54 protein-coding genes and 1 tRNA gene (2 of these 55 only partly in view) are annotated in these 56642 nt (G+C 62.7%); 37 read left to right on the top strand and 18 right to left on the bottom strand.

From position 1 onward, the window contains the following. The 4 genes from NTU39_RS23280 to NTU39_RS27000 form a co-directional block, all read left to right on the top strand. A protein-coding gene (locus tag NTU39_RS23280; RefSeq protein ID WP_150666655.1) for an osmoprotectant ABC transporter ATP-binding protein OsmV crosses the window boundary here: on the top strand, positions 1 to 570 show its 3' end. The gene continues 630 nt to the left of window position 1, outside the view; the window shows 570 of its 1200 coding nt (coding positions 631-1200); the start codon falls outside the window, past its left edge; its stop codon occupies positions 568 to 570. Positions 571 to 803: 233 nt separating this feature from the next. Then, a complete protein-coding gene (locus tag NTU39_RS23275) occupies positions 804 to 2039 on the top strand; it encodes a mechanosensitive ion channel family protein (RefSeq protein WP_150666654.1) in 1236 nt (411 codons plus the stop codon). Positions 2040 to 2171: 132 nt separating this feature from the next. Next, entirely contained in the window at positions 2172 to 2312 is a 141-nt protein-coding gene (locus NTU39_RS23270) for a hypothetical protein (RefSeq protein ID WP_174985165.1), read from the top strand. A 59-nt stretch (positions 2313 to 2371) separates the two neighbouring features. Beyond that, positions 2372 to 2653: a type II toxin-antitoxin system PemK/MazF family toxin gene (locus tag NTU39_RS27000; RefSeq protein ID WP_373275421.1), complete on the top strand. Its 282-nt coding sequence runs from the start codon at positions 2372 to 2374 to the stop codon at positions 2651 to 2653. A 134-nt stretch (positions 2654 to 2787) separates the two neighbouring features. On the opposite strand, the gene NTU39_RS23265 is transcribed toward NTU39_RS27000, so the two are convergent. Both NTU39_RS23265 and NTU39_RS23260 read right to left on the bottom strand, forming a co-directional pair. Then, a complete protein-coding gene (locus NTU39_RS23265; RefSeq protein ID WP_150666652.1) occupies positions 2788 to 3912 on the bottom strand; it encodes an alkene reductase in 1125 nt (374 codons plus the stop codon). Positions 3913 to 4167: 255 nt separating this feature from the next. Beyond that, complete coding sequence (locus NTU39_RS23260; protein WP_150575976.1) at positions 4168 to 5454, bottom strand: MFS transporter; 1287 nt, start codon at positions 5452 to 5454, stop codon at positions 4168 to 4170. 245 nt (positions 5455 to 5699) lie between these two features. Here NTU39_RS23260 and NTU39_RS23255 point away from each other — a divergent pair, with 245 nt between their 5' ends. Then, the gene (locus NTU39_RS23255; RefSeq protein WP_246184769.1) at positions 5700 to 6482 is read left to right on the top strand and encodes a TetR/AcrR family transcriptional regulator; all 783 of its coding nucleotides are present in this window, start codon (positions 5700 to 5702) and stop codon (positions 6480 to 6482) included. A gap of 87 nt (positions 6483 to 6569) precedes the next feature. Here the strand turns inward: NTU39_RS23255 and NTU39_RS26940 are convergent, their stop codons facing one another. Beyond that, entirely contained in the window at positions 6570 to 8204 is a 1635-nt protein-coding gene (locus NTU39_RS26940; RefSeq protein ID WP_150666651.1) for a methyl-accepting chemotaxis protein, read from the bottom strand. 247 nt (positions 8205 to 8451) lie between these two features. Further along, on the bottom strand, positions 8452 to 9042 hold the full coding sequence (locus tag NTU39_RS23240; protein WP_150666650.1) for a helix-turn-helix domain-containing protein: 591 nt from the start codon (positions 9040 to 9042) through the stop codon (positions 8452 to 8454). A gap of 154 nt (positions 9043 to 9196) precedes the next feature. Here NTU39_RS23240 and kbl point away from each other — a divergent pair, with 154 nt between their 5' ends. Then, a complete protein-coding gene (kbl, locus tag NTU39_RS23235) occupies positions 9197 to 10414 on the top strand; it encodes a glycine C-acetyltransferase (RefSeq protein WP_150666649.1) in 1218 nt (405 codons plus the stop codon). Positions 10415 to 10416: 2 nt separating this feature from the next. Further along, positions 10417 to 11394 carry an NAD-dependent epimerase/dehydratase family protein gene (locus NTU39_RS23230; protein WP_257958677.1) on the top strand — a complete coding sequence of 326 codons (978 nt, stop codon included), beginning with the start codon at positions 10417 to 10419 and terminating at the stop codon, positions 11392 to 11394. 75 nt (positions 11395 to 11469) lie between these two features. On the opposite strand, the gene NTU39_RS23225 is transcribed toward NTU39_RS23230, so the two are convergent. Beyond that, entirely contained in the window at positions 11470 to 11613 is a 144-nt protein-coding gene (locus tag NTU39_RS23225; RefSeq protein ID WP_157127442.1) for a hypothetical protein, read from the bottom strand. 403 nt (positions 11614 to 12016) lie between these two features. On the opposite strand from NTU39_RS23225, the gene NTU39_RS23220 reads away from it, so the two are divergent. Beyond that, positions 12017 to 12994 (top strand): hypothetical protein, encoded by a 978-nt coding sequence (locus tag NTU39_RS23220; protein ID WP_257958676.1) that lies wholly within the window; start codon positions 12017 to 12019, stop codon positions 12992 to 12994. Positions 12995 to 13097: 103 nt separating this feature from the next. Here the strand turns inward: NTU39_RS23220 and NTU39_RS23215 are convergent, their stop codons facing one another. Continuing rightward, positions 13098 to 14414, bottom strand: coding sequence for an ABC transporter ATP-binding protein (locus tag NTU39_RS23215; protein WP_039393092.1), 1317 nt, complete (start codon positions 14412 to 14414; stop codon positions 13098 to 13100). Between the two features lie 10 nt (positions 14415 to 14424). Next, entirely contained in the window at positions 14425 to 16164 is a 1740-nt protein-coding gene (locus NTU39_RS23210; RefSeq protein WP_150662131.1) for an ABC transporter permease, read from the bottom strand. Between the two features lie 535 nt (positions 16165 to 16699). Between NTU39_RS23210 and NTU39_RS23205 the strand changes: the two genes are divergently transcribed. Next, positions 16700 to 18262, top strand: coding sequence for a tetratricopeptide repeat protein (locus NTU39_RS23205; protein ID WP_174985158.1), 1563 nt, complete (start codon positions 16700 to 16702; stop codon positions 18260 to 18262). 17 nt (positions 18263 to 18279) lie between these two features. On the opposite strand, the gene NTU39_RS23200 is transcribed toward NTU39_RS23205, so the two are convergent. Together NTU39_RS23200 and NTU39_RS23195 are read right to left on the bottom strand one after the other, a co-directional pair. Then, entirely contained in the window at positions 18280 to 19350 is a 1071-nt protein-coding gene (locus tag NTU39_RS23200; RefSeq protein WP_150666645.1) for an AI-2E family transporter, read from the bottom strand. Further along, a complete protein-coding gene (locus NTU39_RS23195; protein ID WP_150666644.1) occupies positions 19337 to 20311 on the bottom strand; it encodes a LysR family transcriptional regulator in 975 nt (324 codons plus the stop codon). The genes NTU39_RS23200 and NTU39_RS23195 overlap by 14 nt, the downstream gene beginning before the upstream one ends. Positions 20312 to 20495: 184 nt before the next feature. Here NTU39_RS23195 and NTU39_RS23190 point away from each other — a divergent pair, with 184 nt between their 5' ends. The 12 genes from NTU39_RS23190 (at position 20496) to NTU39_RS23135 (ending at position 31892) form a co-directional block, all read left to right on the top strand. Further along, on the top strand, positions 20496 to 21266 hold the full coding sequence (locus NTU39_RS23190) for a TerC family protein (protein WP_039393084.1): 771 nt from the start codon (positions 20496 to 20498) through the stop codon (positions 21264 to 21266). A gap of 182 nt (positions 21267 to 21448) precedes the next feature. Further along, positions 21449 to 21841 (top strand): TFIIB-type zinc ribbon-containing protein, encoded by a 393-nt coding sequence (locus tag NTU39_RS23185; RefSeq protein ID WP_257958673.1) that lies wholly within the window; start codon positions 21449 to 21451, stop codon positions 21839 to 21841. A 127-nt stretch (positions 21842 to 21968) separates the two neighbouring features. Further along, the gene (locus NTU39_RS23180) at positions 21969 to 23849 is read left to right on the top strand and encodes a hypothetical protein (RefSeq protein WP_257958672.1); all 1881 of its coding nucleotides are present in this window, start codon (positions 21969 to 21971) and stop codon (positions 23847 to 23849) included. Beyond that, positions 23846 to 24625 (top strand): glucose-1-phosphate cytidylyltransferase, encoded by a 780-nt coding sequence (rfbF, locus tag NTU39_RS23175; protein ID WP_150666641.1) that lies wholly within the window; start codon positions 23846 to 23848, stop codon positions 24623 to 24625. The genes NTU39_RS23180 and rfbF overlap by 4 nt, the downstream gene beginning before the upstream one ends. Continuing rightward, a complete protein-coding gene (rfbG, locus tag NTU39_RS23170) occupies positions 24622 to 25707 on the top strand; it encodes a CDP-glucose 4,6-dehydratase (RefSeq protein WP_257958671.1) in 1086 nt (361 codons plus the stop codon). Before rfbF ends, rfbG begins: the two co-directional genes overlap by 4 nt. 119 nt (positions 25708 to 25826) lie before the next feature. Further along, entirely contained in the window at positions 25827 to 26780 is a 954-nt protein-coding gene (locus NTU39_RS23165) for a sulfotransferase family protein (protein ID WP_150666639.1), read from the top strand. Further along, positions 26770 to 27648: a phosphotransferase gene (locus NTU39_RS23160; protein ID WP_174985155.1), complete on the top strand. Its 879-nt coding sequence runs from the start codon at positions 26770 to 26772 to the stop codon at positions 27646 to 27648. Before NTU39_RS23165 ends, NTU39_RS23160 begins: the two co-directional genes overlap by 11 nt. A gap of 79 nt (positions 27649 to 27727) precedes the next feature. Next, entirely contained in the window at positions 27728 to 28774 is a 1047-nt protein-coding gene (locus NTU39_RS23155; RefSeq protein ID WP_174985152.1) for an NAD-dependent epimerase/dehydratase family protein, read from the top strand. Further along, positions 28771 to 29583 (top strand): transketolase, encoded by an 813-nt coding sequence (locus tag NTU39_RS23150; RefSeq protein ID WP_150666636.1) that lies wholly within the window; start codon positions 28771 to 28773, stop codon positions 29581 to 29583. Before NTU39_RS23155 ends, NTU39_RS23150 begins: the two co-directional genes overlap by 4 nt. Then, positions 29583 to 30503: a transketolase family protein gene (locus NTU39_RS23145; RefSeq protein ID WP_257958670.1), complete on the top strand. Its 921-nt coding sequence runs from the start codon at positions 29583 to 29585 to the stop codon at positions 30501 to 30503. Before NTU39_RS23150 ends, NTU39_RS23145 begins: the two co-directional genes overlap by 1 nt. A 17-nt stretch (positions 30504 to 30520) precedes the next feature. Further along, complete coding sequence (locus tag NTU39_RS23140) at positions 30521 to 30922, top strand: GtrA family protein (RefSeq protein WP_246184768.1); 402 nt, start codon at positions 30521 to 30523, stop codon at positions 30920 to 30922. Next, positions 30915 to 31892, top strand: coding sequence for a glycosyltransferase (locus tag NTU39_RS23135; RefSeq protein WP_150666633.1), 978 nt, complete (start codon positions 30915 to 30917; stop codon positions 31890 to 31892). Before NTU39_RS23140 ends, NTU39_RS23135 begins: the two co-directional genes overlap by 8 nt. Here the strand turns inward: NTU39_RS23135 and NTU39_RS23130 are convergent. Beyond that, entirely contained in the window at positions 31878 to 32258 is a 381-nt protein-coding gene (locus tag NTU39_RS23130; RefSeq protein ID WP_150666632.1) for a tautomerase family protein, read from the bottom strand. The two genes, NTU39_RS23135 and NTU39_RS23130, sit on opposite strands and share 15 nt — an antisense overlap. Positions 32259 to 32342: 84 nt before the next feature. On the opposite strand from NTU39_RS23130, the gene NTU39_RS23125 reads away from it, so the two are divergent. Then, positions 32343 to 33200, top strand: coding sequence for a LysR family transcriptional regulator (locus tag NTU39_RS23125; RefSeq protein WP_150666631.1), 858 nt, complete (start codon positions 32343 to 32345; stop codon positions 33198 to 33200). Positions 33201 to 33267: 67 nt separating this feature from the next. Here NTU39_RS23125 and NTU39_RS23120 read toward each other — a convergent pair. The 4 genes from NTU39_RS23120 to NTU39_RS23105 all read right to left on the bottom strand — a co-directional run bounded on the left by NTU39_RS23120 (position 33268) and on the right by NTU39_RS23105 (position 37690). Next, positions 33268 to 33344, bottom strand: a tRNA-Met gene (locus tag NTU39_RS23120). 199 nt (positions 33345 to 33543) lie between these two features. Then, positions 33544 to 35202 carry an MFS transporter gene (locus tag NTU39_RS23115; protein ID WP_150666630.1) on the bottom strand — a complete coding sequence of 553 codons (1659 nt, stop codon included), beginning with the start codon at positions 35200 to 35202 and terminating at the stop codon, positions 33544 to 33546. A gap of 171 nt (positions 35203 to 35373) precedes the next feature. Continuing rightward, positions 35374 to 36987, bottom strand: coding sequence for a sensor histidine kinase (locus NTU39_RS23110; protein ID WP_150666629.1), 1614 nt, complete (start codon positions 36985 to 36987; stop codon positions 35374 to 35376). A 13-nt stretch (positions 36988 to 37000) separates the two neighbouring features. Continuing rightward, on the bottom strand, positions 37001 to 37690 hold the full coding sequence (locus NTU39_RS23105; protein ID WP_039393077.1) for a response regulator transcription factor: 690 nt from the start codon (positions 37688 to 37690) through the stop codon (positions 37001 to 37003). 202 nt (positions 37691 to 37892) lie between these two features. On the opposite strand from NTU39_RS23105, the gene recA reads away from it, so the two are divergent. The 8 genes from recA (at position 37893) to NTU39_RS23065 (ending at position 46235) form a co-directional block, all read left to right on the top strand. Then, a complete protein-coding gene (recA, locus tag NTU39_RS23100) occupies positions 37893 to 38957 on the top strand; it encodes a recombinase RecA (RefSeq protein ID WP_039393076.1) in 1065 nt (354 codons plus the stop codon). A 104-nt stretch (positions 38958 to 39061) separates the two neighbouring features. After that, positions 39062 to 39607 (top strand): recombination regulator RecX, encoded by a 546-nt coding sequence (recX, locus tag NTU39_RS23095; RefSeq protein ID WP_150666628.1) that lies wholly within the window; start codon positions 39062 to 39064, stop codon positions 39605 to 39607. Between the two features lie 309 nt (positions 39608 to 39916). Continuing rightward, complete coding sequence (locus NTU39_RS23090; protein ID WP_150666627.1) at positions 39917 to 40597, top strand: DUF2889 domain-containing protein; 681 nt, start codon at positions 39917 to 39919, stop codon at positions 40595 to 40597. Continuing rightward, a complete protein-coding gene (gene sucC / locus NTU39_RS23085) occupies positions 40594 to 41760 on the top strand; it encodes an ADP-forming succinate--CoA ligase subunit beta (RefSeq protein ID WP_150666626.1) in 1167 nt (388 codons plus the stop codon). The genes NTU39_RS23090 and sucC overlap by 4 nt, the downstream gene beginning before the upstream one ends. Before the next feature lie 85 nt (positions 41761 to 41845). Next, positions 41846 to 42727, top strand: a complete 882-nt coding sequence (gene sucD, locus NTU39_RS23080; protein WP_039393073.1) for a succinate--CoA ligase subunit alpha — start codon at positions 41846 to 41848, stop codon at positions 42725 to 42727. Between the two features lie 162 nt (positions 42728 to 42889). After that, on the top strand, positions 42890 to 43618 hold the full coding sequence (locus tag NTU39_RS23075) for a TerC family protein (protein ID WP_150666625.1): 729 nt from the start codon (positions 42890 to 42892) through the stop codon (positions 43616 to 43618). Between the two features lie 193 nt (positions 43619 to 43811). Further along, complete coding sequence (locus NTU39_RS23070) at positions 43812 to 44333, top strand: pilin (RefSeq protein ID WP_174985174.1); 522 nt, start codon at positions 43812 to 43814, stop codon at positions 44331 to 44333. Positions 44334 to 44438: 105 nt separating this feature from the next. Beyond that, a complete protein-coding gene (locus tag NTU39_RS23065; RefSeq protein WP_257958666.1) occupies positions 44439 to 46235 on the top strand; it encodes an O-antigen ligase family protein in 1797 nt (598 codons plus the stop codon). Positions 46236 to 46397: 162 nt separating this feature from the next. Here the strand turns inward: NTU39_RS23065 and thiD are convergent, their stop codons facing one another. Beyond that, positions 46398 to 47234 carry a bifunctional hydroxymethylpyrimidine kinase/phosphomethylpyrimidine kinase gene (thiD, locus tag NTU39_RS23060; protein ID WP_257958665.1) on the bottom strand — a complete coding sequence of 279 codons (837 nt, stop codon included), beginning with the start codon at positions 47232 to 47234 and terminating at the stop codon, positions 46398 to 46400. 213 nt (positions 47235 to 47447) lie between these two features. On the opposite strand from thiD, the gene NTU39_RS23055 reads away from it, so the two are divergent. The 7 genes from NTU39_RS23055 to NTU39_RS23025 all read left to right on the top strand — a co-directional run bounded on the left by NTU39_RS23055 (position 47448) and on the right by NTU39_RS23025 (position 53442). Continuing rightward, the gene (locus NTU39_RS23055; protein ID WP_006400971.1) at positions 47448 to 47618 is read left to right on the top strand and encodes a rubredoxin; all 171 of its coding nucleotides are present in this window, start codon (positions 47448 to 47450) and stop codon (positions 47616 to 47618) included. 24 nt (positions 47619 to 47642) lie between these two features. Then, a complete protein-coding gene (locus NTU39_RS23050) occupies positions 47643 to 49085 on the top strand; it encodes a hypothetical protein (protein ID WP_150666621.1) in 1443 nt (480 codons plus the stop codon). Positions 49086 to 49264: 179 nt separating this feature from the next. Further along, positions 49265 to 49834, top strand: coding sequence for a YqgE/AlgH family protein (locus NTU39_RS23045; RefSeq protein ID WP_150666620.1), 570 nt, complete (start codon positions 49265 to 49267; stop codon positions 49832 to 49834). Continuing rightward, on the top strand, positions 49831 to 50271 hold the full coding sequence (ruvX, locus tag NTU39_RS23040) for a Holliday junction resolvase RuvX (RefSeq protein ID WP_150576002.1): 441 nt from the start codon (positions 49831 to 49833) through the stop codon (positions 50269 to 50271). Before NTU39_RS23045 ends, ruvX begins: the two co-directional genes overlap by 4 nt. A gap of 74 nt (positions 50272 to 50345) precedes the next feature. Further along, positions 50346 to 51323, top strand: a complete 978-nt coding sequence (locus tag NTU39_RS23035; RefSeq protein ID WP_150666618.1) for an aspartate carbamoyltransferase catalytic subunit — start codon at positions 50346 to 50348, stop codon at positions 51321 to 51323. A gap of 7 nt (positions 51324 to 51330) precedes the next feature. Then, complete coding sequence (locus NTU39_RS23030) at positions 51331 to 52599, top strand: dihydroorotase (RefSeq protein WP_257958656.1); 1269 nt, start codon at positions 51331 to 51333, stop codon at positions 52597 to 52599. A 12-nt stretch (positions 52600 to 52611) separates the two neighbouring features. After that, entirely contained in the window at positions 52612 to 53442 is an 831-nt protein-coding gene (locus NTU39_RS23025; protein WP_150666616.1) for a lysophospholipid acyltransferase family protein, read from the top strand. 88 nt (positions 53443 to 53530) lie between these two features. Here NTU39_RS23025 and NTU39_RS23020 read toward each other — a convergent pair whose 3' ends face one another. The 3 genes from NTU39_RS23020 to NTU39_RS23010 all read right to left on the bottom strand — a co-directional run. After that, positions 53531 to 54550, bottom strand: a complete 1020-nt coding sequence (locus NTU39_RS23020; RefSeq protein WP_150666867.1) for a symmetrical bis(5'-nucleosyl)-tetraphosphatase — start codon at positions 54548 to 54550, stop codon at positions 53531 to 53533. A 97-nt stretch (positions 54551 to 54647) separates the two neighbouring features. Further along, positions 54648 to 55739: an MraY family glycosyltransferase gene (locus tag NTU39_RS23015; RefSeq protein ID WP_150666866.1), complete on the bottom strand. Its 1092-nt coding sequence runs from the start codon at positions 55737 to 55739 to the stop codon at positions 54648 to 54650. Further along, positions 55733 to 56642, bottom strand: partial view of a glycosyltransferase family 4 protein gene (locus NTU39_RS23010; RefSeq protein WP_174985227.1) — the 3' portion only. The gene runs 245 nt beyond the window's last position; 910 of the gene's 1155 nt are visible here — the last part of the coding sequence; its start codon lies beyond the right edge, outside the window; it ends in the stop codon at positions 55733 to 55735. The genes NTU39_RS23015 and NTU39_RS23010 overlap by 7 nt, the downstream gene beginning before the upstream one ends.

Here is a 56642-nt window from a genome sequence, read left to right as displayed (position 1 = left end):
ATCGCGATCTTCCGTCAGGGGAGTCTCGTGCAGTACGCGCAACCGGATGCGCTGCTGGCGCGACCGGTCGACGAATTCGTCGCAAGCTTCGTGGGACATGACCGAATTCTCAAGCGCCTGCTGCTTGTGCGCGCCGAAGACGCCGCCACGCCGCAACCGACTGTCAAGCCGCAGACGACGCTGGCCGAGGCCTACGGCATGATGGACGAACTCGATACGCGTTCGCTCGTAGTCGTCGACGAGAGCGCGCGTGCATTGGGTTACATTGCACGTCGGGATACGCGGCACGCACAGGGCACGTGTGGCGAGCGCGTGCGGGACTTCAAGGCGTCGGCAGTGGCGGGCGACAACCTGCGGGTGCTGCTCTCGCGCATGTACGAACACAATTTGGCATCACTGCCGGTGCTGGGCGACGACAATCAGTACCTCGGCGAGGTGACGCAAGACTCCATCGCCGACTATCTGAGTTCGGGCAAGTCGCGCGGCAACGGTGGCGGTTCGATCATTACGCCGTCGCTGCCGGGCGCGCCCAATGTGGTGGCAAGCGTGCCATTCGGCGCTTCGATGTAAGCGCAGCCCACGGTGCGATGTCGCTGAATGTCCCTGAATATGGGGACGGTGCATGAGTTTCGGGGGCGGACGGGAGCGACCGCCTCTTGACGTATTCAAGGATGACGGCCCAGGTGGCCGTCATTTTTGCGTTTGACGGTCGCGCGTTTCGCTCAAGGCGAGGGCGATGCCGACAAATCGACAAACGGCACCATTGGACTGGCAAAGAAAACAGCAAGACAAGGAGTAGCAGGATGACGTGGGAAGCAGTGATGGCGTGGTTCGAAAATGCGCCGTGGGCGCGCATGGCCGGATCGTTGGCGATGCTGATTGCAGCGGCCGCGCTGGTGCAGGCGGTGGCGCAGTTCGTGATCGTGCGGATCGTACGCATCGTGGTGCAGAGAACGGCGAATCGTTGGGACGATGCGTTGCTCGCGCATCGCGTCTTCCACCGGGCGGCGCGCATTCTGCCGTACCTCGTCATTCAGTTCGGCATCGAGTGGGTGCCGGATCTACCGGCGAAGGCGGTGATCGTCATCAGCAATGTGGCCCTCGCCACGACGCTGCTCTACGCAACGCTCGCTATCGTGGGCATTCTCGACGCCGCACAGACCGTCTACGCGATGTCGGAACACGCACGCACGCGCTCGATCAAGGGGTACGTCCAGCTCGGCAAGATCGCGCTTTACGTGGTGGCGTCGATTGGTATCGTCGCAACGATCGTCGACCGTTCGCCGTGGCTACTGCTTTCCGGCCTGGGCGCGATGTCGGCAGTGCTGTTGCTGGTATTCAAGGACACGATCATGTCGTTCGTCGCCAGCGTGCAACTCACGTCGAACGACATGCTGCGCGTGGGCGACTGGATCGAGATGCCGCAGGTCGGGGCCGATGGCGACGTGGTGGATATCGCGTTGCATACGGTGAAGGTGCAGAACTGGGACAAGACGATCACGACGATTCCGACGTGGCGTCTGATTTCGGAGAGCTTCCGTAACTGGCGCGGCATGCAGCAGTCGGGCGGGCGCCGTATCAAGCGCACGCTGTGTATCGACGCTGGCAGCGTCGGATTCCTGAACGCCGACGAGATCGCGCATTTATCCCAGGTGCATCTGCTGGGCGGCTATCTGTCGGAAAAACAGCGTTCGATAGCGGATGCCAATGCGGCGCTCGGTGTCGCGGCGGGCGTGCTGGCGAACACACGGCGTCTGACGAACATCGGCACGTTTCGCGCGTATGCGCTGGCGTATTTGAAGGCGCATCCGAACATCCACCAGGGCATGACATGCATGGTGCGCTCGCTCCAGCCGTCGGCAACGGGCATTCCGATCGAACTGTACTGCTTCACGAACACGATCGTGTGGGCGGAGTACGAGCGTGTGCAGGGCGACGTCTTCGACCATCTGCTGGCCATCCTCCCCGAGTTCGGCCTGCGCATGTACCAGAACCCCGCCGGTGCAGATCTGATGCGCTGGGGGCAGCGCGACGCCTAATCGCATTGCCGTGCGCAGGCTTCAGGAAAATTCCGGAAAGCTTTGGCATCTGTTTACTTCGATGTGTCGCGCTGCGACGATATCCACGAATCCACGCAAGAGGGATGACGGGGTAATGATTTGGAGTGAGAGATGAACGACGACTATACGATTGAAGTAGTGTGGTATCCCAATGCTGACGCACGGCCTGAGGACTTTTGTGTCGACGACACGGAGGATGAGCTGATTCAACTGCGGCGCTTCCCCAACGACGCGGATCCCGCAGAGGAGTAAATGTGCTGAAACGAGGTGAGATTTGGATCGCACGTTTCGATCCGGCAATCGGATGTGAAATGGGGAAGACGCGTCCGTGTGTCATTTTGTCGCCTTCGCCGATGAATAAGCACACGCAAACCGTGATCGTGGCACCGCTCACATCGTCGGACGCCTCTCGATTCAGTGTCTCCACGACATATGGCGGACGGCAGGGCGCGATGCAGTTAAGCCATCTTAGATCGATGGATAGGCAGCGATTAGTTCGACATTCGGGGGCACTGGATCGGCACGCGTTGAGACGTGCCATGGCACGCCTGCGGAGCGTTTTCTCTGAGGAGGTTGGCGAAGCTGGCGATTGATCCATCGCCGTGACGCAAGTTGCAACAAAAGAAAAGGGCTCCCGAAGGAGCCCTCATTCTTTAAGCGTTCGCGCAAGGATGTTACGGGTGCCATGAATGCTTCGTGTACCCTAAATCACACCCTAAATTGCGCCTTAAACCGCCGACTCGTCCAACGTCGGATAGTCGACGTAACCTCGTGCGTCGCCACCATAGAGCGTGTCGCGATTCAGGGCGTTGAACGGGCCGCCGCGCTTGAGGCGTTCGACCAGATCCGGGTTCGCGATGAACGGCTTGCCGAAGGCGATCAGATCCGCGAGGTTTTCTTTGCGGGCCTTGAGCGCCAGTGCGAGGTCATAGCCGTTGTTCGCCATGAACGTGCCCTTGAAGAGGCGGTGCAGCTTCTGAAGGTCGAAGCCGCCTTCCACTTCACGCGGACCACCCGTTGCGCCTTCGACGACGTGCAGATACACGAGGCCAAAACGGTTGAGTTGCTCGACGGCATACGTGAAGACCGGTTCCGGATTGCTGTCGCCGCAATCGTTCGCCGGGCTGATCGGCGAGAGGCGAATGCCCACGCGATCGGCGCCCCAGACGTCGACAACTGCTTGCGTGACTTCCAGCACGATGCGCACGCGGTTCTCGATGCTGCCGCCGTACTGGTCGGTGCGATGGTTCGTCTTGTCGCGCATGAACTGGTCGAGCAGATAACCGTTCGCCGCGTGAATTTCAACGCCATCGAAACCGGCGCGCTTCGCGCACTCAGCTGCATGACGATACTGTTCGATGATGCCCGGGATCTCGGACGTCTCCAGCGCGCGCGGCACCGGATGCGGCTCGAAGCCATGCTCAGTGAACGCCTGACCGGCCGGTTGAATCGCCGACGGTGCGACCGGCAGTGCGCCCTCAGGTTGCAGCGACGGGTGCGAGATGCGGCCTACGTGCCAGAGTTGGCAGAAGATCTTGCCGCCCTTGGCGTGCAGCGCGTCCGTGACCTGCTTCCAGCCAGCGACTTGTTCATCGGTGTAAATGCCCGGCGTAAAGGCGTAGCCCTTGCCTTGCTGCGAGATGTTGGTGGCTTCGCTGATGATGAGCCCGGCCGATGCGCGCTGCGCGTAGTACTCGGCGACCATCGGGCCCGGCACGTCGCCCTGGCTGGCGCGGCTGCGCGTGAGGGGGGCCATGACGATGCGGTTGCTCAGTTCGAGGGGGCCGAGCTTGTACGACGAAAACAGGTCGGTATCGAGCGCGGCGAGTGGGGTGTGTTGCGAGTCCGTCATTGCTGAAGGTCCTGTGAAAGTGGGGGTTGCTGTGCTGCACAAAACTCGCACAGGTTACGGCAATTTTCTTGGCCTTGCTGACGACGAAATCGTCGCAACGGCCAACGTGCCGCAAATAAGAAACTCGCCGGTCTTCCTGCACCAAAACAGGGAGACGCGGCGAGTTGTCGGGGTATTTCGATGCAGGCGAGTTTTCGACCGATTCGTCGTAAATTTCGCGACTAACGGGCCGAAAACACGCTGGAATCAGCCGATTCAGGCATTCGCGGCCACCGGACGCTTCGGCGCATGCGGGGCGATGCGCAACACCATGAACGCGCCGATGATGCACACGCCGCCCGACAGCATCGAGGCCATCGTGTAATTGCCGAGCGTTGCACGCAGCGAACCGGCGACCAGTGCTGCCGTTGCAGCGCCTAGCTGATGGCCCGCCACGATCCAGCCGAAAACGATCGGAGCCATCGTCTTGCCGAACACGTCGGTCGTCAGACGCACCGTCGGCGGCACCGTCGCGATCCAATCCAGACCGTAGAACAGCGCGAAGAGCGGAATGCCGAAGAAATCGAAGCCGAAAGCGTAAGGCAGATAGATCAGCGACAGACCGCGCAGTCCGTAGTACCAGAACAGCAGCACACGGCTGTTGTAGCGGTCAGAGAGCCAGCCCGACGCCGTGGTGCCGATAAGGTCGAGAATGCCCATCGCGGCCAGAATGCCCGCGCCCTTCACCTCGGAGATGCCATAGTCGCCACACATCGCGATGAAGTGTGTGCCGATGTAACCGTTCGTGCTCGCGCCACAGATGAAGAAGCTGAAGAACAGCAGCCAGAAATCACGCTTGCCAGCCGCCATACGCAGTGCCGAGAGCGCCGCCGTGAGCGGATTGCCTTGCGTAAGTTGCACGTCGGGGGCGTCTTCCGGTGCGCCGACCGGGCGCAGGCCGACCGATCCCGGACGCTCCGGCACAAGGATTGCGACAAGCGGCAGAACGATAGCCGCCACCGCTGCCACGATCAGGACCACCGGCCGCCAGCCGTAGTTTTCCGTGATCGCGGCCATGATCGGCAGAAACACCATCTGTCCGGTCGCCGAGCTGGCTGTAAGAATGCCCATCGCCAGACCGCGATGCGTGTGGAACCAGCGGTTCGAGACCGTGGCCGCGAGCGTCACGGCCGCGACGCCGGTGCCACCGCCCACCATCACGCCCCAAATCAGCACCATCTGCCAGGGTGCAGTCATTAGCGACGAGAGCGCCGTGCCCGATGCGAGCAGCAGCAGGGCAACCATGACCGTGGGACGAATGCCGAAGCGCTGCATGGCGGCCGCCGCGAACGGTCCGGTCAGGCCGTACAAGGCCAGATTGACGGAGATCGCCAGCGAAATCGTGGCGCGGCTCCAGCCGAAGTCGTGTTCGAGCGGCACCATCATGACGCTGGGCGTCGCGCGAATGCCCGCCGAAGCGAGCAGGACCAGGAAAATCACGCCGACGACGATCCACCCGTAGTGGAAGCGCCCGTCGATGCGCCTTGCAAGTGCAGCCTTCATGGCGGAGATCCTTGCTGCGGTTCGGTCTTTGCCGTTTTAAGGGGCTTAAGCGGTTTTAAAAGCCGAACCGGGAACGTTTGCGGGAACCGCACGGTCTACGTTCATCGATAGACTTGTGACTGAGCGGTAACATGAGGTTGCCATGTTATGAACCGATCGGTAACATGTCAAGTATTCCTTTTTGACGGCAGGGCTTTTGCAACGCCCGCGTCAATGGCAAACCACAGTTCAGGGAGCGCCGGATCATGGCCAAATCGTCAACATCTTCCGTGCCCGTCGAGGTTGTCTCGCCGACCGGTGGGGCAGACGCGATGAAAGCGGGCACCGATGTCGTCGCCGAAACCGCGGGCGAAAGCGTAAGCGCGACGTCCAATGCGGCCCCCGCGACGGCCCGCCGCCGCAGTGCTGCGTCTCGTGCGGCCAAGCCGGGGCGGCACGTCACGCCCGCGCCGATTGCGCAGCAGCACCTGCTCGACGCGGCCGTCGAGTTGTTCCATACAGAGGGGGTGCGCGCCGTGGGCGTGGACGCCGTCGTCAAGCGCGCGGGCGTCAACAAGATGAGCCTGTATCGCCAGTTCGCGTCGAAGGACGATCTGATTCTGGCGTATCTCGATCATATGCAGACGGCGAGTCTTGCGCGCATCGACGAGAGCATCGCGAAGCGCCCGGGCGAACCGCGTGCGCAGATGTTGCAGATTTTCGTGGATCTGGCCCAGCGGGCGAGCCGTCCCGGCTATCGCGGGTGCCCGTTCGTCAACGTGGCGGCGGAATTCCCCGATCCGGACCACGCGGCGCGTCATTCGGTCGTGAATTACAAGGCGGAAGTGGTGAAGCGTTTCACCGCGCTGGTGACAGCAGCCGGTCTCGAGGAACCGGCACCGCTGGTCGATGCGCTGTCGCTGATTCTCGAAGGCGCGTATGCCGCGAGCCAGACCTTTGGGCCGGGCTCGGCACCGCTGCGTATCTTGCCGACGGTGGCGCGTCAGATCATCGACGCGGGCATGGCGGGAGAGCTGAGCGCCACGTAACCACGGTGGCTAACGTCGAGGATATGACGGCGGGCGGCGAACGACGGTCGCGGACACGCGCCGACCGTCGTCACAATGCCGAAGACCTCAGGCCGCCAGACGCTGCATCGCGACCGCAGCGGTGCCGCGCGTCATCGGGGCATTCGCCCCATCTGACGTCGCTGCACCGTTCATGCCGCCGTTCATGCGGAAAGCGGCCACCGCCTGATCGAGCGCACGCGCCTGATCTTCCATGGACGCCGCCGCTGCGGCCGCCTGCTCCACGAGCGCAGCGTTCTGCTGCGTGACTTCATCCATCTGCGTCACGGCACGGCCGACTTGCTCGATGCCGTGACTCTGCTCTTCCGACGCCGCCGAGATCTCTCCCATGATGTCGGTGACGCGTCGCACCGCCTGCACGACGTCGTGCATCGTCTGGCCCGCCTGCGCCACGAGCACCGAGCCGTCCTGCACGCGGCCGTTCGACGACTCGATCAGTTCCTTGATTTCCTTCGCGGCGGCAGCGCTGCGCTGGGCCAGCGTGCGCACCTCGCCCGCGACGACGGCGAAGCCGCGTCCCTGCTCACCGGCGCGTGCCGCTTCCACCGCCGCGTTCAGCGCAAGAATGTTCGTCTGGAAGGCAATGCCGTCGATCACGCTGATGATGTCGACCACTTTGCCCGAGCTTTGCGAGATGCCTTCCATCGTGGCCACCACCTGATCCACGACCTGTCCGCCGCGCACCGCGATGGCCGACGCGTTCTCCGCGAGTTGACTCGCCTGACGCGCGTTGTCGGCGTTCTGACGCACGGTCGACGTCAGTTGCTCCATCGACGATGCCGTCTCCTCCAGCGCGGCCGCCTGCTGTTCCGTGCGCGCCGACAGGTCGGTGTTGCCTTCGGCGATCTCGCGCGCGGCAAGCGTGATGGCGCTGGTGCCGCCGCGAATGCGTCCGATCATTTGTTGAAGATTGCCCTGCATGCGCTGCATCGCGTGGAGCAGGCTGGCGCCGTCGCCCTGACGCAGACGGACTTGCGTGAGCAGATCGCCGTCGGCAATGCGCGTGGCGATATCCGTCGCGTACTCCGGCTCGCCGCCAAGACTTTGCTGGACGTTACGGATGATGAGCAGCATGACGCCCGACACCGCCAGACCGATGACGGCGAGCATGGCCCCCCAGCGCAGCAGCGCGCCGACGAAGGCAGCATTGATGTCGTCGACGTAGACGCCGGTCGTCAGATACCAGTCCCAGGGCTGATACACGCCCACGCGGCTGATCTTTTCGACGGGTTTGTCCGAGCCGGGCTTGGGCCAGAGATATGAGACGAACGGGTCGTTGGTGCGTGCGGCAGCGACGATGTCCGAAAACATGAGCTTGCCCGACGGATCGCGGAACTGGCTCATGTCGCGGCCTTCGAGCTTCGGATTGACCGCGTTCAGCACGATCACGCGCTGCGAGTTCAAGATACCGAAATAGTTTTCGCCGTCGTAGCGGATCGCGCCGATTTGCTCGCGGGCGGCCTTTTGTGCGTCCGCGACGCTCATTTCCCCGCGCTCGGCGCGTGCGGCGTAGTGCTTGGCCAGACTCAGTCCGGCATCGACCACGTGGGTCAGGCCCGCCCGGCGCTCGGCGAGCATGGTGTCGCGCTGCGCCCATGCGCCCCAGATCGCCATCGCCAGCAGGCTGACCCACATCAACGCGACGGCAGACCACAACTTCGCTTTCAGACTCAATCGCTGCATTACTTTGTCATCCCCACTGATTCCGCTTTGGTGTTGCACACGCGGTGGCCGTACGTGACGGGGGTTCCCATCCGTGCAGTCCGACTATCGACATTTTTGATCGGTTGTCGGCACCCTCGGAAGAAGGTGCGGACCGAACGTGTGCTAACGGCAGTCCTGGCGAGGACTTGAGCTTTGCGAGCGCACGCGAAGGCTTGCGCACCCTTGCAGCGAGTGACGATCGGCTGTGTTAGCCGGGTCAGCCGTGTCAGCCGTGAATTACGACCATCAGGCCACGCGCGACCGACTTGCCGACGTTACGGATCGCGTGGGCGCGGTCGGCGGGGTAGCGGGCCGTCTCGCCCGGTTTGGCGCGGCGCGCGACGTGTTCGACCTCGATGTCGACCTGCCCGTCGAACACGGTGAAGTGCTCGCGCGTGCCCGGATCGTGCGGCTCGGAGACGAGCGCCGCGCCGGGTTGTAGCGTCAGTTCGTACCACTCGAATTTGCCCGCCAGCTCCATCGGCCCGAGGATCTTCAACTGATAGGCCTGTTCGGCACCCGCGAGCGTCGGCGTCTCATGTTTGCCGAAAATGCGCACCGGTTCCGGGTCGCCGGACGGCGCACCCAGCAACTGGTCCAGACGCACGCCCAGTGCGTTGGCGAGCCGCCAGGCCACGGCGATGGTCGGATTGGCCTTGTCGCGCTCGATCTGGGAGAGCATCGACTTGGAGACGCCGGACGCGCGCGAGAGCGTCTCCAGCGTCATGCCACGATCCTTGCGCAGTTGCTGAATCATGTCGCCGACGGGCGGCGGGGCGATCGGAGACGCCGCAGAGGCTGCGGGAGTACTTGCCATATGAATTCCGGGATATTAGAATTTTTCAATATATTGAAACTAGTTCAATATAAAGTATAGTTTCCGATAAGTTGGATGCCGTGATGGCTGCATGGTAGCAGAGCGGGTTCGCCCTGCACCGCTGAAACCGCTGGACGCATAGGAGATGCGCACGATGACCGCACAAACCCAGGAAGCCCGCGAGGGCTTCTACCGTCAACTGACCGAACGACTCGAAGACACGCGCCGTCAGGGCCTTTTCAAGCAGGAACGCGTGCTCATGTCGCGGCAGGGGCCGGAGGTCATGTGCGACGACGGGCAGACGCGTATCAACCTGTGCGCAAACAACTATCTGGGGCTCTCTGGCAGCGAATCGCTCGTCAAAGCGGGGCAGAAGGCACTGGAAGACTTCGGCTTCGGTCTGTCGTCGGTGCGCTTCATCTGTGGCACGCAAGGCCCGCATAAGGAACTCGAAGCCCGCATCGCCGCCTTCCTCGGCACGGAAGACGCGATCCTCTACGCTGCGGCGTTCGACGCCAACGGCGGCGTGTTCGAACCGCTCTTCGACGAGCAGGACGCCATCATCTCCGACGCCCTGAACCACGCCTCGATCATCGACGGCGTGCGGCTTTGCAAGGCGCAGCGTCTGCGCTACGCCCACAACGACATGGACGACCTGGAGCGCCAGTTGCAGGCCGCGGCCGGGGCGCGTCACCGGATCATCGTCACGGACGGTGTGTTTTCGATGGACGGCACGATTGCGCAACTCGACCGCATCGTGGCGCTGGCCGAGCAGTACGGCGCGCTCATCATGATCGACGAGTGTCACGCGTCCGGCTTCATGGGGCCGACGGGACGCGGCACGCACGAGCACCACGGCGTGCTGGGCAAGATCGACATCATCACCGGCACGCTGGGCAAGGCGCTCGGCGGGGCGATGGGGGGCTTCACGGCGGGACGTCGCGAAGTGATCGAGACACTGCGCCAGCGCTCGCGCCCGTATCTCTTCTCCAACAGCCTCGCACCGGCCATTGTCGGGACGTCGCTGGCGGTTTTCGACGAACTCGAACACTCGTCGTCGCGCCGCGAACAACTCCATGCGAACACGGCGTTTTTCCGTCAGGAAGTGGCGGCGCTGGGCTTCACGATCAAGCCGGGCACGCATCCGATCGTCCCCGTCATGCTGTTCGACGCCACGCTCGCCCAGAACTTCGCGCAGCGTCTGTATGAACTGGGTGTGATTGCCACGGGCTTCTTCTACCCGGTGGTGCCGCAAGGTCAGGCGCGTGTGCGCGTGCAGCTTTCGGCGGCGCATACCCGCGAACACCTCACCCGTGCGCTGGCGGCGTTCGCTCAGGCCGGTAACGAACTCGGCATTCTCAAGCAAGGTTGAACATGGAACGAATTCTCATCATTGGCGCCAACGGGCAGATAGGCAGCGAACTCGTCGAAGGGCTGGCCGCGCAGTATGGCAACGAGAATGTCGTTGCCACCGACATCGCCCCGGGGCCGTCGCGTCATCCGGTGCATTACGAAACGCTCGACGTACTCGATGCGGCGCGTCTGAGCGCGTTGGTCGAGCGCTTCGGCATCACCCAGATCTTCCATCTGGCGGCGCTGCTCTCGGCTACAGGCGAAACCCGTCCGCTGCAAGCCTGGACGCTCAACATGAATGGCCTGCTCAACGTGCTCGAACTGGCGCGTGAGCATCAGAGCAAGGGGAAGAATCTGCGCGTGTTCTGGCCGTCGTCGATTGCGGCGTTCGGGCCGCACACACCGGCGGTGGAAACCCCGCAGCTCGCCATCATGGATCCGACCACGATGTATGGCATCAGCAAGCAGGCGGGCGAGCGGCTGTGCGAGTACTACTTCACGAAGTTCGGGGTGGACGTGCGCAGCCTGCGCTATCCGGGCGTGATCAGCTTCAAGACGCCGCCCGGCGGCGGTACGACCGATTACGCCATCGACATCTTCCAGGCGGCCCGCCGTGGCGAGACGTACACGTGCTTCCTGAAGGAGGACGCCACGCTGCCGATGATCCATATGCCGGATGCCGTGCGCGCTACGCTGGAACTCATGAATGCCGACGCCTCGCGCCTGCGCGTGCGTTCGTCGTACAACGTGGCTGGGGTGAGTTTCGACCCGAAGACGCTCGCGGCTGCGATTGCACGTCGCGTGCCGGGGTTCACGGTGAAGTACGCGCCGGACTTCCGTCAGGCGATTGCCGAGACGTGGCCGCACACGCTCGACGACACGCATGCCCGCTACGACTGGGGCTGGAAGCCTGCCTTCGATCTGGACGCCATGGTGGACGACATGCTCGCCAACGTGCCGCTCGACTGGCACGCGCCTGCGTTGGGAAACGCGGCCTGAACGAGAGCGAGGCCGACGGGGCAGGCGTCTGAGAGATGACGCCGGCCCGACCGCGATGTCGTGACGCCGCGATGCTTACTTCGGGTGATGCACCGCGTAGTAAGCGAGCGCGGCGAGTACTGCACACGTCACGGCGAACACGCGACGGCGCCAGCGGTAGGCGGGGGTGAAGCTGATGGCGCGTGCGCGGCCTTCTTCTTTGGAGTGGTAGTAGCTCATATTGCACCTTCTCGTATCTGGTACACGGTCTTCGCCGCAAAGAGAACCTGCTCCAGCCCTTGTCTATGCGCCCCCCGGCACACGACACGCAGGTTCTGAGTCGATTATGCGACCGCACAAAAACGACCGCTAATCAGTATCTATACCGATAGGTGTGGCCTTTTTGACACGGTCTCCCGTCGGCCGATTCGTTTCGACGAAGACCTCGAAAGCGGCTGAGCGCGCCGGTTTCGTCCCTTTTGCGTCCCTTTCCCCGCCTTGATCGTCAATCGCCACGGCCTGCTGGCCGAGGTTCCCCCCTGCCGGTGCCGGGGCATTGGCTCGACGAACGTATCTCTCGAAAATCGAGGTACGCAAAGAATCCACATTTCCCCGCTTGCGCCCCGCGAGGCGCGCTGAAACAATGCCTGAAAACGGTGGCCACGCCGATGGCCACTTCCAACTCGTCGTTGCGATCACGCCTGGGGAGGGTCGTGCCATGACGTCGAACACGCGCCGCACCATCGTTTGCGGCCCCGGCGGTAGTGTCTTCGGACGCACCGTTTTAGTCGCTGCTGCTAGTGTTGCTGCTGGCCTCGCCAGTCTTTTTGCGGTGAGCGTCCATGCGCAGGAAGCCATGCTGCGCGCCAACAATCAGGTCTGGTTCGGTGTCGGTGCCCAGCGCCTGAACTACTGGGAAACCATCGCCCCCGGCAAAAGCGACTCCGAGAGCGGAACGACCGCAGCCTTTGCGTTGACGGCGTCCACGCAGCGGCAGTTGTTCGGCATCTCGAATCTGTACTTCGGCGCTCAGGTGCGGGTGGCTCACGGCAACGTGAACTACGGTGGCTATTTACAGGACGTCGCCGGTCGCGTGATCCAGTCGAATTACGGGATGACCACGCGCTCGACGGCCACGGATGTCACCCTTAAGGCCGGTAAGGCCATTCCGTTCCATCTCGGGACGTGGAATGCGCAGGTCATTCCGTACGTCAGCTACAGCTATCGCGATTGGATTCGCGACAGCAGCCGCGATCCTTACGGTTTCTATGAGCGCTACCGTCATCACGTGGTCGGGGGCGGCCTCATGGGACAACTGGAGCTGACGTCGAAGCTCGTCGCGACGGCGGACATTCGCGCTGGCGCGATGGTCGGCTCGTCGATGACGCTCGCTGGCTCGCAGAACACCTTCAATCTCGGCAACAAACCGGTCGTGGTGGCGGGCTTAGGACTGGATTACGCAGTGGCGCGCAACTTCCACGTGAATGCGACCTACGAGTGGTCGCGTTTCCAGTACGGACGTTCCAGCGTCACGCAAGTCAGCCCCGGCGTGAATGCCTACGAGCCCGACTCGAAGACGATCAACCAGACATGGATGATCGGCGCAGGCTACGCATTCTGAGCCGAACGGGCGGTCACGAAAGCGACAGCAGAAACAACAACGCCGCGCGGTCGATCGACTCGCGCGGCGTTGTTTTGTCCGCTTCGGATTCAGCAGACGGCGCTCAGGTCGCGCCTTCCACGTCCTCAAGACTGAACGTTTCCGTGTGGTCGTTGTACGAGAAGATCTCGGCGTAACGACCCCAGTTGATCGCGGTGTCGAGCGTTTCCTGTGCGAGATCGTCCGACATCGAATCTTCCAGCTCCTGTTCGAAACGCACGCGCGGTGCGCGCTGTCCGCGACGCTCCTGCAACACAGCACGAATCTTCGCGGCGAGCGGCACGTGGCGCAGCAGGTGCTCGGCGAACAACACCTTGCGCTCCTGCGTGCTGACGTCCACGAATCGCTTGCCTGCCGCCGTGAGCAGAATGTCGCCTTCCTTGAGTTCGGCGAAGCCCAACTGATCGAGAATTTCGGCGACGGGGAAGAGATCGTCGACCTCCAGCAGCAGCGTCTGCGCAATATCGGGCAAGTCGGCACGTCCGTTGTACGGCGGCACCGCCAGCGCTTCGAGCAGACCGGCCATCAGGTTGGTCGATACTTCGTGCAGCGGGCTGGAGAGTTCCAGCGGCATCTTTTGCGTGGTGTGAGCGTTACGACGCGAGGTCATCAGCGCGTAGATGTCGTCCACCATCTTGCGGAAGGCGGGATCGAGACGGTTGCGGCGGTGCGGGAACGGCACCTTGATCTCGGCAACCACGCGGCCCGGATTCGACGACAGCACCAGAATGCGATCGCACATGAACACGGCTTCCTCGATGTTGTGCGTGACGATCAGGATCGACTTGATCGGCAACTGACGCTGGCTCCATAAATCGAGCAGGTCGGTACGCAGCGTTTCGGCCGTCAGCACGTCGAGTGCGGAAAACGGCTCGTCCATGAGCAGCAGCGTGGGGTTGACCACCAGCGCACGGGCGAAGCCCACGCGCTGACGCATACCGCCGGAGAGTTCGCGCGGATAGGCGTTCTCGAAGCCGTCCAGACCGATCAGGTCGATGGCGGCGAGCGCACGCTTACGGCGTTCCTTCGGCTCGACGCCGAGGGCTTCCAGTCCGGCTTCCACGTTTTGCAGCACGGTGAGCCACGGGAACAGCGCGAAGGTCTGGAACACCATCGCCACGCCTTCGGGCGGGCCTTCGAGCGGCTCGCCCATGTAGCGGATGTCACCCGAGCTGGGCTGAATCAGACCGGCGATGATGCGCAGCAGCGTCGATTTGCCCGAGCCGGAGCGGCCCAGCAGGCCGACGATCTCGCCTTCGTGCAGTTGCAGGTTCACGCCGTCGAGGACCTGACGCTCGTCGCTGCCCTTGCGGAAGCCGCGACTGACGTTGGCGAGCGAGAAGATCTCTTTTCCGGTCATCGTTTGAGTATCGTTCGGCATCACGGTCCCTTCAATTCAGACGAAGCTTGTTTTCAGCGATGGCGTACATGGGGCGCCACAGCAAACGGTTGAACAGCACGACGAACAGCGCCATGACCGCGATGCCGAGCAGAATGCGCGGATAGTCGCCGGCGGCCGTCGTTTGTGCGATGTAGGCCCCCAGACCGTGCGCGGCGACCTTGTCGTCGCCCCACTGCACGTATTCCGAGACGATGGACGCGTTCCACGCGCCGCCCGACGCCGTGATCGCCCCCGTTACGTAATAGGGGAAGATGCCCGGCAACATGACCTGACGCCACCACTGCCAGCCGCGAATGCGGAAGTTGGTGGCGGCTTCCTTGAAGTCGTTCGGGAAAGCGGTCGCCCCGGCGATGACGTTGAACAGGATGTACCACTGCGTGCCCAGCACGATCAGCGGCGAGAGCCAGATGTCCGCATTCAGATGGAAGTGGACGATCAGCACCACGAAGATCGGGAACAGCAAGTTGGCCGGGAAGGCTGCGAGGAACTGGGCGAGCGGCTGAATGCGCTCGGCGAGCTTCGGACGCAGCCCGATCAGCACCCCCAGCGGTACCCACACCACCGACGCAATCGCAATGAGCACGATCACCCGCACCAGCGTGATCAGGCCGAGACCGAACACGCGCAGAATCTCAGGTCCGCCGACTTCGCTCAGCACGAACGTGACGATCTTCCACGCGGCGAACACACCGAGCACCACGAGCAGGGCCGCCCACAGCCAGTCGATCACGCGCGAGAGCGGTGACTTCGACTCGGAGTGGATCGCGGCGGGCAGCGAGATCGGCATACGCATGCGGGCGATGGTGCGCAGCAGCTTGCCCAGCGGACGCAGCAGCAACTGAATGGCGCGCGTGCGTTGAATGACGTTCAGCACCCACGATTCGGGCGCGGCCTGCGAGACCGTGTCTTCCAGACGGAATTTGTCCGACCACGCGACCATCGGGCGGAACAGGAACTGGTCGTAAATGACGATGACGACGACCATCGCCAGAATCACCCAGCCCACCGCACCCAGATCGCGCTGAAGGATGGCCGTGGCGAGATACGCGCCGATGCCCGGCAGCGTGACCGTCTTGTCGCCCACGGTGATCGCTTCGGACGCCACTACGAAGAACCATCCGCCCGACATGCTCATCATCATGTTCCAGATGAGGCCCGGCATGGAGTACGGGACGTCGAGCTTCCAGAAGCGCTGCCACGGCGAGAGACGCAGATTGACCGCGACTTCGGACAGATCGCGTGGCTGGGTGCGCATCGACTGGTAGAACGAGAACGTCATGTTCCACGCCTGACTCGTGAAGATCGCGAAGATGGCGGCGCATTCGGCGCCGAGTACGCGTCCCGGGAACAGGGCGAGGAAGAAAGTGACGGTAAATGAGATGTAGCCCAGCACCGGCACCGACTGAAGAATGTCGAGCATCGGTACCAGCAACTTTTCCGCGCGGCGGCTCTTGGCCGCGAGCGTGCCATATACCAGTGTGAAGATCAGTGACGCCACCATTGCCGCGAGCATACGCAAGGTAGTGCGTAACGCGTACTCAGGCAGATTGGCCGGGTCCAGCGAGATGACTTCGGTATGCAGATCGGCCAGCGGGGCCCAGGTTTGTCGAATGCCCGAAGAACTGACCATCAGAAAGCCGATGATGATCGGGAAAGCGATGAAATCCCAGCGGTTGGGCAGCAGGCGTCGCGCGGTGGCGGGGATGAACGGACGGGCTACGCGCGTCATCGGGACCTCGTTTGGATGAGGGTTCGGACGAACAACAGGGCTGAAGCGTCGTAGTGCAGCACGGCAGCGACGTTGCGCGTGTGCAGGGACGGCAGCGGATGCTACCAGATTGCCCCGTAAAAAGATGTTAAAGCGGGTGTCATACGTTGGCAAACCCGTTCGCCGATGGGCGACTGTGGTTTTTATGCTGCACTGCGGGAAGCCTGGGTTTCGTCAGTCGATACCGATTTGAAGCGGCACTGTTGTGCTTTAAAAAAATGCGCTTTCGAAGGCGTTTGGCGCAACGGTGTATGCACTGGCCCGGACCTTGGTCGCACAAGGGAGATCGCGACAATTGGTTACGTTTAAGTTGTGAACTTATGAGAGGTTGCGCAGACCAATCCCCGCGGCTTGCTTCGTGCCGTGCGGTCGTGTAGTGTGCACCGCTTGCTCGGGCCACGGCGCCAGTCGCTGCGGGCGGTTTCCCCGCTTGCGGTGTTCGTATGGCTTGCCGGCCCGTCTCCCTCCCATTCCAAGACAAGCAAGGATGCGCCGCATGACGACGCCATTAGACGCGCGTTGCGAGCGTGCACGACAACTCAGTGCCGCCGGCCGGCTCGACGAGGCGATCGCCGAGTTACGACAAGTTCTGAAACAATCCCCCGAATTTCTTCCCGCGCTCGAAGGGCTCGCGTATGTCTCGTTGCGCACGAGCGCTTTCGAGGGCGCGGCCGATGCCTTCGACCGTCTGCTCACGCTCGTGCCTCGCCCGGGGGCGCAGGCGACGTTCGATGCCGCGATGGCCAGCCTGCAAGCCGGGCGTCCGATGCGCGCCGAAGCACTGTTCGAAGCGACGGTGCAGCAATCGCCCGACGTCATCGGCACGATGCATACGGTCGGTCTGACGTGGGCGCAGGCGGGCGATAACGCGCGTGCACTCGCCTGGTTCGAGCGCACCTCGGCCAAAGCGCCCGCGCTGTGGCAGGCCCATTTCAACCGGGGCCGTGCGCTCGGTGCGCTGGGTCGCTTCGACGAAGAGATCGCCGCGTATCGGCTCGCCAACGCCATCGCGCCGCAGCAGCCCGATCCGCTGGTGAACCTGGGCGTGGCGTTGCGCGAGCAGCATGCCTTCGCCGATGCGCTCCAATGCCTGCGCGATGCGGTCAAGCTGTCGCCGGATCACGCGGGCGCGCGGACCAACCGGGCGCAGACCAATTTGCTGCTGGGCGACTTCGAGCACGGCTGGCACGACTACGAATGGCGCTGGCAGGACGGTGGCCAGAAGCGGCGTTTCAACGATCGTTTGTGGGACGGCAAAGCGCCACTCGCGGGCAAGACGGTGTTCGTCTATAGCGAACCGGGCTTCGGCGACACGTTGCAGTTCGTGCGTTTCGTGCCGCGCCTGGTGGCGATGGGCGCGACGGTGGTGCTCTCGGTGCAGGCGCCGCTGGTCACGCTGCTGGGCGGCTTCGCGCGCGGCGTGACGGTGCTCGGCGAGCACATGCCGGTGCCGTCGTTCGACTGGCAATTGCCGCTGCTCAGCCTGCCGCATCTGCTCAAAGTCGCGGGAGACGTGGCGGTGCACTCGCCGTATCTACGTTCCAGTGCCGGACGCGAAATGGTCTGGCGCTCCGCCCTCGGCGCGAAGCCGGAAGGCACGCTTCGTGTTGGTTTCGTGTGGCGCACGCGTCCGTTCCCACCGCATCGGGACATCGCGCTTAAGCACTGGGCACCGCTGTTTACCGCGAACGCGCAGTTCTACTCGTTGCAGGTCGACGCCACGGACGAGGAGCATGCCGAACTCGCGAGCTACCGAAGCGCGCACGGCAACGTGCATGACATCGGCGCGAAGCTCAGCGACTTCGCGGAGACGGCGGCCGTCATTGCGCAAATGGATCTGGTGATCGCCGCCGATACGGCGGTGGTGCATCTGGCCGGTGCGCTGGGCAAGCCGGTGTGGGTGCTGCTGAACTACACGCCGGACTGGCGCTGGCAACTGACACGACGCGACAGCGACTGGTATCCGTCGGTCTCGTTGTATCGGCAGCCAGCCCGCGGGGACTGGGACAGCCTGATGGCGCAAGTCGCTACGGACGTCGAAGGCATCTTGCAGCAGTAATGCAGTGCTGATCCCTATCAGCCTGCATCGGCCGCCTCATCGTCGTCGCGCAGACGCGTGTAGATATTCCAGCTCGCGATGAACAGCGCAGCGATGAGCGGCCCGATCACAAAGCCCGTCAGGCCGAAGAGCGACATGCCCCCGAGGGTGGAGATCAGCACCACCCAGTCGGGCAGCTTGGTGTCCTTGCCCACGAGGATCGGTCGCAGCACGTTGTCGACCAGACTGACGATGGTGCCGCAGAACGCGAACAGGATCACCGCCTTCCAAACTTGCCCGGCGAGCAGCAGCCAGATGCCCACGGGCACCCACACCACGGCGGCACCCACAGCGGGTAACAGCGACAGAAAGGCCATCACCACGGCCGCCAGCACATAGCCCTGAATCCCGAGCACGGCGAAGATGAAGCCGCCGAGCACGCCCTGCGCCACGGCCACGGCGATGTTGCCCTTGACTGTCGCGCGGACCACGGTGGTGAATTGCCGGATTAGTTGACCCTTGTGACGCTCATCAAGCGGCAGAGCGCGGCGCACCATCGCGCCGAGTGCCGTCCCGTCGCGCAGCAGAAAGAAAAGCAAATAGAGCATCACGCCGAAGCTCACCAGCAACTGCGCGGTGTTCTGCCCGATGCTCACGAGGTACACCGCGACCAGACGGCCGATCTGTGCGGCCCCGTCGCCCAGCTTCTGCTGAATGGCGTTGACGTCCTGCACACCGGCCAGATCCATGATCCGGTGAACGCTGGCGGGCAGGCGGTCTAGCAATTGCTGGAAGGAGACCGTCAGTTGCGGCAGATCGGTGCGAAAGCGCACGAGCGCCGTGCTGATTTCCTGCGTCAGCATGCCCACGACGAGCGTGAGCGGCAGAATCACGATGAGCAGAATCAGCGCGAGCGTGGTGAGGGCGGCGAGATTGGGACGTCCGCGCATACGGACCAGAATGCGGCGCTGCACCGGCTGGAACAGCACGGCGAGAATCGTCCCCCAGAACACCGCGCCGAACAGCGGGAACAGAATCCACCCGAACACGATCGTCACGACGAACAGCATGAGGTGGAAGAACTTGCGCTGGTCGCTACGACTCGACATGAGGTTTCCTCACAGATGACGACGGCTCGAATGGCGCGTCAGCCCTTCTTATATCAGAACCGGACGTTACCCCGGTCGTGGTGTCACGCATGCCTTCGATGATGCGGGTGACGAGCGGGTGGCCTTCGCCGCGTCGCGAGCGAATCGCGTGAATGTCCTCGTGGACGTCGTCCGGACGGCCCAGCCAGCGCAGTCCGCGCAGCAGCGAGACGTCGCCAGCCCCGGCCTTGCTCAGAGGGAAGACACCCATGCCGCGCGTGGCGAACACGGCCATCAACGCACTGTCTTCAAACTCGCCGACAATGTTCGGACGAATGCTCTGCGTCTCGAACCACTGGTCGAGGCGGGCGCGCAGGGCTGAGTGTCCCGTGGGCAATAATACGGGCAGGGTTGCGAGGCATTGCGCGAACGTATCGCGCGAGACGTTGCGCACGAGCGACGCCGGTCCGTACCAGTCGACAGGCGACTCCACCAGCCGCTCGCTCACGAGCCGCAAGGTCGGGTTGTACGGTGCGGGCTGGCTGGCGAGCACCAGATCGAGCTTGTGCAGGGCGAGTTCGGCGAGCAACTGTTCGTGCTCGCCTTCGTGGCATACGAGTCGCAGCGATGGCGTGTCGAGCACCGGTGCGAGAATGGCGTGGGCGGCAAGCTTCGAGATGCCGTCGGCGAGACCGACCGCAAGGCGCGCCACGCGGCCGCTCGCGGCTTCGCGGACTTCGTCGGGAATCGACTGGCCGAGGCGGAAGATTTCCTCGGCACGTCGGAAAGCGGCCTGTCCCGGCTCGGTCATGGCGACGCCGCGCCCGGCCGGTTTGAGTAACTGGTGCCCCAGCGACTTTTCCAGCTCACGGACCTGCGCGCTGATAGTCTGGACGGCCATGTCGAGGCGCTCGGCGGCTCTGGCAAAGCCGCCTTCCTTGACGACCACCCAGAAGTAGTAAAGATGGCGGTAGTTCAACATAGAGATAAGACTTCGGAAAAACCGAACTAAAGTGCAGTATATAGCTGGTTTTTGCGAAGCGTGAGTTCGACGATGATGCTGTCCTGAGCCCGCGCCCTACGTTGTGTGCGGGAGACGAAAGGGGATGATCGGTGCCGGACGGCAGCGGTTGTCCCGATAACCATACGGAAACTCTGGCGCACATATGGACTATCTACTTGCTTTGGCGGCCGACCCGGCGGTATGGGCGGCGCTTGTTACGCTGGTGGTCATGGAGGTCGTGCTCGGCATCGACAACCTGATCTTCATCTCGATCCTGACGAACAAATTGCCTTTGGCGATGCGCGCACGCACGCAGCGCATGGGTATCGCATTGGCGCTGGTCATGCGGCTGGCGTTGCTCGGCACGGTGGCCTGGATTGCCAAACTGACGACACCGCTCTTCGAACTGTTCGACCACGGCTTCTCGTGGCGTGACCTGATCCTGATCGCCGGTGGCCTCTTCCTCGTGTGGAAGGCGACGAAGGAGATGCATCACCACGTGGCGACGGGAACCGAAGACGAAGCGAACGGCGACGCCTCGGGCACGCTGGCGACGATCACCGCACGCGCGGCCGTCATGCAGATCCTGGTGCTGGACCTCGTGTTCTCCATCGACAGCATCGTGACGGCAGTGGGCATGACCGAGCACATCCCGATCATGTTCATCGCTGTGATCGCAGCAGTGACGGCGATGTTGTTCATGGCCGGTCCGCTCTCGCGCTTCATCGCGGCGAATCCGACAGTGGTCATGCTGGCGCTGGGCTTCCTGCTGGTGATCGGCATGACGCTGATCGCCGAGGGCTTCGGGTCGCACATCCCGAAGGGTTATATCTACGCAGCCATGGCGTTCTCGGCCTTCGTCGAAGGGCTGAACATGATGACGCGTCGCGCCAAGGCGCGACGTGACGCGCAGAAGGCGCGCGTGCTGCACTAATCAACACGTCACCAAAAGGTGAAAAATGGCGGTGCCGGTGAAAATCGGCACCGCTTTTTCGTTAGCGAGGACGGTTTGGATGTTCGGTTTTTTCGAACTTGGATGAATGGAAATGCAGGTTTTTTCGTTGCGACGCGCTGGGTACATTGAGGACGTTGTCCTTTAAGTAACGGAGCGAAACGATGAAGTGTCCTGTATGCGGTACCCCGGATCTGCTGATGACGGAGCGTCAGGGGGTGGAGATCGATTACTGCCCGAAGTGTCGCGGCGTGTGGCTCGATCGCGGCGAGCTGGACAAGCTGATCGAGCGCACGGATGAGACCCCTGCAATGCCTGCTCAGGCCGTGCAAGGTGGTCACGGCTGGCAGGGCGGGCAGGGCGGGCAGGGGGGATTCGGGCGCGGCGGGTACGACGCGCGTGAGCATCGGGCGTCGCACGAGTATCGCGACCACGATGACCGACGCGATGACGACGGCAGGCACCGCAACACCCACCACGGCCACGACGACCGTCGTCGTCACTATGACAGTCCGCGCAAGAAGAAGTCGTTGTTCGAGATGTTCGACTTCGATTGATTCGAGGCAAGGGAATCGCGCCCGGCGCGGTCGATTCCGGCCGTGACCGGACCCGCCCGGGATTCCCTCAAATCGGGGCGTTGACTCCGCTATAATGGCGCGATTTGCTTGGGGCGAGGGGTGTCATTTGGACGGGATTATCGCGCAGGAGGCGAGGGGCGTACGTGCGTTTGGGCGCGGTACGTTCTTGAACTGCCTTGCGGCGGCCGTTGCCATCTACTTGCTTGTCGTCGTACTGAGCTTCAGCCGGTACGGCATCGACTTTACGGACGAAAGCTTTTACCTCGCGTCCATCGCGCATCCCGGCGCTTACGCGCTCAATATTCCGGTCACGCTGTTCGGCTTTGTTTACCACCCACTCGCGCGTCTGCTCGGGGGTGACATCGGCGCGCTGCGTCAGGCCAACATTCTGATCACCTTCGGCTTCGGCTGGACCCTGAGCTGGGCCGTCATCCGGCAACTTTCTGCCGGTAATCCCGTCCCGTTTGCGAAATCGGCGGTGCTGGCGTTGTCGCTCGCGCCGCTGTCGTTGATGAGCCTCACCGCGTGGCTCGTGACACCGAACTACAACGCACTGACCTTTCAGGGGCTGATGCTCGCTGTCAGCGGTCTGCTACTGGCCGACGAGCGCGAGAGCCGTCTGGCATCTCTGGGTGTCGTGATGGTGGCGCTGGGCGGGGTGCTGACGTTTGCAGGCAAGCCGACGACCGCCGCAATGCTGGCCGTGCTCTTCGTGGCGTATTCGGCCTGCCGAGGCATCTGGCATCTGCGTCGGATGGCCGTGGCGGCGGCACTTGCCGTGTTGATGCTGGTGGCGATGGTCGTGATGATCGACGGCTCACCGGTGCGTTTCGTCGACCGCCTGCTCAGCAGCGCTCAGGCGTTGAAGGCGCTTGGCAGCGGGCAGGAAGTGGACAAGATCTTCCGTATCGATTTGCTCGGGTACACCGGTCGGGATTACCGGCTGGCGGGATTGGCAGCGCTTGTCGTCACGCTCGGTGCGCTTGCCGTGTCACGGGGCGGACGTCTCGCTTATGTCTGCGCCGCCGCTGTCTGTGCCGTCATCGCAGGCGCGGCCGTCAGGCTGGCCAGCCACGGCGCGGCATCGTTCGAGATCCCGAACGTCGCTGTTTTCGGCATTTCGTGCGCCTGTATTGTGGGGGCATTCATCGCGCGCGGACTCGTGCTGCGCAACGCGCAGGCGTTGTTCTCCGGCATTCCGGGGCGTCTGGCGGGATTGGCCCTCTTACTCTTTCTATTACCGCATGTCGCTGCATTCGGCACCAATGCCAACTACTGGCGTGCCGGCGCGACGGTGGCCTTCTTCTGGGCGCTAGCCGGTGTAGTGGCTTGCGCCGCGCTGGTGCCAGCACCGTCGCGCCCCCTCTGGGTCCTGCCGATGGTGTTCGTCATGCAGTTCGTGGCGGCGGGGGTGATCGACAATGCGATTTCGTTCCCGTATCGTCAACCCCAGTCGTTGCGTCTGAACGCCGCGCCGTTCGATTTCCCTGCGGGCGGTCGATTGGTGCTCTCAGGTGACTACCGCGACTATCTGAACGATGCGCTCACGCAAGCACGTGCGGCCGGGTTGACCCCGGACACGCCGGCAATCGATCTCACCGGCCGTTCGCCGGGCGTACTCTACGCGCTCGGGTCGCGAGGTCTGGGGCAACCGTGGATGGTGGGGGCCTATCCGGGCAGCGATGCATTGGCAATGACCAGTCTGGATACGGAGCGTTGCGCGGACATCGCGCGTGCCTGGCTGCTTGAGGAACCCGGCGGCCCGCGCAGTCTTTCGGTGCGCGCAGTGCTCGCGCATATCGGGGCCGATCCGGACAAGGACTATGTGCGCGTCGGTACATTGACGACGCCACCGGGCGCGGGCGGTCATCCGCAGTCGTATTCCCAGTATCTGCTCAAGCCGACGCGCTCGCCGTCGGTCGCGAGCGCCGCTTGCTTGGCAGCGCGTGAGGGCTTCTCGGCGCGACTTAAGGAAAACAACAAATGAAAGCAGTGATTCTCGCCGGGGGGCTTGGCACACGCATCTCCGAGGAAACGCATCTCCGACCCAAGCCCATGATCGAGATCGGCGGCAAGCCGATTCTCTGGCACATCATGAAGATCTATTCCCACTACGGGATCAACGACTTCATCATCTGCTGCGGCTACAAAGGGTATTTGATCAAGGAATACTTCGCGAACTACTTCCTGCATATGTCGGATGTGACGTTCGACATGGCGTCGAATCGCATGGACGTGCACCAGCGACACGCCGAGCCGTGGCGCGTCACGCTGATCGATACCGGTGAAGACACGATGACCGGTGGTCGCCTGAAGCGCGCTGCACCCTATCTGGCGGGCGAAGACGCGTTCTGCTTCACGTACGGCGACGGCGTGAGCGACGTCGACATCGGTGCACTGATCGAATTTCACAACACGCAAGGCACGCTTGCCACGCTGACTGCGACGTATCCGCCGGGCCGTTTCGGTGCGCTCGACATCCAGCCGGATCACCGCGTGACGACGTTCAAGGAAAAGCCGAAGGGCGACGGCGGCATGATCAATGGTGGCTTCTTCGTGCTCTCGCCGAAGGTGATCGATCTGCTCAGGGACGATTCCACGGTGTGGGAGCGCGAACCGCTGGAAACGTTGGCGTCGCAGGGCCAGCTCTCGGCGTACCAGCACCACGGATTCTGGCAACCCATGGATACGCTGCGCGACAAGACGTTGCTCGAAGAGATGTGGTCGGGCGGTCGCGCACCTTGGAAGGTCTGGGAAAAATGAATCCGGCATTCTGGAAGGGCAAACGCGTTCTGCTGACCGGTCACACCGGTTTCAAGGGCGCCTGGCTGTCGTTGTGGCTGCGTGAGCTCGGGGCCGAGGTCGTTGGCTTCGCGCTGGCACCGGCGACCACGCCCAGTCTGTTCGAGATCGCGAACGTCGCGCAGGACATCCGCTCGATCGAGGGTGATGTGCGCGATGCGGCGCTGGTGTCGCGTGTGGTGAGTGAGTGCGCGCCGGAGATCGTTATTCACATGGCAGCGCAGGCGCTGGTGAGACATTCCTATGTCGATCCGGTGCAGACCTACAACACCAACGTGATGGGCACGGTCCATCTGCTCGAAGCGATTCGCCATACGCCGTCCGTTCGCGCCGTTGTGAATGTGACCAGCGACAAATGCTACGAGAATCGCGAGTGGGTGTGGGGGTATCGCGAACAGGACCCGATGGGCGGGCACGATCCCTATAGCAACAGCAAGGGGTGTGCGGAGCTCGTGACGGGGGCGTTTCGTGATTCGTTCTTCCCGCCGCACGCTTACGACAAGCACGGTGTTGCGCTTGCGTCGGCGCGCGCCGGCAATGTGATCGGCGGTGGCGATTGGGCGCAGGACCGGTTGATTCCGGATATCCTGCGGGCCATCGAGCAGGGGCAACCGGTCCGGATTCGTTCGCCGCACGCGATCCGACCCTGGCAGCACGTGCTCGAACCGCTTTCCGGCTATTTGCGACTCGCCGAGCGCTTGTGGGAAAGCGGGCCGGAATACGTCGGTGGATGGAACTTCGGACCGGCACCGGACGATGCCCGTCAGGTCGACCATATCGTGGGACGTCTGACCGAGCTTTGGGGCGCGGGCGCGCAATGGGTACTCGACGACGCGCCGGTATTGCACGAGGCGCACTATCTGAAGCTGGATTGCTCGAAAGCGCACCAATTGCTGCAATGGCGCGCGCGTTGGCGTCTCGAGACCGCGCTCCAGCGCATCGTCGCCTGGCATCGTGCCTACGTCGACGGACAGGACATGCGAGAGCACACGTTGTCCGATATCCGTGCGTATGCGCAGTCACCGGAGGGCGGTGGCGACTGACGAGATCGATTTTTCCCGGGCCCAGCGCCTAATTCGATGTAAGCACAGCCCGAGCGCAGCGCAAGCGCGGCGTGGCCTGGTTAACAGAAATCAGAAGTAATGCAAATGGAGCTACTGTAATGAGCAATTTCAACCTAGTCATGGTGTCGGCCGGCTTCGAGCACGGCGGTAACGTTACCCACCGTCACCTCGACGGCCATTCCGAACTGCTGGTGTACCCGTTCGAATCGCAACTCGGCAATCGCAACTTCAACGATTTCCTGGCGTCCGTCGAGCGCGTGCAATATCGCTATCCGGAGTTCCCGGAAGGCGCGACGGCCATCGAGCTGTACGAGCAGATGATCGACGAGGAAATGAAGACGTTCCTGCGTAAGAAGAACGGCTCGAAGTTCAAGAACGCCGATCTCGAGCTGAACGAAGCCGATCGCGTCGCCGAATTCCAGAAGCTGCTGGGCGAAGGCCCGCATTCGCGTCGCCAGGTCATCGAAGCCTTCTTCCGCTCGACGTTCACGGCATGGAAGAACTACTACACCACGCCGCAGGAAGGCATGCGCCACGTCGGCTACTCGCCGGCCATCGGCATCGACGCCGACCGTCTGGTTCGCGACTTCCCGAACGTGCGCATCATGCACATCGTGCGTAACCCGTTCTCGGCCTATCGCGACACGAAGCGCCGTCCGTTCCCGCAGCCGCTCAGCAAGTATCTGATCACGTGGAACATCTACCACTCGACGGTGGAAATGTACGCGCGCATGTTCCCGGAAAACGTGCGGATCTTCCGCTACGAAGATCTGGTGGGCGACAAGAAGGCATTCATGACGGATGTGGCCGACTTCATCGGCGTGAAGTTCGAAGAATCGATGCTGTATCCGAGCTGGAACGGCAAGGAAATCAAGGACGACATCGCGCCGTGGGGCACCGTGCTCAAGAGCACGCCGGAATATAACGAAGCGATCATCGACGAACTGAACGACGCAGAGAAGGCGCAGATCGTTCACGGCACGACCGCGCTGGCGCGTCATTTCAAGTACGACGAAGTGCCTTACCTCGCCAAGTACTATCGTGCTAAGTAAGTTGCGGCATTTCTCGGACGGGCCCGATGCCGGGCTCGAGGCAAGCAAGCTGGCGGTCGATGTCGGGCCGCTGCTGTCTTGTCTGGGCGCGCAACCCGACACACTGGTGCGGGTGCAGGCTGGCACGCTCGGGATTTGCTTTACGGTGCGGGCCGGTGCCCGCACCCGCTTTCTGAAGTCGCACGCAACGCCTCAGGGGCGTGATGCGCTGGACAAGGAAATTGCACTGCTCGACGCTGCGTACGCGGGGCGTCTGCACGTCGAGCGGGTAGAGTGCGACGGCCGTTTGTGGCTGGTCACCGATACGCTCACGCGTTCGCCGGTCGCCCCGGGGATTGCAGATGTGCTGAGTGCGATCGCCGGGTATGAGGCGCGTCTGGCGTGCCACGAGTGGGCGCCGCGCATGCGACGGGACGACACGATGTCGAGTCTGGTCGACGCGTCTCACGAGGCGCTGGCACATCTGACGTCCAAAAAGCTGATTGCCCACGAAACGGCGCAGCAGGTGCAACGGTATCTGACGCAGCTTGCGCAGGCGCTGGCGTCGATGCCACCTGTGGTGTGCCACGGCGATCTCGGGCCTGCCAATCTGATGCACGACGCCGAAGGGCTCGTTGCCGTGGATTGGGAAGATGCGTTTCTCGGCGTTGCCGGATACGACTTCCTCTATTGGCTCACGTTCTTCGATAACCGGAAGCATCTGAGCGCGGGCATTTTTGGCCATACGCCCTGGCCCAAAGAGATCGATATTGCGATGCTCGTCATGATCGTACTGCTCAAATGCGACCTGTCCGTGCGTGCCGCACGCGTGGCTGGCAACGCACTGAGCTTCGATCAGCGTCTGGGCGAAATACTGGCGCTTGCCTGACGCGCCTGAAGCGCCATACGTGGCATCGCCCGGGAATACACGGCGTCACCGACAGAACATGAGAGCAGAATCGAATTCGATGCAAGTATTCCAAGAAGACCTGAACGATATTCTGGTGCGTGCCGAGGCCGACTTTCGGACGCTGAAGCATGCCCGTCTGTTCGTGACTGGCGGTACGGGCTATATCGGCCGATGGTTGCTGGCGGCGCTGTGTCAGGCGAATCGCGTGTTTTCGCTCGATTTGCGGATGACCGTGCTCAGCCGCAATCCGCAGAGTTTCAAAGCGTCCGATCCCGAGATCGCCAACGATCCCGCGATCGAATGGTTGCAGGGTGACGTGCTCGATTTCACGCTGCCGTCGGGCACGTTCACGCACGTGCTGCATGCGGCGACCGACGTCATCGCCACGAACACCCCGCTGGACACCTTCGATGTGACGGTTACCGGCACGCGTCGCGTTCTCGACTTTAGTCGGGCGTGCGGCGCTACGCGTTTCCTGCTGCTGAGTTCCGGCGCCGTGTATGGACGGATTCCTCACGACATGGATCTCGTGCCCGAGACGTTCCGGGGTGCACCGGACGTCGGCTCGACGGGCGCTGCCTATGGCATCGGAAAGCTGGCGTCCGAATGGTTGTGCAACACCTACGCGGCGCAGGGCGGCGCGGCCGCAGTGTCGGCACGCATCTTTGCCCAGCTTGGCCCGTTTCTCGCGCTGGACAAGCAATTCGCTGCGGGCAATTTCATTCTCGATGCGCTGGAAGGTCGGCCGTTCGTGATCCGTGGCGACGGCACGCCGCGACGCTCCTATATGTATGCCACGGACCTCGTCGTCTGGCTTCTGGCGATTTTTGTGCGTGGGCATTCGGGGCAGTCATACAATGTCGGCTCCGATCAGGCGATCTCGATTCGGGATCTGGCGGAGCGTGTCGCGCAGGTGGCCGATCTCGCGTCCCCCGAAATTCAGGTGTTCGGCGTCGCCCAGCCTGGCACGCCACCTGAACGCTATGTGCCTGCCATCGACCGGGCGCGCGACGAACTCGGCCTGGAGATCGCCGTGTCGCTGGACCAGGGACTGCGCCGGACCATCGACTGGTATCGTCCTCGTTTCTCTCGAGCAACCTCATGAACGACGTTTCCCAATTTGCAAACTACATTCGGTTGCGCGCGCTGGAGCTTTGCTACAGCAAGCGCACCTCGCATATCGGCGGTGCGTTTTCCATCGCCGACGTGCTGGCCGTTCTCTATTCGAATGTGCTGGATGTGTCGCCGCAACGCTGCGACGATCCCGCCCGCGACCGGCTCTTCTACAGCAAGGGGCATGCCTGTACGGCACTTTATGCGGCGCTGGAGTATCGAGGGTTTTTCAAAGCTGACGATCTGACGGCGGGATTCACGGCAGACGGCGGATACTTCACCTCGCACGTGAACCACCGGGTGCCGGGCGTCGAGCTTTCGACAGGTAGCCTCGGACACGCGCTGGGTGTAGCGTGCGGCAGTGCGCTGGCCGGATTGCGCCGCAAACAGTCCCATTCGGTGTTTGCCATTCTGAGCGACGGCGAGCTGGACGAGGGTTCGAACTGGGAAGCGATCCTGTTTGCCGGACACCACCGCCTCGACAACCTCGTTACGGTGATCGACTACAACAAGATTCAGAGCTTCGGTTCGGTGGCGGAAGTCATGAACCTCGAACCGCTGGCCGATAAATTCCGTGCGTTCAACTGGGCGGTGACCGAGGTCGACGGTCACGATCTCGACGCGCTGGGCAGCGTGCTTGCGCAGGCGAAGGCGGAGCGGGGCGGCAAACCGAAGTGCATCGTTGCACACACGGTCAAGGGCAAGGGCGTGAGCTTCATGGAAGACCGCCTTCTGTGGCATTACCGTTCCCCCGACGAAGACAACTATCGGGCGGCGCGCAAGGAACTGGGAGCGGCATAGTGCGCAATACTTTCATCAAAACGCTGTGCGAGCTGGCGGCAACGCACGAGGACATCTTTCTGCTGTGTGGCGATCTCGGGTATTCGGTACTGGAGCCGTTTGCCGCGCAGTTTCCCGATCGTTTTCTGAACGTCGGCATCGCCGAGCAGAACATGACGCAGGTCGCTGCCGGACTGGCGCGCGAGGGCTACAACGTCTTCACGTATTCGATCGGCAACTTCCCGACGTTGCGTTGCATGGAGCAGCTTCGTTACGACGTCTGCTATCACGATGCCAGCGTGAAAGTGGTGGCCGTCGGTGCGGGCTATGCCTACGGCCCGCAAGGGGTGTCGCATCATGCAACGGAAGACATCGCCATGCTGCGCGCGATTCCGAACATGACGGTGTGTGCACCCGCCGATCCGGTGGAAGCGCGGGCTGCCGCACACTACATGGCGACGCATCGCGGGCCAGGGTATGTGCGTATCAACAAGGCCGGTGAACCGGCGATTCACGACTCGTCGCAGGCGTTGGCGATTGCGCCCGGCCAATTGATCCGGATGCGTGAGGGTCGTGCCGGTAGTGGCAGTGCGGTGCTGACGACGGGGGCGATTCTCGGTCATGTGCTTGCCGAGGTGGACGCCCGCCAACTGGGGTTTGCCGTCTATAGCTGCCCGTTCGTTGGCAACTACGATACGGCGCTCTTCAAGCAACTGGCGACGGAATTCGACACGATCATTACGGTCGAGGAGCACCAGCTCAATGGTGGCTTCGGAAGTTCGGTGATCGAGGTGATGAGCGACCTGTATGCCGGTGGCGGTATTGCCCGCATGCCGAAGGTCGAGCGCGTCGGGATTCCCAATCGCTTCATCGGGGAGTCGGGCAGCCAGGACCATTTGCGACGCGTCTCCGGATTGTCGCTGGCCCGTTTCGGTCACTGATGAGCATGTTGGCTCGCATGCGATCCACGGCCGGTGCTGCCATTCGCGGCGAGATTCGTCTCGTCAATTATTTTCTGGTGGGTGGCATCAATACGCTGTTCGGTTACGGCGTATTCGCCGTCTGCCTGTGGATCGGGTTGCATTACAGTCTGGCCATCGCCATTTCGACGGTGCTGGGCACGCTGTTTAATTTCAAGAGCACGGGGACGCTGGTGTTCCGGTCCAGCGATAACACGCGGATCGTGCGCTTCGTTCTTGTGTATGGCGTCGTGTATCTCGTCAACGTCGCGGCCGTCGCCGTGCTGGTTCGACTCGGGCTGAACGCTTATATAAGCGGTCTGGTGCTGATCGTGCCGCTCGCATTGCTTGCCTATCATCTGAACAGCCGATTTGTCTTCAATCGCAATGAGCATGAGTAAACGTATCAGTATCGTCACGCCGCTCTACAACGAGCAGGAAAACGTTGCCGAATTGTGCCAACGTGTCGCCGCCGTCATGCGAGAGCTGCCGTACGACTATGAGCATTTGTGCATCGACAACTGCTCGACGGACAATACTGTCCCGATGCTGCGCGAGATCGCTGCGCGCGATCCGCACCTGAAGGTCATCGTCAACGCGCGCAACTTCGGTTACATCCGCTCCTCGTACCATGCGCTGTTGCAGGCGACGGGCGATGCTGCGGTGCTGATCGCTTCGGATCTGCAGGATCCGCCGGAGATGATCAAGGAGTTCGTTGCGAAGTGGGAGGAGGGATTCAAGACGGTCATGGCGGTCAAGCCGGTGAGCGAAGAGTCGTTCCTGATGTTCCGCGTGCGCCGTCTGTACTACCGCATGGTCTCGCGCATTTCGGAAGTGCCGTTGGTGCAGAACGCGACAGGCTCGGGGTTGTTCGATCGCGCGGTGCTCGATGTGCTGCGCTCGCTGAACGATCCGTACCCGTATTTCCGTGGGTTGGTGTGTGAGATCGGCTTCCCGATCGCCACCGTGCCCTTCAAGCAGCCGCGACGTCTGCGTGGCGTGACCAGTCAGAGCTTCTATTCGCTGTACGACATGGCGATGCTCGGGATCACGAAGCACTCCAAGGTGCCTCTGCGCTTCATGGCGATGACGGGGTTTGCCGTGGCCATGTTCAGCCTGCTGGTGGCGTTCGGGTATCTCGTCGCCAAGCTACTGTTCTGGGACTCCTTCGTGCTGGGCACAGCACCGATTCTCATTGGCATGTTCTTCTTCGGTGCGATTCAGATGATGTTTCTGGGATTGCTCGGCGAGTACATCGGCTCGATTCATACTCAGGTCCGCAATCTGCCGCTGGTCGTAGAGGCGGAACGCATCAACTTCTGCTCAAACGATCAAGGCATCCCGCCCCCCCCAGCCTCACGCGTATTGTGAGAGGCCGAGCCCCAGCGACCAGTTTTCTTTCTCGACTTCGACGAGATTCACGAACACGTCTTCGGGGCGGATGCCGGGATTCTCGCTGAGCAGCTCGGCAATCCGTCGGAACAGCGCCTTCTTTTGTTCCTTCGAGCGGGTGTTGTTTGCGGTGATCTGAATGAGCACGAGGTCATCGCTTCGCGCAACGTCAAGATAAGTCGCCCCGTAGCGGAAGTTGGCTGCGTCATGCTCGGTCAACGCCATGAACTGGTCGTCTTCGGGCACGGTGAATGTTTCCCGCAGCGCGCGATAAACGCCATCGAATATGGCCTGTCTGTAAGCCTCTGTCTTTCCCGTACGCATTGAAATGTGAGCGAGTGGCATCGTGAGTTTCCTCGGTGGTTGACCCGCTCCATAGTATCTATTCTGATAAGCTATGCGTTCTTATTTCAATGATAACAATTTGAAATGACTGAGCGCTCGCTTGATCTTGAGGCCGTTCGTGCCTTTATCCGTATCGCGGAGCTTGGCAGCTTCACGCGTGCCGCCGAGGCGCTGCGCACGACGCAGGCGGCGGTCAGCCTGAAGCTCAAACGGCTTGAAGACAGGTTGGGTTTCCGACTCGTCGAACGCACCCCCCGCTACGTTGAGCTTTCGGCGCAGGGCACCACCTTTCTCGACCATGCGCGCAGGCTCATCGACGCTCACGACCGGGCGGTCGCTGCGGTAGCGGGTGCGCGCCAGCGTCTCACCATTGGCATCAGCGAGCATGTCGCGGGGCCGGAGCTGCCCGCGTTGATTGCCCGGATGAACGCGCAGGATCCTCAGCTTCTGATCGAGATCAGAATCGCAACGTCGGCGGACCTGCTTCAGCGTTTCGACCGGAGAGAACTCGATACGGTGCTGGTTCGCATGCATGTTGGCCGAAGCGACGGGGAAGTTGTCACCGACGAGCAGTTCGGCTGGTTCGCGGCACCCGGCTGGCAGCATCGTGCGGGGGAACCGGTGCCGCTCGCGACGATGGCGGAGCCTTGCGGCGTGCGCGCAGTCGCTGAGCAACTGCTCGACGAGGCGGGTGTTCCCTGGACGGAGGTATTCGTCGGTGGAGGGGTAATGGCGGTTGCTGCTGCCGTGATGGCCGGGTTGGGTGTGGCGGCACTTTCGCCGCGGATGGTGCCGTTTGGTGCGGTGGACGTCGGACCCAGACTGGCGCTGCCGGCGTTGCCACGTCTGCCCATTGTGCTGCACACCCGCGTGAAGGACAGCCGGGCGCGCGGTGCACTGGCCGCACTTGGGGCGGCCTTTCGGGGTGCGGTACGGAGCTGATCGAGCGCTTTGTGACGCAGCGCGAACAGAAAAAAAAGGCCATGATTTCTCATGGCCTTTTCAAATTTGGTGGCGAATCAGGGACTCGAACCCCGGACCTGCGGATTATGATTCCGTCGCTCTAACCGACTGAGCTAATTCGCCGTAGGAAAAAGAGTATATGGGGAAGGCTATAGCCTGTCAACAGGTATTTTGCGAAAGCTATGAAAATAGTTCGGGCGGCCTTCGTGGGCGGTGCTTCGCCTCCGGCACCCGCCATCCTACAAATGACAACGCCGGGACTCGAAAGCCCCGGCGTTGCTAAGACAGATCTACCTTCTTACCCGTCCGACGGGTTACCCCATCAGTCGTTGGCGTAGATGTCGACGTCCTTCGTCTCCTTGATGAAGAGCATGCCGATCACGAAGGTGATGAGTGCGATCACGATCGGGTACCAGAGGCCGGAGTAGATGTCGCCCTTTGCGGCCACGATGGCGAAGGCCGTGGCCGGGAGGAAGCCCCCGAACCAGCCGTTACCGATGTGATACGGCAGCGACATCGACGTGTAGCGAATGCGCGTCGGGAACATTTCCACCAGCATCGCTGCAATCGGGCCGTACACCATCGTCACGAAGATCACCAGAATCGCCAGCAGGATCACGACCATCGGCTTGTTCATCTGCGCCGGGTCAGCCTTCGGCGGATAACCGTCAGCCTTGAGCGTGGCCGACATATCCGTCTCGAACGCCTTGGTCTTGTCCTTCGCGTCCGCTGCCTTGCCATCGACCGACGAGATCACTTTGTCGCCAATCTTCACCGTCGCCAGCGTGCCTGCCGGAGCCGCTTCGTTCTGATAGTTCAGACCGGCGCGCGACAGGTAGCTCTTCGCGATATCGCACGAGCTGGTGAACTTCGACGTGCCTACCGGGTTGAACTGGAACGAGCACTCGTTCGGATCGGCGATGACCGTGATCGGCGAACGGGCCGTGGCCGCTTCGAGCGCCGGGTTGGCGTAGTGCGTGAGCGCCTTGAAGATAGGGAAGTACAGCAGCGCGGCCAGCAGGCAGCCCGCCATGATGATCGGCTTGCGACCGATCTTGTCCGACAGCGCGCCGAAGAACACGAAGAACGGGCTGCCGATCAACAGACCCAGCGCGACCATGATGTTCGCGGTGTTGCCGTCGACCTTAAGCACCTGTGTCATGAAGAACAGCGAGTAGAACTGGCCCGTGTACCACACGACTGCCTGACCGGCGGTCAAACCGACCAGCGCCAGAATCACGATCTTCAGGTTCTTCCACTGACCGAACGATTCCTTGAGCGGTGCCTTCGATCCCTTACCCTCGGCCTTCATGCGCTGGAATGCCGGCGATTCGCTCAGTTGCATACGAATCCACAGCGACACGAGCAGCAGCACGATCGACAGGATGAACGGAATGCGCCAGCCCCAGTCGCCGAACGCCTCTTCACCCATCACCATGCGGGTGCCGAGAATCACGAGCAGCGAGAGGAAGAGACCCAGCGTTGCGGTCGTCTGAATCCACGACGTGTAGAAGCCGCGACGGCCATGCGGCGCGTGCTCGGCAACGTACGTGGCAGCACCGCCGTATTCGCCGCCGAGGGCCAGACCCTGCAGCAGACGCATGGCGATGAAGATCACCGGCGCGGCGATGCCCCAGGACGCATAGCCCGGCAACAGACCGACGACCAGCGTCGACAGACCCATCAGCGTGATGGTGACGAGGAACGTGTATTTACGACCGACGAGGTCACCGATGCGACCGAACACGATGGCGCCGAACGGACGCACCGCGAAGCCCGCAGCAAACGACAGCAGTGTGAAGATGAAGGCCGCCGTCGGGTTGATCCCGGAGAAGAAGTGCCGGCTGATGAATGCGGCCAGCGAACCGGCCAGATAAAAGTCGTACCACTCGAACACCGTGCCCAGCGATGAAGCGAAGATGACCTTGCGTTCTTCTTTGGTCATCGGCGCATGGGTGGTGGCTGCCGTTGTCGTAGCCATGCGGTTGTCTCCTGTAATGTAAGCACGCCCCTGGGACGCACCCGGGCCGCTGCAAATGATTATTGGAGGACAACCTTACCGCCGTCTGACGCCAAACTGACTCGAACCTTACGTGGCTAGGGACTTACCCTCGACTTTGGTCGAAAATTGGCCGTATTTAGCGGATTTACGTCACGCATGAGGGTTTTCGATAGGCACCTCGGCGAGCGGTAACGTCACCCGAATGAGTGTGCCGGTTGCTTCGGGATGCTGTGCATCGACATGATCGAGCACGCTCACATCGCCACGATGAATCTGCACGATCTCGCGCACGATCGCGAGACCCAGTCCGCTGCCGTCGCTGTCGCTGCCGAGAATGCGATAAAAGCGCTCGAACACGCGCGGACGCTCCGACGCAGGAATGCCCGGCCCGGTATCTTCGACTTCAAGATGCACGAAGCCGTCGGACGCCTCATGACGCAGCCTCACCGTCACCTTGCCGCCGGCCGGCGTGTAGCGGATCGCGTTGTCGATGAGGTTGTTGAGCAACTCGCGCAACATCACCGGCTGTCCGGACAGATGCACCGGAAACGGTGGCTCTTCGAAGCCGAGGTCGATGCGTTTGGCGAAGGCGGCCTGAAACCAGTCCTGCATGGCGCTGCGTGCAAGCAGACTGAGGTTGAGCGGCGTGAAGGCGGCGGCGTCGTTGGCGCTGTTCTCGGCGCGCGCGAGTGCTAACAACTGGTTGACGAGACGCGCGGCCTGTTCGGAGCTCATCGCGATTTGCGAAAGCGAGCGGCGCAGTTCGTCGGGAGACGTCTGACGTAAGGCCAGTTCAGCTTGCATGCGAAGGCCTGCGAGCGGTGTCTTGAGCTGATGTGCAGCGTCTGCAATGAAGCGTTGCTGAAGTTTCATGTTCTGCTCAAGGCGTCCAAGCAGATCGTTCAGCGAATTGACGAGGGGCGCGATTTCCGGCGGTGCTTGTCGCGCTTCAAGTGGCGAGAGATCGTCGGGACGGCGCGCGCGAATGTGCTCCTGCAACGCATGCAGCGGCGCGAGACCGCGCGACAGACCGAACCAGACGAGCACGATGGCCAGCGGCAGAATCACGAACTGCGGCAGGATCACGCCCTTGATGATTTCGTTGGCCAACTGGCTGCGCTTATCGAGCGTCTCCGCGACCTGAACGAGTGCCATGCTGCCCGGCGGCTGCATGCGCGGCAGATCGACATAAGTGAATGCCACGCGAATGTCGTTGCCACCCACGGTTTCGTCGCGAAACTGGACCACCCCGGGTTGCGGACGGTCGTCTTCATGAGGCAGCGGCAGCTCTGCCGTGCCGCCCACGAGTTCGCCCTTCGCGCCGAGCACCTGATAGTAGATGTTGTCGGTCGCGTCGGCGCGCAGCAGATCGCGCGCGGGCATGGGCAGCGTGAGCGTGACCTGGCCGCGATCCGAGTGAACCTGCTGAGCGAGTACGTAAGTATTGGTCTCCAGCGCGCGGTCGAACGGGCCGTTGGCAATCGATTTTGCGACGAGATACGTCACCGCAATGCTCATCGGCCAGAGCAGCAGCAACGGCGCGAGCATCCAGTCGAGGATCTCGCCGAAGAGCGAGCGCGGCGGCGGCTCGGCCTCACGCTCCAGTGGCGCGCCGAAGCCCGGACGTACAAAAGGATCGGCGTAAGGGTCGAAGGGATCGGCGGCGTCCGCAGGTGGGTGGCGCAGGTCGTCCGGATCGGCGTGGGACGCGGTGTCCGACGACGCAGGCGCGGCGCGATGGGGGTGGCGAAAGCTCAGACGCATCGGACGAGCCCGATCATGCCGCGTTGGCGGGGGCCGCTGCCGGCTTCTCCAGACAATATCCCAGCCCGCGGATCGTGGCGATGCGTACACCGCTGGGCTCGATCTTCTTGCGCAGCCGGTGCATGTACACCTCGATGGCGTTGTTGCTGACCTCTTCGCCCCATCCGCAAAGATGGTCGACGAGCTGTTCCTTGGAGACGAGCCGTCCGGTGCGCAGCAGCAGCACTTCGAGCAATTCGAGTTCGCGCGCGGACAGATCGAGCATCTGCTCGTTGATATAAGCGGTGCGACCGACCTGATCGAAGCTCAGCGGCCCGTGGCGGATCACCGTCGAGCCGCCGCCTGCGCCGCGCCGGGTGAGCGCCCGCACGCGCGCTTCGAGTTCGGCGAGGGCGAACGGCTTGGCCATATAGTCGTCGGCGCCGAGATCGAGGCCCTTCACGCGGGCGTCGACGCTGTCGGACGCGGTCAGGATCAGAACGGGCAGGTGGGAATTGCGGGCGCGCAGACGGCGCAAGACTTCGTGACCGGGAAGACGGGGCAGACCAAGGTCGAGAATCAGCAGGTCGAACGTCTGGGCGGACAGCGCGGAATCGGCTTCGAGCCCCGTTTTGACGTGATCGACGGCGTAGCCCCCCTGACGCAGCGAGCGGGTCAGGGCGTCGGCCAGAATGCTGTCATCCTCTGCGATGAGAATTCGCATGGGCGTGATAGGCTTGTGTAGGCACCAATGCCTGACGGCACGGGTGTGTCTCCTGTGATGTTGCGGCGCGTGGTTCGCGGCTTTTTTTGTCGTTTCGGCGCTTTCGGACAACAGGCACTTGCAAAGGGCACTGGTTTTTTATACAGTACCGGCAGTCACGCCTCACTCGAGCCGTCTCGCTCATCATATCAAAGGACGATTCATGGAAGAAAGCAAGAAAGGGTCTGCCAATCTGTCGGCCGAGAAAGGCAAGGCGCTCGCCGCCGCCCTCGCGCAGATCGAGAAGCAATTCGGCAAGGGCTCGATCATGCGTCTTGGCGACGGCGAGGTCGAAGCGGACATCCAGGTCGTCTCCACGGGCTCGCTGGGTCTGGACATCGCACTGGGCGTCGGTGGCCTGCCGCGCGGTCGTGTGATCGAAATCTACGGCCCGGAATCGTCGGGTAAGACCACGCTCACGTTGCAAGTCGTGGCGGAAATGCAGAAGATCGGTGGCACCTGCGCGTTTATCGACGCAGAACACGCCCTCGATGTCGGTTACGCCAACAAGCTGGGCGTCTCGGTGCCGGAACTGCTGATCTCGCAGCCGGACACGGGCGAGCAGGCGCTGGAAATCGCCGATGCGCTGGTGCGCTCGGGCTCGATCGACCTCATCATCATCGACTCGGTTGCGGCACTCGTGCCGAAGGCCGAAATCGAAGGCGAGATGGGCGATTCGCTGCCGGGTCTTCAGGCACGTCTGATGTCGCAGGCGCTGCGTAAGCTGACCGGCACGATCAAGCGCACGAACTGCACGGTGATCTTCATCAACCAGATTCGTATGAAGATCGGCGTCATGTTCGGTAACCCGGAAACGACGACGGGCGGTAACGCACTGAAGTTCTACTCGTCGGTGCGTCTGGACATCCGCCGTATCGGTTCGATCAAGAAGGGCGACGAGGTGGTCGGTAACGAAACCCGCGTCAAGGTCGTCAAGAACAAGGTGTCGCCGCCGTTCCGCGAAGCGATTTTCGACATCCTCTACGGTCAGGGTATCTCGCGCGAAGGCGAAATCATCGATCTGGGCGTCAACGCGAAGATCGTCGAGAAGGCCGGCGCCTGGTACAGCTACAACGGCGAGAAGATCGGTCAGGGCAAGGACAACGCGCGTGAATTCCTGCGCGAAAATCCGGAAATCGCCCACGAGATCGAGAACAAGGTACGTGCATCGCTGGGTGTGACGGCGATCAATGAAACCGGCGAGATCGAAGAAGACGACGAGGCCTGATCGTTTGATTGGCGCCTGAGTTGTTGGAACGGCAGCGCGAAGCCCTACGGCGTCGCGCTGCCGTTTTGCATTCTTGCTGCGCATAGCAGCGCTACGATGAGCTCATGATCAATCGACGTCCTCCCCGTGATCCGAATGCGCCGCCGCCCCCGCCGGGCGACGAGGCCGTCGCGGTCAAGCGATCTCGCAAACCGACGCTGAGTCTGAAAGGGCGCGCGCTGTCCTATCTGGCACGTCGCGAATACAGTCGAGCGGAGTTGCGTCGCAAGCTCACGCCTTACGCGGATGCCGAGGATCCCGAAGCACTCGATCGCGTGCTCGACGCGCTTGAGCAGGAGCGATGGCTGTCGAACGAACGATTCGCGGAAAGCGTGGTGAATCGGCGCGCCTCGCGCATGGGCACGACGCGCATCGTCGGTGAGCTCAAGCAGCATCAGGTCGATGCGGAAACCGTCGCTGCGATCTCCGAGCAGTTGCGGGAGACCGAACTCGCGCGCGCCCGGGCCGTCTGGCAAAAGAAGTTCGGCGAAATCGCTACAACGCCCGAAGCGCGTGCCAAGCAGATGCGCTTTCTGGCGGCGCGCGGTTTTTCGCGTACCGTTATCAGCAAAATCGTGCGGGGCGCGGACGAGTTTCTGGACGACGTCTGACACCGATGCCATCGCTTTCGTTATGGATGCGTGCGCATTCATCGACGAAGCGTTCATCGCGTCCGGCTTCACGCAACCCGCGCGAATGCTCGCGTGACACGTCGATGAATCTCGCGTGACGCGTGGTTCCTCGCTTATCGCGTTATGGCGTCGCACCATGCGCGCCCGTCACTCGGAATTTTGATAACCCGACCGATGGGTCGGGTAATTCAGCCTTATGCGGCGGGCTTCTGCTGCGCTGCGGCAGACGGCGCTGTCGCCTATGCTAGAATCAAGGTCTTTCTGCGTTCATGCATTGCACACTTCCGCATGCCGCTCTCCGCGCCTGCCCCTCGTACCTTGCGTCACCGTCGCACGATCGCTGTTGAAGCGTATTCGCGCGAGGATGGCCTATGGGACATCGAAGCCCGACTCACCGATCACAAGGATCGGGATTTTGCATTGGCGACGGGCCTTCGCAAGGAGGGCACGCCGATCCACGAGCTATGGCTGCGGTTGACGATCGACGAAGATTTCGAAGTGCATGACGCCGAGGCCGTCTCCGACTGGGTGCCTTATCCCGGTATTTGCGATCAGATCGGCCCCGAATATCGTCAATTGATCGGTCTTAACCTGCGGCACGGCTTCCGTCGCGGGGTTCGCGAGCGCCTTGGCGGCGCGGCGGGCTGTACCCATCTCACAGAACTTTGCAGTGTCCTGCCGACGGCAGCGATTCAGGCGTTTGCCGGCGTGGTGATTCATACCCCCGACACGGCGGCGGCCAACGATGCCGAGAATTCGGCACCTCCTTTCCAACTCGGACATTGTCACGCCCTGCGGTTTGATGGCGAGGCGGTGCGCCGGTTTTACCCGCGCTGGTTCAACGGCCGCGCAAACGATCGAGCGAACGAGCCCACGACGCCCGTCACATCAGAAGCGGTGCGCGATGCGGCCTCGACTCGCAAGCTCGAACCCAAACTTCCAACTCAGCAAGAAGGGAATCACGCATGAAGATTCATGAGTATCAAGGCAAGGAAATCCTCCGGAAATTCGGAGTCGCGGTGCCCCGCGGCATTCCGGCGTTTTCCGTGGACGAGGCCGTGAAGGCAGCCGAAGAACTCGGCGGTCCGGTTTGGGTGGTCAAGGCCCAGATTCACGCAGGCGGTCGCGGTAAGGGCGGCGGCGTGAAGGTTGCCAAGACGATCGAGCAAGTGCGTGAATACGCCAGCCAGATCCTCGGCATGCAACTGGTCACGCACCAGACCGGTCCGGAAGGTCAGAAGGTCAATCGCCTGCTGATCGAAGAAGGCGCCGACATCAACAACGAACTGTACGTCAGCCTGGTGGTTGACCGCGTCACGCAGAAGATCGTGATGATGGGTTCGAGCGAAGGCGGCATGGACATCGAAGAAGTCGCCGAAAAGCACCCGGAACTGATCCACCACGTTGTGATCGATCCGTCGGTTGGCCTGACGAACGAACAAGCCGACGACTTCGCCAAGAAGATCAGCGTGCCGGAAGGCTCGGTGCCGCAAGCGCGCACGATCCTGCAAGGTCTGTACAAGGCCTTCTGGGAAACGGACGCTTCGCTGGCCGAAATCAACCCGCTGAACGTGAGCAAGAACGGCACGGTCACGGCACTGGACGCCAAGTTCAACTTCGACTCGAACGCCCTGTATCGTCATCCGGAAATCGTCGCTTACCGCGATCTGGACGAAGAAGATCCGGCTGAAGTCGAAGCCTCGAAGTTCGATCTGGCCTACATTTCGCTCGACGGCAACATCGGCTGCCTGGTGAACGGCGCCGGTCTGGCCATGGCCACGATGGACACCATCAAGCTGTTCGGCGGCGAGCCGGCCAACTTCCTGGACGTGGGCGGTGGCGCCACGGCAGAGAAGGTGACCGAAGCGTTCAAGATCATGCTGAAGAACCCGAACCTGACGGCCATTCTGGTCAACATCTTCGGTGGCATCATGCGTTGCGACGTGATCGCCGAAGGCGTGATCACGGCGTCGAAGGCTGTGTCGCTCAAGGTGCCGCTCGTCGTGCGCATGAAGGGCACGAACGAAGACCTGGGCAAGAAGATGCTCGCCGAATCCGGTCTGCCGATCATCTCCGCGGACAGCATGGAAGAAGCTGCCCAGAAGGTTGTCGCGGCTGCCGCAGGCAAGTAACCAGAACAGTCGAAGCCATTGCGGCGTGCCGCTCCCGAAAGGCTGAGCGCACACCGTCAGGCAACAGGACGAAGGAAATCAAGCAATGTCGATTCTGATCAACAAAGATACCAAGGTCATCACCCAAGGTATTACTGGCAAGACCGGCCAGTTCCACACCCGTATGTGCCGCGAATACGCGAACGGCAAGAACGCGTTCGTCGCTGGCGTGAACCCGAAGAAGGCCGGCGAAGACTTCGAAGGCATTCCGATCTACGGTTCGGTGAAGGACGCCAAGGAACAGACCGGCGCAACCGTGTCGGTGATCTACGTGCCGCCCGCAGGCGCTGCCGCTGCCATCTGGGAAGCCGTCGAAGCCGACCTGGATCTGGCGATCTGCATCACGGAAGGCATTCCGGTCCGTGACATGATCGAAGTGAAGGACCGTATGCGTCGCGAAGGTCGCAAGACCCTGCTGCTCGGACCGAACTGCCCGGGCGTGATCACGCCGGACGAACTGAAGATCGGCATCATGCCGGGTCACATCCACAAGAAGGGTCGCATCGGCGTGGTCTCGCGCTCGGGCACCCTGACGTACGAAGCCGTGGGCCAGCTGACCGCTCTGGGTCTGGGCCAGTCGAGCGCCGTCGGTATCGGTGGCGACCCGATCAACGGTCTGAAGCACATCGACGTCATGCAAATGTTCAACGACGATCCGGAAACGGACGCCGTGATCATGATCGGTGAAATCGGTGGTCCGGACGAAGCCGCTGCCGCCGAGTGGATCAAGGGCAACATGAAGAAGCCGGTCGTCGGCTTCATCGCAGGCGTTACGGCGCCCCCGGGCAAGCGCATGGGCCACGCCGGCGCGCTGATCTCGGGCGGTGCCGATACGGCCGAAGCCAAGCTGGCCATCATGGATGCCTGCGGCATCAAGGTGACCCGCAACCCGTCGGAAATGGGCCGCCTGCTCAAGGCAGCGCTGTAATTCCCGCCGGACGACCCAGTCGTTGCAGCCGCCGGAACCGGTGGCTGCGCGTCGGGTCTTGAAAGAGGGAGCCCGGAACATCGGGCTCCCTCTTTTGTCTTTATGCCGAGATTGGCATCATCCGTCTGACTGGTTTCAAACGTTCCCCGAGGATTTCCGCGCATGCTTGCGTTTTTTGCCGAGCTGAACTGGGCCGCTGTGCTGCAGATCATCATGATCGACATCCTGCTGGGTGGCGACAACGCTGTGGTGATCGCGCTCGCCTGTCGCAATCTGCCGGCCAAGCAACGCCTGCAAGGCATTGTCTGGGGCACGATCGGGGCAATCGTCCTGCGTGTGATTCTGATTGCGTTTGCCGTGACGCTGCTCGCCGTGCCGTATCTGAAGGCCATTGGCGGGTTGTTGCTGCTCTGGATCGGTACCAAGCTGCTGGTGCCCGACCATGATGCGCACGACAGCGTCAAACCTGCCGACAAGCTGTGGACGGCAGTCAAAACCATCATCGTGGCCGATCTGGTGATGAGCATCGATAACGTGATCGCCATTGCCGGGGCCGCAGAAGGTGCGGCCGAGCATCATCAATTGCCGCTGGTGATCTTCGGTCTGCTGGTGAGCATTCCGCTCATCGTCTGGGGCTCGCAACTGGTGCTCAAGGCGCTCGATCGCTTCCCGGTCATCGTGATGGCTGGGGCGGCGTTGCTCGGATGGATCGCTGGCGGTCTGATCGTCTCGGACCCGGGCGTCGGTCATCTGCTGCACCTGCCGGGTGATGCGGCGAAATACACGCATTACGTGGCGGCGGCCATCGGTGCGCTGTTCGTCCTGATCGTAGGGCTGGTCCTCAAGCGACGCAGCGAGGCACGTCAGATGCGTGCAACCTCTTCGAAATAATCGGGTCCATTGCCGGGACTGAGGGTCTCGCCGGATGAATCGTCCGGCTTCGCATCGGACGATTCCGGGGACCCTTAAGGCACGCGCCGATTTTGATCTGCGGCAGGGCATTCGCGTAAGGGGCTATGTCATACTCCGCCCACTTCCCCCCGATGTCCCTTTTGTTTTCATTGCTTTTGCAGGGAGTTACACAATGCGTCGTTTCGGCCACCGGACTACCGGTCTCGCCAAATCCCGGGGTTTCACCCTGATCGAACTGATGATCGTGCTGGCGATCATCGGCGTACTGGTTACGGCAGGGGTTCCGTATCTGCAGAATTATCTCGTGCGCGCACGTGTCGTCGAAGGGTTGGGCGCTGCAGCGTCGGCCAAGGCGCTCGTGAGCGAGAACGCCATGCACGGCGCGCCGTTCAACAGCGGCTGGCAAGCGCCGAGCCCGACGGACAACGTGAGCGGCGTGAGCATCGATTCCGTGAGCGGCAACGTCACGGTGGCTTACACGCAGCGCGCGGGTGACGGTGCGATCGTACTCGTGCCGACGAGCGCTGGCGCATCGGGCTCGCCGGCCGCGCTGTCCGTCGGCAAGGCACCGGAGGGACAGATCGTCTGGACGTGCTACGCACAGGGCCGTGAAGGCGCGCCGGGTGGCGCGACGTTGCCTGGCAAGCTGGCACCGCCCGAGTGCCGTGGCGAAACGGCGGCCAAGTCGAGCTAAGGACCGCGTCATCACGCGCGTCAGGCATGAAATGGCCGCCCTCGGGTGGCCATTTTTTCGTTATGCTTGCGCATCTTCCAACCGGTGCATTGCACGGCGGCGATCTTGTTTCCTCCTCTGCTTCTTTCGATGATCGGGCTTACGCTGGCCCTGATCTGGGCGCTGCCCTACAACCTCGTCAAACACACGTATCCGATCTCGACGTTCTATTCGGAAGCGCTGACCTTTTGTCTTTTCGCACTGCTCGGCGCGTTGTCGATGGTGGCGGTCTGGCAGCGTGACGGACGTGCGCTGCGCATGCCGCGCGTTACGTGGATGCCCCTGGCGTTTATCGCCGTCGTCCTGGTGCAGCGCGCCACGATGCCGACCGAGTTGCCGCAGTTGATGATGACGGCATTGCTGTACGGGGTCGCGATGATCGTCGCGGTCAACAGCGGGTACTGGCTGGCACAGTTGGGGTGGCGCGGTGTCCTTATGCGCTGGAGCGCGGTGGCCCTCACGCTGGGTGGGTTGTATGCCGTGGGCGCTCAGGTCGTGCAGGCGTTTCATCTGGAAGCGAATGTGCCGTGGCTCGTAGCGAAGTACACGGTCACCGCGGCACGCCGTCTGTTCGGCAACATGTATCAGCCGAATCATCTGGCGACCTATCTGTCGATGGCGAGCGCCGGGGCGTTCTATCTTTGGTATCAGCGAAAGTTGCCCGCCTGGACGTTGCTGCTCGTCCTGGCGATATTCGACATCGGCATCTGTCTGACGGGCTCGCGTGCGCCCTGGCTGCAACTGGCGTTGTTGTGTGCATTCGGGCTGTGGCTCGTTTGGGTAGAGCGCGTGGAAGAGACGCGCAATATGCGCCGCTCGATGCGCTGGTTTGTGCCCGCTGCCATCCTGCCAGTGCTGGGCCTGATGACGATGGCCGTCGGCTGGGCGAATGTGAACTGGGGGCTGCAACTCGACGGGAGCGCCGTGGCGCGCATGCAGCAGGCGGGGCAGGTGGCCGGTCGATTGAATCTGTGGGAGTACGGACTGGCGATCTTCCGCGAGCACTGGTTCTTCGGTGCGGGCTGGTCGAATTACATCGACGCGCAGTTCGCGCTTGTCGACAAGCTCGGACCGGTCGAAATGGCAGACAACGCGCATAACGTCTTGCTCGATCTGCTGGCGAAGACGGGCATCGTCGGCACGCTGGCGGTGTTGCTGCCGCTCGCGTTCTGGTTTGCGCGTGCGGTGCGCAGCCTGAAGTCGGCCCCGATTGCGTTTGCGTTCATCCTGCTCGGCATGCTCGCAATGCACGCGATGTTGGAGTATCCGCAGCACTATGCATTCTTCCTGCTGCCCGGATTGTTCCTGCTCGGATTCTGCGAGACGAAGCCGATCGATAGCGTGTCGCCGACGGCGACCGGGGCCATCAATGGCGTGATTGTTCTGTTCGCATGCGTGGCGATTCCGTGGCTGTATCACGACTATCAGCGCGTCGAGGTGGCGTATCGCGCAGGCAAGATCGAAACGTATCGCACCGATCCCGCACTGTTCTTCGCGCCCTATGGCGACTACGCCGTGACCGGCGCGTTGTATCTCAGTCGCGATCAGCTCGACGAGAAGCTGGCCGCCCATCGCGAAGCGCTGGCGCTCGGTGCCGGGCCGACGATGATCAAGCGCTACATCGTGTTGCTGGCGCTGGCCGGGCGCGACGACGAGGCGCTGCAAGACATCCAGCGGCTGAAGAACTACAACATGCTGATCTTCGAGGGACAGTACGCCTCGCTGGTGCGCATGTTGCGCGCGCAGGGCGACGACCTGAAGCCGTTCGTCAAACGTGTCATCGACGCATGGGGGCGTCCGAAGGGCGAGTCCGATCAGGACGCGATGGTGGTGCCGACCGATGGGGCGAGCCGTTCGTCTTAAACCGTCGTCGTTCGTCGCCACGGACTGTGGCGACGCGCCCCGCAACCCCGACACAAACGAAAAAACGCCCGCAGCGATTGCGGGCGTTTTTCATCCGGACACAGGTTCGTCAGGCGAGCCTGGCGCGACGTCCGACGTCTGCCGAACTGAGCCTAAGCTGACTTAAGCCTGCGTGCCGCTATCGTCCTGCTCGGTTTCCTCCGTGCGCGCCCAGAAGAAGCGATCGGGGAAGTGACGGCCCATGCCGGGGCGGAAAGCATTCTCGAGCACCTGTTGCAGATACTCCTGCGCTTCGCGCACGGCCTCGGGCACGGCAAGCCCGTTGGCGAGCATGGCGGTGACGGCGGCGGCGAGCGTGTCGATCGCGCCCGCGACGTTGTGGGCCGGACGGTCCCAGGCGTCTTCACGGACGATACCGCCATCGCTGTAGAGCGTATGCGTGAACTGCGGGGCGTTGCCGTCGCTGATCAGCACGAACTCGCACCCGTTTTCCAGCAGGATCGAGACGGCTTCGTCGAGGGCCAGATTTTCGTTCTCGGTGATCGTCTGAGCCAACGCAACAGCGGTCTGTGGACTCACGACCAGCACACTTGCCTGCGGCACGAGCAGGCTGGCGGTGGCTTCTCGCAATTCGTCGGTCGAGAGCAGATGCTCGCCCGCCAGCCCGAAGTCCGGCGCGACGACGAGGGGAGTCTCGTCATAATCGGCCACGATTTCGGCAATGGCGGCGACGTTATCGGCATTCACCGCGCTGCCGACCTTGAAGGCGGCGACCGGCATGTCTTCGAGCAACATGCGGGCCTGATCGCCGATCCAGTCGGGATCGATGGGTTGCACGTCGTCGCACGAACGCGAGTCCTGTGAGGAGTAGCCGGTGAGCACCGACACGCCGTAGCCGCCCATGCTGGCGAAGGTGAGCAGGTCGGCCTGCACGCCGGTGGCCGAAGTGGGGTCGGAAAGCCCGAAGGTCAGGAGAATGGGTGGGGATTCAGTGTGCATGGAGGCAGGATAGACGGCGATCTGGTCAGGCTTTGGGTTCGTTGGTACCATCACGCCTTAAATGCCCGTTTCGGAGCGCTCGAAAGCGCCGTGGGCAGCGCCCGCCGGACATTGCACCGGCAGGGTTCCCACAAGACCGTCCGGCATCTCTGCCGACGGGACCCGAAGCGGTTGACAAGCCATTGTAACGGAACGCTCGTCGCTGAAGAAAGAATGGAATACAAGAGCTGGATGTGCCTCATTTGCGGCTGGATTTACGACGAAGAGGCAGGATTGCCCGACGAGGGCATTGCGCCCGGTACGCGCTGGGAAGACGTGCCGATCAACTGGACCTGCCCGGAGTGCGGCGCTCGTAAGGAAGACTTCGAGATGGTGCAGATCTGAGGCCGCACGGCCAGGAGATGGCCCATGGTGATGTCTGATTCGTCCGGATCGTCAGAATCGTCCGAAGTGCCGCAATCGTCTTCCGATTCCGTCGCCCCTGTTGCAGCGAACGCCGCGCGTGAGACGCGTGACGTTCCGTTGTGGCGTCTGCCTGAAGTCGCGGAAGCGCTGACCGAAGCGTCCGATGCCTGGTCCAACGGCCCGGCAGCGGCGCTCGGCCCGTTAAGACGTGCGAACCGGTTGCTTCAGTCGAGCGGTCACGCCGACTGGGCATTGCATGGCGAGCGTCTCGTGAAGGCGATTGCCGAAGCCGCCTATGGCGAGCCGGGCAGTCAAGACACGCAACGCAATGCGCTGCGACAGTTCGAGCGCGATATCTGGCAGGCGGGGGCTGCGACGCCACCCGCTGCGTCGGCGTCGTCGACATCTTCTGCGTCTTCTGCATCCCCGAGTCCCGACAGTTGGCCTGGCGCACCCACGCCGGGTGAGCTTCGTATGGCGGGATGGGCGATAGCTCAGCCTCGTCTGCATGGATTGCCCGCGGGCACGGCCCCGCTGCGCGCAGACGTCGAGCGTGTGCTCCTGCGTTTGCTGCGCCCGGATGCCGACACCCTCGATACCACGGCGGCGCTGGGGCAACTCGCGGATCTCGCTGCTGATCTGCACCGAGCCGGGGCGACCGCACCGCTCGACTACTGGCGTCTCGCGGCAGCCTGGCTTCGCTTTGCCCGTGCGCCGCTCTCGCTGGCGGACAAGCGGCAGATCGGCCGTATGAACATGGCGCTGCGCAAGCAACTGACGCGTCCGGCCGAACCGGCCGAGGGCGGTATAGCCGACCCTTCGGTGGCACCGACGTCGGTAGCAGGCGCATCCAAAACGACATCGGAATTCGTCCCCGGACACGATCTGCTCGAAGCGCTGGCGACCTGGCATGCCCAGGCGCCGGATAGTTGGCTCGGCACGCTGCTGGCCGATTTCGGCGTATTGCGCCGTCCCGGCCATCTGCCCGAGCCGTTGGCCGACGCGGCGCAGGCTGGCCAGAAGCAGGGGGCGGGCGCGAGTTCGCGTGACTGGCTGCGCATCGGACCGCTCGCGATTCGGCAAGACGTCTGCCAGACGTTCCTGAGTCTGGCGGATGAAGCGCTCCCGAATCTGAACGATCCTGCGGTGGCCGCGCAAGTGGCACAGTATTCTGCGGCCATCGGGCTTGCCCCGGTGGCGCGACTGGCGGCCGCAGTGGCCGCCACGGGCGAACGGCTGGCGGCGTCGCCCCCGGCCGAACCGGGTGGTCCGGCGGCGTTGGCCATGACGGTCAAGGCGCTGCGCGGCATGCTGCATCAGTTCGCGGCGGACACCTATCCCGAGTCGCGTCCCGATCTGATCGCCGAGATGGCCCTGTGGCGCGAGCGTGCGCTTGACGCCAGCGTGTTCGGACAGCGGCTAGTCACCGGGCGTGACGTTCCGTGATACAGTCGGCCCAAAGGCTGCCGTTGGCGGCCGATGGCCGTATCACGATGCGGAAAAAGTTCGTCCGCTGACCGGTCGCGGCGAGTGACGCAGGGTGCCTGAGGGGCGTCGACGTCATCGCCGCGGGGCGCAAAACCGGGCGGCAGTCCGTCAAACAGGTTCCGATAAATTTTGGCCCTATGCCGAACGACCGTATCAACCTTACGAATCAGTTCCTCATCGCCATGCCGGGCATGGCCGATCCTACCTTTTCCGGCACCGTCGTCTATCTGTGCGAGCACAGTGAAAAGGGCGCGATCGGGCTGGTGATCAACCGTCCGACCGACATCGATCTCGCGTCGCTTTTCGAACGGCTCGATCTCAAGCTGGAAATCGATCCCCTTGCGCATCAACCGGTCTTCTTCGGCGGTCCGGTGCAGACCGAGCGCGGCTTTGTGCTGCATGACGCCACAGGTACGCCGTACAGCTCGTCGCTGTCGGTGCCGGGCGGTCTCGAGATGACGACCTCCAAGGACGTGCTCGAAGCCGTGGCCAATGGCCAGGGACCGACCCGCTTCCTGCTCACGCTGGGCCATTCGGGCTGGAGTGCAGGACAGTTGGAAGACGAAATCAGCCGTAACGGCTGGCTGACGGTGGCGGCCGATCCGGGCATCGTGTTCGATGTACCGCCAGCCGAGCGTTTCGACGCTGCGCTGGCGCTGCTTGGCGTCACGTCGTCGATGCTGTCCGCCGACGCGGGTCACGCATGACCGCTGGCAAGACGGCGGGCAGTTCCACGGTGCTGGGTTTCGATTACGGCGAGCGCCGTATCGGGGTTGCGATCGGTAATCTGATGCTGCGCGAGGCGCGCGCCCTCACGGTTGTCGCGAATCTGAATCGCGACGTTCGCTTCGCCGAAATGGGTAAACTCATCGCCGAGTGGCAACCCGAGCTGATCGTCGTAGGCCTGCCGTGCCATCCGGACGGCACGCCGCACGAAATGACCCAGCAGGCCAAGCGCTTCGGCAATCAACTCAACGGGCGGTTCGACGTGCCTGTCGTCTGGGTCGACGAGCGCTACTCGTCGGTGGCCGCTGCGGCGGCGCTGGCCGAAGCGGGCATCAAGGTCTCGCAGAAGACGTCGCTCGACGCCGAAGCCGCTCGCATCATCCTCCAGCAGTACTTCGACGAGCATGTGCCTGCCTGACATCCCCACGCCTCACGCGACGCAGACCACGGCGCCTGCGCTGGCCATCCGCGGCCCTGCGACGGAGCGCGCCCATGGCTAACGGCATTCTCGGCCGTCGCGGTCATCCCCAACTCACCCGCAATGGCGAGCTGAAGCATTTGCTGACGGTCGAGGGGTTGCCGCGTGCCGTGCTCATGCACATTCTCGACACGGCCACGCAGTTCGTGAGCGTGAACGATGCCGATGTCAAGAAGGTGCCGCTGCTGAGCGGCAAATCCGTTTTCAATCTGTTCTTCGAGAACTCGACGCGTACGCGTACAACGTTTGAAATCGCGGCAGCACGCCTGTCCGCAGATGTGCTGAATCTGAATATCAATGCGTCGTCGACGAGCAAGGGCGAGACGTTGCTCGACACCATCGGCAACCTGTCGGCGATGCATGCGGATCTGTTCGTCGTGCGTCACGCCCAATCGGGGGCGCCGTATCTGATTGCCGAGCATTGCGCGCCGCACGTCCACGTGATCAACGCAGGTGACGGACGTCACGCGCACCCGACGCAGGGCTTGCTCGATATGTACACGATTCGCCATCACAAGGGCGAATTCCAGAATCTGACGGTGGCGATCGTGGGCGACATTCTGCACTCGCGCGTCGCCCGCTCCGACATCCACGCACTGACGACGCTCGGCGTGCCCGAAGTGCGTGCCATCGGCCCGCGCACGCTGCTGCCGACGGGCCTTGAGCAACTCGGCGTGCGCGTGTTTCACGACATGGACGAAGGGTTGCGAGACGTCGATGTCGTCATCATGCTGCGATTGCAAAACGAACGCATGAACGGCGCGTTGTTGCCCTCGGCGTCCGAGTACTTCAAGTATTACGGACTGACGCCGGCGCGTCTGGCGCTCGCGAAGCCCGATGCCATCGTGATGCATCCCGGGCCGATGAACCGGGGCGTGGAGATCGACTCGGCGGTGGCGGATGGCCCGCAATCGGTCATCCTCGAACAAGTCTCGTTCGGCATTGCCGTGCGGATGGCGGTGATGAGTATCGTCGCCGCAAATAACGGGTAAGCGCGCCATGAAACTGCATCTGAAGGGTGGCCGCGTGATCGATCCTGCAACGCGTCTCGACCGTGTACAGGACGTCTTTATCGCCGACGGCGAACTGCTGACGCTCGATGCATCGCCCGCCGACTTCACGGCCGAGCGCACCGTCGACGCGAAAGGGCTGATCGTCGTGCCGGGCCTCGTCGATCTGTCCGCGCGGCGAATGACGGCGGCAAGCGAAGCGACGGCGGCGCTCGCCGGTGGCGTGACGCGCGTGGTGTGCCCGCCCGACACCGATCCCGTACTCGACGAACCGGACCTTGTGGAGATGCTGCAACTGCGCGCCCGCGCAACGCATCTCGCACAGGTTCATCCGCTGGGTGCGTTGACGGTCGGTCTCGCAGGCCGCGAACTCACCGAGATGGCGCAACTGACCCAAGCCGGATGCATCGGTCTGTCGCAAGCGAACGCCGCGATGGCTGATAACCGCACGCTGCTGCGCGCGCTGCAATACGCCGGTACGTTCGGGCTGGCGGTCTGGCTGCGGCCGCAGGATGCGGCACTCGCGGCGGGCGGCGTGGCTGCGAGCGGTGCGGTGGCGTCGCGTCTCGGGCTGGCGGGCATTCCGGTCGCGGCCGAGACCATTGCGTTGCATACCATTCTCGAACTCGTCCGGGTGACGGGCACGCGCGTGCATCTGTGCCGCTTGTCGTCGGCGGCTGGCCTCGCGCTCGTGCGTGCGGCGAAAGCCGAAGGGTTGCCGGTCACGTGCGACGTCGCCGCGCACCATCTCCATCTCACGGACATGGACATCGGATACTTTGACGCGCAATACCGGCTCGATCCGCCGCTGCGCTCGCAGCGCGATCGTGAAGCCGTGCGTGATGCCGCGCGGGACGGTACGATTGACGCCGTTTGCTCGGACCATACGCCGCTTGCGCCCGACGCCCGTCTCGTCCCCTTCGCCGAAGCCGAGCCGGGGGCAACGGGCCTCGAACTGCTCCTGTCGCTGGTGTTGAAGTGGGCCGAGGAATCGCGGGTGCCGCTCGTCGATGCGCTCGCCCGGGTGACGCACGGTCCCGGTCAGCGATTGGCGGCAGTGGCCCCGGGGGCAGGCCGTTTGTCGTCGGGCCACGCGGCGGATGTCTGCGTGTTTGCGCCGTCAACGTACTGGACCGTGTCCGCGCCGCAGTTGCGCAGCGCCGGTCATAACACCCCGTTTCTGGGATACGAACTACCGGGCCAGGTACGGCTCACGCTGGTCGGTGGCCGCGTGGCGTACGAAGCCCCTTGCGTCTAGGATGCGACTGCCGTGCTGTTGATCAAAAAACTTCGTCTTGGCCTGCATCTCGCGCGCGGCATGTTGACTGCGGCGACGCTGTTTCCATTTCTGTCGCAGCCGCAGAAAGATCGTCGCATCCGTGCGTGGTCGCAGAAGCTGCTGAAACTTTGCGGCATGCGTCTGGAAGTGGAGCAGCACGCGCCGGTGCCGGAAGGGGGCGTGATGCTGCTGTGCAATCACGTGTCCTGGATCGACATCTTTGCGCTGAATGCGTGGCAACCAGTGCGTTTCGTCGCCAAGGCGGAGATTCGTCATTGGCCGCTCGTCGGCTGGCTGTGCGTGCAGACGCGGACGATCTTCCTGCAACGCGAGCGACGTGCCGATGCGCGCCGCATCATGCATTACCTGGCCGATTGCCTGCGCGACGGCGACATCATCACCGTCTTCCCTGAAGGCACGACGACGGACGGCCGCAGTCTGCTGCCGTTCCATGCGAACTTGTTGCAAGCGCCGGTCACGACGGGCAAGCCGGTCCAGCCACTGTGCCTGTTCTATACGGACGCGGCGAGCGGACGCCACACGATGGCCCCGGCCTACATCGGCGAAACGAGCCTGATCGAATCCATCGACATGATTTTGCGTGCGCCGCCGATGACGGTGCGTCTGTCGATCGGCGCACCGCAATATCCGCAGGACGGCGAGCATCGCCGTGAGTTCACGTTGGGCGCACAGCAGGCCGTTGGCGCTGCATTGCAGGGCTTCCTGCCCGAAGCCGTGCTGCCGGAGAGTGGCTCGGTCGGTTCGCGTGCGTCGGGACTGGGTGACGACGAAAGCGATGCCGTGCAGGCGGTTCAGGTCTGACTCGGCCGAACGAAAAGAAAAACGGCGCCTGCGAGGCGCCGTTTTCGTTTGAGGGGGACGGGGACGTGTCAGACGTTCGCGGTGTCGATCACTCGCCTTTGCGCTTCGTTCCTTTGTCTGCCTTGTCAGGCTTGTCCGCCTTCTCTGCCTTTGCCGCCTTCTCCAGCTTGCGCGCGGCCTTTTCGACCTTGCCGAACTTATCCAGCTTCTCGGCTTTCGCGGCCTTCAGTGCGTCCTCGGCCTTGTCGGCCGTTTTCATCTTGCTGCGCTTCTTGTCGGCGAAGGCAAGCGGGTCGCGAATCTGCGGGCAGTCGATCTGAATCAGCTCGCGCCCGGCGGGCGAGTCGGCGAGTTTCACCGCAGTGAGCTTGCCGCCCCAGACGCAGCCTGTGTCCAGACCGAGGATGTTGTCGCGCATCACCAGCCCGAGCGCCGACCAATGCCCGAAGACCATCGTGACGCCTGCTGTGCGACGGCCCGGGGCGTCGAACCACGGCTTGAGCGTTTCGGTCGAGGCATCGGCACCTTCCTTGATCTTGAAGTCGATCCGTCCGTCAGCGGAGCAAAAGCGCATGCGCGTGAGCGCGTTGATCGTGAGACGCCGGCGGTCTTCGTCGCTCAGGTCCGGCTGCCACTGGTCGGGCTGATTGCCGAACATGCGCGAGAGGAATGTCTTCCAGTCGTCGCCGCGCAGTTGCGTCTCGACATCGCGCGCGAGCGAGACGACCTGCTCGGCGTCCCACTGCGGCAGCACACCGGCGTGCACCATCAGATGCCCGTGGGCGAGGTGTGCCAGCGGCTGACGGCGTACCCAGTCGATGAGTGCGTCGCGCTCGGGCGCGTTGAGAATGTCGTCGAGGGTGTCGCTGCCATGCGCCTGACGCACGCCAGCCGCCACGGCCAGCAAATGCAGATCGTGATTGCCGAGCACGGCGGTGACACGGTCACCCAATGCAATGACCTGACGCAGCGTATCGAGCGAGCGCGGGCCGCGATTGATCAGATCGCCGGCAAGCCAGAGATCTGCGTCCTGGGGGAGGCGCTCGAGCAGTTGTTCAAACGACGTTTGGCAACCCTGGAGGTCGCCGATGGCATAGATGTCACGCATCGCGATGGTGGCGCTGTCTTGTCTTGTTATCCCGATCAGGGGGCTTCCGTGTGCCGCGGCCGAGCACCTTATCCGGTGCGTCGCCCCCCGTGGTCATTCATTTCTTGTAGATCAGCCAGCGCGGCACTTTGAAGCGGACGATGCTCAGGTACAGCCACACATACGTCACCATGAAGGCGACGCAGCACAGTGCGAGCACCACGCTATGCCGCCAGAAGACCGTCGCCGGGATCACTGCCAGCAAGCATAGCAGCCAAAGGTAAGGAGAGGTCAAGGAATTGCGCTGCGTGAGCGCACTCGCAGTGCGTGCCCCGGCCGCCCAGCGCATCATGCGTTTATAGACCAGCATATGCAGATGGACGCCGTCGGGGATGCCGGGCGACATGCCGCGAACGAAGCGCTTGCGATAGATCGAGAAGCACACCTCGAACGCCGGGTAGATCACCATCAGCGCGGGATACCACGGCGAGACCTGCGGGTTGCGCATGACCAGCAGCACGGCGATCTCGGCCAGCATGAAGCCAAGGAAATAGGCGCCGCCATCTCCCAGAAAAATCAGTCCACCGGGGAAGTTGAAGATGAAGAAACCGAGGATGGCGCCCACCATGATCATCGACGTGGTGAGCACGATGGGGTCCTGCACCTGGAACCCGACATAGCCGAGCGACGCGAACATGATCATCGCGACCATGGCGGCGAGTCCGTTGAAGCCGTCGATGATGTTCACGGCATTGGCCATGCCCGCCACGCACAGCACCGTGAGTGGCACCGACACGGCGGCCACGATCAGGGTGCGGTCGACCACGCCGATGTCGAGGCGGGTGATGTGAATGTCGAGCACGAGCCACGCGAGCAGAGCGGCGAACATCGTGCAGACGAGACGCACCGTCGGTGAGACCTTCTTGGTCAGATCTTCGATGAAGCCGGACAGGAACGCAGGCAGGCCACAGGCGACGAGCAGCAGAATGTCGCGCGACACCTTGGGGTACGAAAAGCCGAGTGCCGTGGCCGCGACGATCAGACCGGCGAGGATGCCGACACCACCGATGCGCGGCACCGGGCGCACGTGAAACTTCTGCACGCCGGCGACATCGCTATCACCAGAGAAGCGGGCGTGAACGTGCGCGTAGCGGACGATCAGCAGCGTCGCGACAAACGACACGACGAGGGCGATGGCAAGACTCAGCATGATGCGGGAAGGGATCCGAGAATCCGAAAATACTCTGCAATGACGACATGTTCGTCGAATTCGCGCGCTACTTTAGCACGCCCGGCGTCGCCCATTTGCGCAAGCGCGGCCGAGGATGTCCCGGCCACCGCGCGCAGACAGGCGGTCAACGCGGCGGCGTCGCGCGCAGGCACGAGATGCCCGGTGACGCCGTTGTCGATCACATCGCGGCAGCCCGGCACGTCGCTTGCGATGAGCGGCCTGCCCATCGCACTGGCTTCGAGCAACGTGCGCGAGAGGCCTTCGCGGTACGACGGCAGCACCACACAATGGGCGTTGGCAATGAGCGGTCGCACGTCGCTGGTCGTGCCGAGGTACTCGACGATGCCTTCGCGTTGCCAGGCCTCGACTTCGCTGCGTGAGATGGCCGTGGGGTTCTCGACGTCTGCCGCACCCAGTATCTGGAATGTGACGTGTGGCATTTGCGCACGCAACGTTCTCGCGGCTTCCACGTACTCCAGCACGCCTTTGTCGCGCAGCAGTCGCGCGATGAGCAGGAACCGCATCGGCGAAGGGGCCTGATCGGGCGAAGTGTCAGATGCTGGCCACGGGGCCTTGGCGAAGTGCGCGAGGTCGACGCCCTCACCCGGCAGCAGACGCGTCTTGGCGAGCGCCACGAGTCCGCCGTCCACGAAGGCACGATGGTCTTCGACGTTGAGAAACCAGTTCTCGAGCGTGTGACGGAACGCCACGCGGTAGAGCTGACGCGCGAGTCGCGTCGTCAACGATTCGCGAATGAAGACATAGCCGAGACCGGTCGTCATCGACACCGCAGGGATGCGGGCGAAATGTGCGGCGATGGAACCGTAGATGTTTGGCTTGATGGTGTAGTGAAAGACGACGGCGGGCCGCACCTTCCGGTAC

The organism is Pandoraea commovens (genome assembly GCF_024704525.1).
GTDB classification, from domain to species: Bacteria; Pseudomonadota; Gammaproteobacteria; order Burkholderiales; family Burkholderiaceae; genus Pandoraea; species Pandoraea commovens.
This window is presented reverse-complemented; position numbering and strand designations above follow the sequence as displayed.

What these genes read in the sequence shown, in the direction of transcription:
- NTU39_RS23195 (WP_150666644.1), bottom strand. Translation starts at nt 20,311, where the DNA reads ATGTTGAACTACCGCCATCTTTACTACTTCTGGGTGGTCGTCAAGGAA.
- recA (WP_039393076.1), top strand. Translation starts at nt 37,893, where the DNA reads ATGGAAGAAAGCAAGAAAGGGTCTGCCAATCTGTCGGCCGAGAAAGGC.
- NTU39_RS23105 (WP_039393077.1), bottom strand. Translation starts at nt 37,690, where the DNA reads ATGCGAATTCTCATCGCAGAGGATGACAGCATTCTGGCCGACGCCCTG.
- NTU39_RS23050 (WP_150666621.1), top strand. Translation starts at nt 47,643, where the DNA reads ATGGTGATGTCTGATTCGTCCGGATCGTCAGAATCGTCCGAAGTGCCG.
- thiD (WP_257958665.1), bottom strand. Translation starts at nt 47,234, where the DNA reads ATGCACACTGAATCCCCACCCATTCTCCTGACCTTCGGGCTTTCCGAC.
- NTU39_RS23135 (WP_150666633.1), top strand. Translation starts at nt 30,915, where the DNA reads ATGAGTAAACGTATCAGTATCGTCACGCCGCTCTACAACGAGCAGGAA.
- NTU39_RS23255 (WP_246184769.1), top strand. Translation starts at nt 5,700, where the DNA reads ATGGCCAAATCGTCAACATCTTCCGTGCCCGTCGAGGTTGTCTCGCCG.
- NTU39_RS23230 (WP_257958677.1), top strand. Translation starts at nt 10,417, where the DNA reads ATGGAACGAATTCTCATCATTGGCGCCAACGGGCAGATAGGCAGCGAA.
- NTU39_RS23185 (WP_257958673.1), top strand. Translation starts at nt 21,449, where the DNA reads ATGAAGTGTCCTGTATGCGGTACCCCGGATCTGCTGATGACGGAGCGT.
- NTU39_RS23165 (WP_150666639.1), top strand. Translation starts at nt 25,827, where the DNA reads ATGAGCAATTTCAACCTAGTCATGGTGTCGGCCGGCTTCGAGCACGGC.
- NTU39_RS23090 (WP_150666627.1), top strand. Translation starts at nt 39,917, where the DNA reads ATGCCGCTCTCCGCGCCTGCCCCTCGTACCTTGCGTCACCGTCGCACG.
- NTU39_RS23020 (WP_150666867.1), bottom strand. Translation starts at nt 54,550, where the DNA reads ATGCGTGACATCTATGCCATCGGCGACCTCCAGGGTTGCCAAACGTCG.
- NTU39_RS23210 (WP_150662131.1), bottom strand. Translation starts at nt 16,164, where the DNA reads ATGACGCGCGTAGCCCGTCCGTTCATCCCCGCCACCGCGCGACGCCTG.
- NTU39_RS23270 (WP_174985165.1), top strand. Translation starts at nt 2,172, where the DNA reads ATGAACGACGACTATACGATTGAAGTAGTGTGGTATCCCAATGCTGAC.
- NTU39_RS23215 (WP_039393092.1), bottom strand. Translation starts at nt 14,414, where the DNA reads ATGCCGAACGATACTCAAACGATGACCGGAAAAGAGATCTTCTCGCTC.
- NTU39_RS23205 (WP_174985158.1), top strand. Translation starts at nt 16,700, where the DNA reads ATGACGACGCCATTAGACGCGCGTTGCGAGCGTGCACGACAACTCAGT.
- NTU39_RS23155 (WP_174985152.1), top strand. Translation starts at nt 27,728, where the DNA reads ATGCAAGTATTCCAAGAAGACCTGAACGATATTCTGGTGCGTGCCGAG.
- NTU39_RS23240 (WP_150666650.1), bottom strand. Translation starts at nt 9,042, where the DNA reads ATGGCAAGTACTCCCGCAGCCTCTGCGGCGTCTCCGATCGCCCCGCCG.
- NTU39_RS23055 (WP_006400971.1), top strand. Translation starts at nt 47,448, where the DNA reads ATGGAATACAAGAGCTGGATGTGCCTCATTTGCGGCTGGATTTACGAC.
- kbl (WP_150666649.1), top strand. Translation starts at nt 9,197, where the DNA reads ATGACCGCACAAACCCAGGAAGCCCGCGAGGGCTTCTACCGTCAACTG.
- NTU39_RS23125 (WP_150666631.1), top strand. Translation starts at nt 32,343, where the DNA reads ATGACTGAGCGCTCGCTTGATCTTGAGGCCGTTCGTGCCTTTATCCGT.
- NTU39_RS23045 (WP_150666620.1), top strand. Translation starts at nt 49,265, where the DNA reads ATGCCGAACGACCGTATCAACCTTACGAATCAGTTCCTCATCGCCATG.
- NTU39_RS23190 (WP_039393084.1), top strand. Translation starts at nt 20,496, where the DNA reads ATGGACTATCTACTTGCTTTGGCGGCCGACCCGGCGGTATGGGCGGCG.
- NTU39_RS23260 (WP_150575976.1), bottom strand. Translation starts at nt 5,454, where the DNA reads ATGAAGGCTGCACTTGCAAGGCGCATCGACGGGCGCTTCCACTACGGG.
- NTU39_RS23150 (WP_150666636.1), top strand. Translation starts at nt 28,771, where the DNA reads ATGAACGACGTTTCCCAATTTGCAAACTACATTCGGTTGCGCGCGCTG.
- sucC (WP_150666626.1), top strand. Translation starts at nt 40,594, where the DNA reads ATGAAGATTCATGAGTATCAAGGCAAGGAAATCCTCCGGAAATTCGGA.
- NTU39_RS23030 (WP_257958656.1), top strand. Translation starts at nt 51,331, where the DNA reads ATGAAACTGCATCTGAAGGGTGGCCGCGTGATCGATCCTGCAACGCGT.
- rfbF (WP_150666641.1), top strand. Translation starts at nt 23,846, where the DNA reads ATGAAAGCAGTGATTCTCGCCGGGGGGCTTGGCACACGCATCTCCGAG.
- NTU39_RS23265 (WP_150666652.1), bottom strand. Translation starts at nt 3,912, where the DNA reads ATGACGGACTCGCAACACACCCCACTCGCCGCGCTCGATACCGACCTG.
- recX (WP_150666628.1), top strand. Translation starts at nt 39,062, where the DNA reads ATGATCAATCGACGTCCTCCCCGTGATCCGAATGCGCCGCCGCCCCCG.
- NTU39_RS23070 (WP_174985174.1), top strand. Translation starts at nt 43,812, where the DNA reads ATGCGTCGTTTCGGCCACCGGACTACCGGTCTCGCCAAATCCCGGGGT.
- ruvX (WP_150576002.1), top strand. Translation starts at nt 49,831, where the DNA reads ATGACCGCTGGCAAGACGGCGGGCAGTTCCACGGTGCTGGGTTTCGAT.
- NTU39_RS23220 (WP_257958676.1), top strand. Translation starts at nt 12,017, where the DNA reads ATGCCTGAAAACGGTGGCCACGCCGATGGCCACTTCCAACTCGTCGTT.
- sucD (WP_039393073.1), top strand. Translation starts at nt 41,846, where the DNA reads ATGTCGATTCTGATCAACAAAGATACCAAGGTCATCACCCAAGGTATT.
- NTU39_RS27000 (WP_373275421.1), top strand. Translation starts at nt 2,372, where the DNA reads ATGGGGAAGACGCGTCCGTGTGTCATTTTGTCGCCTTCGCCGATGAAT.
- NTU39_RS23115 (WP_150666630.1), bottom strand. Translation starts at nt 35,202, where the DNA reads ATGGCTACGACAACGGCAGCCACCACCCATGCGCCGATGACCAAAGAA.
- rfbG (WP_257958671.1), top strand. Translation starts at nt 24,622, where the DNA reads ATGAATCCGGCATTCTGGAAGGGCAAACGCGTTCTGCTGACCGGTCAC.
- NTU39_RS26940 (WP_150666651.1), bottom strand. Translation starts at nt 8,204, where the DNA reads ATGCAGCGATTGAGTCTGAAAGCGAAGTTGTGGTCTGCCGTCGCGTTG.
- NTU39_RS23035 (WP_150666618.1), top strand. Translation starts at nt 50,346, where the DNA reads ATGGCTAACGGCATTCTCGGCCGTCGCGGTCATCCCCAACTCACCCGC.
- NTU39_RS23110 (WP_150666629.1), bottom strand. Translation starts at nt 36,987, where the DNA reads ATGCGTCTGAGCTTTCGCCACCCCCATCGCGCCGCGCCTGCGTCGTCG.
- NTU39_RS23075 (WP_150666625.1), top strand. Translation starts at nt 42,890, where the DNA reads ATGCTTGCGTTTTTTGCCGAGCTGAACTGGGCCGCTGTGCTGCAGATC.
- NTU39_RS23015 (WP_150666866.1), bottom strand. Translation starts at nt 55,739, where the DNA reads ATGCTGAGTCTTGCCATCGCCCTCGTCGTGTCGTTTGTCGCGACGCTG.
- NTU39_RS23275 (WP_150666654.1), top strand. Translation starts at nt 804, where the DNA reads ATGACGTGGGAAGCAGTGATGGCGTGGTTCGAAAATGCGCCGTGGGCG.
- NTU39_RS23140 (WP_246184768.1), top strand. Translation starts at nt 30,521, where the DNA reads ATGCGATCCACGGCCGGTGCTGCCATTCGCGGCGAGATTCGTCTCGTC.
- NTU39_RS23225 (WP_157127442.1), bottom strand. Translation starts at nt 11,613, where the DNA reads ATGAGCTACTACCACTCCAAAGAAGAAGGCCGCGCACGCGCCATCAGC.
- NTU39_RS23130 (WP_150666632.1), bottom strand. Translation starts at nt 32,258, where the DNA reads ATGCCACTCGCTCACATTTCAATGCGTACGGGAAAGACAGAGGCTTAC.
- NTU39_RS23200 (WP_150666645.1), bottom strand. Translation starts at nt 19,350, where the DNA reads ATGTCGAGTCGTAGCGACCAGCGCAAGTTCTTCCACCTCATGCTGTTC.